Origin of the sequence: Legionella sheltonii, assembly GCF_026191355.1 — a bacterium.
Classification (GTDB): domain Bacteria; phylum Pseudomonadota; class Gammaproteobacteria; order Legionellales; family Legionellaceae; genus Legionella; species Legionella sheltonii.
Genome location: NZ_JAPHOQ010000010.1, coordinates 1 through 57,671 on the forward strand (window position 1 = coordinate 1; position 57,671 = coordinate 57,671).

The following is a 57,671-nucleotide window of genomic DNA, read 5'->3' on the forward strand; positions in this document are numbered from 1 at the left end:
ACCAAAAATATTATATTTATCCGTATCATCTTTTGATGTTAAGGCTCTACCTCATTTAAAGTTTAGTTTCTCAAATTACGCTGCGCTAAAACTAGGGTAGTTCGAAGATAAAAATAACTGCCCTCAAATAATTTTCCATTCTGCTGATAAAAATATGAACTATATTTAAAACAGAAGCTGTATTGTCTATGAGCATTGTATGAGCCAAGAAAAAATCAATAGCGAAATATCGCGTAGAGAACAATTTCATCAAAAAATTGCGCAGCATTTAGGACCAGATTGGACTGCTGATGCCAATGGAGTTACCAATAAAACTAGTACTATTACTAATCTTAATGAGCTTAATAAGTTATATGGAGCAGCTACCAGGGAATATAACGAATATTTCAAGATGGTGAAAGAGGAAAATACAAAAATTGCCGCAAAATTAAATGAATTGATGAAAGAGGAGCAAATCATTTGGCATGCTGACGAGTTTCAAGTTTCTTGCACGCATCAGCAAGAGATAACTGAAGATAAATATCTTAGATCAGATAGAGAAGAGAGCGGTATATATAACTTTAAATGTGCTATGAGAAATTATGGAATTAATGTGGAACCATTTATCAGGCAGGAACAAACTCGAAGGCGAGAATTTGGAGGAGTTCAAGGTAAGATTAATATCGATGCATATTTTATGGGTGGAAAAGATCTAGAAGACGTAAGCGCACAAATAGATAAAGCATTAGTTGAAAAAAAAGCGCAACAATTTACCTCGAAAACCGATAAAGTAGTACCTCAGAAAAAGGGCGACGCTACTTCTTTGGATAAAAATTGTCCGGTCACTCAACATAAAGAATGTTTAAATGCTCTAAAGCAAGATAGAACTAAAAAAGACTTGTGTGAAAACCTGTGTAATGAAATAGCAAGATTTTGTACCCAATATCCTAAGGTAGATGGCTTACAACAAATGAATGTCATAATTACAGGCATGGCATGGAACTCGGAAGATGCAAATAAAACGTTAGCAAAACTAATCGAGGTAGCTCAGTGGAAGAAGTCAGATTCTGGAGTTATGAAAGGATTTCATGAACTCCGTGGCCGAGATCCTAAAGTAGAGACATTTTATCAAAAACTTGCAGCCCTTGATCCCGATGATATAGAACAAGTTAAAAAATTTAGGATTGATGTGGACTATAAAATCAATGATGACATTTTTACAAAAATAAGAGCATTTCAAACAAAGTATCCTGATGTTGACGGCTTACAACAAATGGTCGGCATAATAACGGGCTTTGATAGTGGCTCTGTAAGTGCAAATGAAACGTTAACAAACCTAATCGAGTTAGCCCAGAGTAAGAAGTCAGATTCTGGAGTTATGAAAGCATTTCATGAACTCTGTGGCAGAGATTCTAAGGTAGAGGAATTTTATCAAAGACTTGCGACCCTTGATCCTCAGAACGAAGAGAATGTGAGCGAGTTTTTAGAATTTCTTGATGAGAAGCAATCTCAAAAACTTAATATGTAACATCAATATTGATCGCAAGAACCGCTGTAAACATATCTCCCTTAGAGCACCTCGTAATATGGAATAAAAATCCAAGGTTCAATCCTTTATAAACATAAATGCAATCGAATTCTAAAACCATTCATTAATTAGGTTTGGCGGGTTTTACTTCTCTATCACCTAATCAAACAAATGAATTCCCATAGTACGCTGCGCTAATATACTAATGGCTAATATTTACTACCCTATTTTTTATCCAGCCTTCTTTTGAAGAAGGGGACATTGATTTTTTTATATTCATTATGCTATGGTGGCCTAATGAGGAACAAATGCCGCCCGCTAATCCTATTGCTGCTAATGAGTGCTGTCTTCCTTGCACCACTCAAAATGCCAACCTGTCCGAAACAAAAAATACAGGCGCCTATAGCTTTTTCTTTTTCAGTAACGCCTTGTTCCCTGCAGCAATCGATGAGCAGTAGTTGTTTTTCTTCTACCTATTGGCTTAAGGATGCATTTCATTTGGATTCATCGTGGATTATTCGAAGCTTTGTTGGTCTATTAAGCTTTCTTCTTATTTGCTCTAAATATAACTCACCATTAGACGAAATTTATCGCCCTCCCATTTTGGTTGCTTTTTAATTTTTAAATTCAAAAAATCAATTATTGAGGAATCAAAAATGAGAAAATTTATTTTGTCATTATTTATGGCATGTAGTTCCTTTTCAGTTTTTGCATCAGGAATTGGCAGTGCCAATCCCGCAGATGCGCTGTTTTTCATTCAAAATCACAGTCCACTTTTTTATCTGACGGCATTCTTTTTCCTTGGTGTCCTGCTGGCATTTACACCTTGTGTTCTGCCTATGGTGCCGATTCTATCCAGTATCATTACAGGCCAAGGGGCAAGTACAGGAAGGCATGCTTTTAAATTATCTTTGGGCTATGTTATGGGGATGGCGATAACTTATGCTATAGCGGGAATGTTGGCCGCGTGGTTTGGTTCTACCGTTCAAACTTTAATGCAGCAGCCGATGATTATTGGAAGTTTTAGTATTTTATTTACTTTAATGGGATTATGGCTGTTGGGTGTTTTTGAATTGCGCATTCCAATTTTTAATCAGGTTGCGTCAAACAAATCACGTCAACACGGAATTATCTCTGCTACGTTGATGGGAGCATTATCGACATTGGTTGTATCTCCGTGTGTCACCGCCCCCTTAATTGGCATTCTCACCTATATTTCGCAGAGCCATCATGTTGCACAAGGTGGTTTGTTACTCTTTGTTTTGGCTTTGGGGATGGGAATGCCTTTATTGATTGTAGGAGCGGGTTATGGTCGTTTTTTACCGAGCTCTGGCCTATGGATGGTTCGCATCAAACAAATATTTGCCGTAATGATGTTTGCTATGGCTATCTGGTTATTGAGTCGTGTTGCACCGCCGTTTTGGATTAATCTACTTTGGGTTACTGTCTTGCTGGTGAGTTCATGGATCTTTGGAGCTTTTCGTCAAGAACATCATTTAGGTGGACGACTGTTGCAAGGATTGGCTTTATTATCCATGATGGGAGCAGGGGCTTTGGCTTATCACGCGTTTACACCCACTGCCATTCAGAAGCCTGTAATGCATGCTCCATTTGTTATGGTGCATACGCTTGAAGAGGTTAATGCAAAGTTAGCTGAAGCCAAGTCAAAAAATCAACGTGTTTTTATAGAGTTTTTTGCGGGGTGGTGCAGTGATTGCCAGGCTATGGATAAGTATGTTTTTAATCAATCCGAAGTCATCGATGCCATGCAAGATTCAGTAAATCTTCGCGTTGATATTAGTGAAAAAACAGAGGCAGTCGCAATGATTCGACAAGCGTTCCATATTTATGGTATACCCACCATGCTATTTTATGATACGCAAGGACACGCTCTGACACACTTAAGCTCTGTTGGACAGCTATCCAAAGAAAAAACTTTGAAATTATTCACACAATTTCGAGGCTAGAACTAGAAACGTACCTTCTCTCCTCGGGGAGAAGGTATCTGTAGGAAATATTATTCTAAAAATGGGTTTTAACTGAGTCAAAACCCATTGATTAATAATAATACTATCTACCCATTGAGAATAAGCTTTTTCCAAGGGGTTGAGTGTAGACCCCACTCTCATATTGTTGCCAGGTTTCAGCAGGTTGGATGTTGCATTTTTTTGATACCATGTGCCATCCGGGCTCATGTTTATAACATCCTGCTTGGGCTGTTCCAAAGGCTGCAATCATACTGATAGCAATTAATGCAGCTGTTGATGATTTGATCTTCATTTAGAACTCCTTATCTTATATTTAGATGCAAAACGCATCAATATGATTATATTATTAACATGCAAAATGCGCAAATTTCTTCCATTTTTGAGCCAAGCATACTCGCACACGGAGTAACCTTGTTTGACTCGTTACTCATAAATTACCGCTTAACACTCGTTGAATTTTATAATTCTTTGATAATTAATCCGTTTTAGTATGCTCAGGAGCACGATTCTTAGCGAATCTACTTTGCCAGTTCGTTTTTTTCCTAATAACCAAACCTGAAGCATATAACACCACACCAGTGAGAATTAGTGATAATGTTCGAATAATTGTTGGTGTTGATGATGCATCATAAAGTAGGGCCTTACCTGCAGCAAAAAACAAAACGATGAGTACCGATTTTGCAATGAGGACATCGTTTCTTAATGTTGAAACCTGTAAGATGATAAGTACGTATGCAAGCCAAGAGGCAGATACCGCTAAGGTTCCATAGTCAGTGGTAAGCTGGTAGAGGCTCATAATTGCAAAAAGATGTGCCGCTGCCAGTAAAACATAACAATATTCTTCTTTGTGACCTAACTCCTTACGATTTCGTATCAATAGGAACCAAATACTAACAAAAGAAGCCCATGCTACAACCGACCAAGATAATCCTCTACTACCAAGCAAATGGCCTAATATATTTAAATATTCAATACCCAGAATTGCAGAAAGTGCTACGAAAGGAATTAAATGAGGAATGCTCCATTTTATCGAGCTTATTTTTGTATGCCCAAAGGCATATCCAAAAACAATCAAAGGGAAAAGCCAAGGTTTGAGATTTAATGGTAAAAGTCCAAGATAAATCGAATGGAAACAAACAAGTGTTACAAAGGTCAATAATACGTTACGGCTATTGAAGCGACGTTCAGGAAGCCATCTTTTAGCTGAATAATAAAGTCCAATTAAAAGCGCTGCTGCAGCTAGAGAGCCGCAAGAGGCTATAGTCTGATCAATACGGCTGAGATAATAATATTCCATTGCATAGAAAATAAGTAATACCGGGAAAAGACTCCAAGATTCTTTCTCAGTAAGTTGTTTCTTGGTCAATTGAGTATAAAACAGGGTGCCTATTGAGTAGATAAAAAAATTAATAGCAAGTACTGACGCAATTAATACATCTTGATGCAGCTTTAGCCCAATCACCGCAGTGATTGATATTGCTAAATACGCTGAAATCATCGTTAATGTGCGTGACTCCACCCAAATAGCAAGAGTTGCGAAGTTTAACGAACAAATTGTGAAATAATACAAAGAAAACAAAGTATTATTTTCAACGCCTGAAACAATGGGAACAATATAAGCACCTAAGGCAGCTATAATGGCATAAATATCATGCCTAAACCTTAGGTAAAACAAAATTGAAATTCCAGAGACGATAGTGGTGATGGCAATAACTGTTTGAAATGAAATAAATAGATAATACTGATATGCAGCAAAACCAGTAAAATAAAGTACGGTGGCACCTGCCGCTGGTAAAAAACATGCGTATATTCTATCTGCAGTGGAAATAACAATACCTCCTGCAAATAATGCCATTCCAAAAAGAGTAGCTACGCCAAGCTGCTTTTCATGAGTTAGCCATCCTGATTCAATGGATAATTTAACTATGAAACAAGCAGCTAAAATAAAACATACTGAGGCGACTAATCCCAGCCAATTACCAGACATCGGTTTCGGCGTTGATTTTGAGCGGTCTACACTTTTTTTATTTTTAATTAACCTAGATTGCTTTACTGGTGAGATTGGCGATACAGAGCCAATAATTTTTTCAACTGTAGATACGCGGGTGTCCAGGGCCTGTAAGCTTTTTTCAATATCAACTGATTTCAAAGAAATATCCTACGTACATATTAATAATTGCTCAATTTTACACCATTTTGCTGGTTCTTTTCGAGTATTCTTTTGAATAATTTATATATAAGCGGATTTTTATTGGATTTTTAATCGTGTACAAACTGTCGAAGCAGGCCAATCAAAATAAAAATTAAAAATTGTTCGAGTCAAGACTGTTTTTTTATTTTTTATTTGTTTAAGATAACTACGTCTAAATTCTTTTTACATGTCCATGCTTGTGGATATTTGCACCAATCTAATATTCAATCGATACCCAAGATCTGACCAAAAACCATGCTCTATCTGGATTGTTTCTTTTTTAAAGTACGCTATCTATCTTCGAGTTATTCACATTTTCTGTGGATAAGTCTGTTTATAGTCTGTCAAACTCTATGTGGAGTTTAGAAATTAAAGGCTGACACATCATTTTCCAAAGTGCTATTTATGAAGCAAAGAAAAAAACTCATGGATCATGAGCGAGCTATTTAGCTCATTTTGAAAGGGTTTCAAGCCTGAGGAGTCAATCATGAAAAAAATATTCAACAGTAATATCATCGACATCGGCAAGATGCTGGTATTGATGTTTCTATAATATTTCTGTGCCAGCCCAGCCAGGAATTATAATTAATTTTTGTTTCATTATTTCCCCTTAGATAAAACTTTTTGCGATAATAGCACAAAATGCTCAAAAAATGGTCTAGAATTATTTAAAAATGTGTCAAAAAACGTCGAGTTAAGAGCAGGTTGTCCTATGTCTTTATCAGATTCAGAGTTAAGTCAATTGAAGCTTCTAACAGAGGCTTTAGATCTTCACGCGCAAAGAACACCAAATTCCGTTGCATTATATTACCTCAATGAAGATGGAACTAGAGAGCAATTAAGCTACAGTAAGTTGCAATCAGAGGCTCTCTCCTTGGCGTGGTTAATTATGAAAAATACAAAACAAGGTGATCGCGCTTTGTTGATTTATCCACCAGGTTTGGAGTTTGTTATCGCGTTTTTTGCTTGTGCTTATGCTGGAGTAATTAGCGTCCCCAGTTACCCTCCATTTAATCAAGGATTAATTGAAAAATTACAAGGTATTATTGTTGATGCACAACCAAGAATTCTCTTAACCTCACAAGAACTTTATAAGAAGCTATATAACTTGAAGATTCTTAAGAAAGTTATGCAGTTTTTACCCATTAAAAAATTCTTAATTTATATTTTAGGGAAACAGTCAGAGCAATTGAATTGGGATGTTGAAAAAATTAAGCTGATTAATTGCTCTTCTAATCGCATAAACTCATCCTCTCATTTAGAGTTCAATGCAAGTGATCCGGACTCAACCGTTTTTTTACAATATACGTCTGGATCTACAGGGGTTCCGAAAGGGGTGATGAATACTCATCTGAATTTATTGCACAACATACAATTAATCATTAAAGCTTATCGACTTCATCAGGATACCGTTGCTGTTTCCTGGTTACCCCCTTATCATGATATGGGCTTGATTGGGCATATCATTTTGCCGGTTATTTATGGTATACCTTGTATCTTAATGTCGCCATTGACATTCCTTAAAAATCCTTATTCTTGGTTGCAAGAGATTAGTTCATTTCGTGCTGATATTAGTGGAGGGCCTAATTTTGCTTATGAATATTGCTTGAGAAAAATTACAGAAGCTCAAAAGAAAACCTTGGATTTAAGTTCTTGGCGGGTGGCGTTGAATGGAGCAGAACCGATTCATTATGAGACGATTGAACGTTTTTATCAGGCCTTTAAGTCGTGTGGGTTTAAAAAAAGTAGCTTTGCACCTTCGTACGGTTTGGCTGAATCAACCTTAATGGTATCAGCACAACAAACCCAAAAGAATTTGAATAAGTTAATTGTTTCTCGGTCAGATTTAAGTCTAAACCGAGTAACTCTTACTCGAAAAAGTGACACGGATAGCAAGATTCTACTTAGCCATGGTACCCCTAGTTTAGACGTAAAAATTCTTAATCTGAGTACGAATCAATTTGGCAATGAAAATGAGGTAGGAGAGATATTAGTTGCTGGCCCTAGTGTTTCTTCGGGATATTGGCAGCGTGAGGAATTAAATAAAACGCTTTTTTATCAAACTGCTCTCAATGGCTCAGATCAGACAGTCTTTTTGAGGACTGGTGATTTAGGTTTTCTTCACCAAGGCGAGTTATATATTACTGGACGAATGAAACAACTTATTGTGATTCATGGTAAAAATTTCTATCCCCATGATCTCGAGTATAAAGCAAGTTCAGCTCATGCATCGATTAAATCCGGTTGTTGTACTGCATTTTCTATTTCTAAAGACAATGAAGAACAATTAGTAATTTTAGCTGAACTAAAACCCGATACCCATAAAAGGGAATATGATGATATTTGTGTGGCGGTTAGAAAAGTAATAACCCAAACTTTTGCCATAACTCCTTATTCAATTGTTTTGTTACCTGCTCAAACCACTCTTAAAACGACGAGTGGTAAGCTACAACGTAATGCCATGAGGGATTCTTATGTAAATCAACGTTTACCCTTGCTGTATGAATATAAAAGCGAAAAAACTGATTTAAAGCCTTCAAAACCGGTACCTTTAAACAATTTATCAAGCACAGGATCCAAAACGTTTAATGTGGTTACAGAGAATGAACTCCAATCTTGGTTGTTAGAACAAATTTCTTTGAAGACATCGGTGCCTCAACATAAACTCTCGTTAGACCAGCGATTAATTGAGCTGGGGGTAGATTCCATTGGCTATTTTGAGTTATTAGCAGAATTAGAACAAACATTTAATTGTCATGTTGATCCTCATTTAGTTGAAACATATCCCTCAATTAATTTAATTTGTAAAAGTATCGTGAACAATATAGAACCCAGGGAAAATCAAGTTCTTAATTTTAATCCTTACCAGGATGAGCTCGGCCCGCATGGCTTTTTACTTAAACGTAAAGAGGTGGGTGTTTTATTAGTACATGGTTATAGTGGCACCCCTGGTGAGGTAAGTGAATTAGCATTTCAATTAGCTAAATCGGATATAACCGTCGCTGTTCCTCAATTAGCAGGGCATTGCTCCAGTTATCGTGATCTCAAAAAAACCAGTTGGCAAGATTGGTATGCGTCTGTTAAAAAGGCTTTTGATTTATTATCACAACATTGTGAAAAGATATTTGTTGCAGGCCTCTCTGCTGGCAGTCTGCTTGCCTTGAACTTATCTTTAGAGAATCCAGAACAGATAGCAGGGGTAATCCTTTTAAGTCCTGTATTTTTTTATGACGGCTGGAATATTTCACGACGGCAACGTGCTTTTAATTACTTCATGATTCACAGTTATTTGCGTTATATCTGTAAAGTTCAGGATAAAGCGCCTTATGGAATTAAAAATGAGGCAATACGAGAGTCAATTGCATCATTATTGGCGAATGGTAAAGAAAAAAATATCGCTAAAACCGGTAATATGATAGTGCCCGCGCTTGGGCTGTATGAAGTGGATAAGTTGATTAAACATATTCAAGGAAAATTGCCTCACATTAAGAGTCCCACTTTAGTAGTCCATTCCTTGGACGATGATATGGCAAGTTACAGAAATGCTGAGTATGTCAAAAATCATATTGGTTCGGAATTAATAGAAATCGTTTATTTAAACAATTCATACCATATTATTACTCTGGATAACGAAAAAGAGCTTGTTGCGCTTAATTTGATTCGCTTTATCCAGCAAAACAGCAAATCAAGAAAGGTCAGGTATATATCTTGAATATTTTTATAGATTTTGATGGAACGATTACGAAAACGGATACTACAGACAGCTTATTAGAAAAATTTGCTCAGGGTGATTTTAATCAAATAGAGCAAGATTGGCTTTGTGGGCGCATAAGCTCCAAAGACTGTATGCAAGCGCAATATGCTATGATTCGAGGGATGGAACCTGAAATTAGGTATGAATTAGAACATATTGAAATTGATCCTGGTTTTATTGAATTTTGCACTTTAATGCAAAACAAGGCAAAACTTATTATCGTTAGTGATGGTATTGATTATCCCATCGAGTATTTGCTAAAAAAACATGGACTTCTTTCAATACCTTATTACTCAAATCATTTTTCATTTCTTAAGGAGGGTGTTGCAATTAGTTTCCCTTTTGAAGTGAAGCAGTGCAAATCAAAGTGTGGTTTATGTAAATGTCATATCTTTTATGAGCAGCAATTTAATGACTCAGGCAAATCGATTTTAATTGGTAATGGCAAATCTGATGTTTGTTTAGCACATCAAGTTGATTTCGTATTTGCGAAGGAATATTTATTAACGTATTGCCAACAACATCAAATAAAGCATTTTGAGTTTAATAGTTTTTTGGATCTGGTAAACCTATTTCAATGCGAACAACTTGAAAATTTTCTTTAATAACTAACCCAGTTTATTCTGATGAAACAATTAATGGTTTATAAATAATTCCAGTCTTTCATCCTGCGTGGTAATGACAGGATGAAAGATGATTAAACCTCAGGAGGCTAAGACCAACCTATGCTGCCTTGGCTTGCATGAGTAATTGTTCTAAAAGAATGATGCCTAAGTCAATTTCCTCTTTACTGATTTCTAAGGAGGGTGCTAGAGTAAATGTATTTTTATAGTAACCGCCAATATCCAGTACAAGACCGTAAGCTTGTCCATTGACCTGAAGATCGCCACGTAATCCTGCATTGAATATTGCATCAGCTAATTCTCGATTAGGAGTAAAACCATCTTCTTTACATAACTCAATACGTAGTGCCAGACCAATCCCATCAACATGACCAATCATTTTCCAGCGCTTTTTAAGTTCAGTGAGTTTATTTAGAAAATAAGCCCCTTTTTCATTGACCTGTTGCTCATAATTTTTTTCCGACAACATGTTCATCACTTCAAGACCAATTGCAGTTCCTAATGGATTTGAAGAGTAGGTGGAATGAGTCGATCCGGGAGGAAATTTTTCTGGAGAAATCAGTTCTTCCCTTGCCCAAATTCCGGCAATAGGGTTTAAACCATTCGTTAATGCTTTGCCGAAGACAACGATGTCTGGAGTGATTCCATAGTGTTCGAAGGACCAAAATTTACCAGTACGATGGAAACCCATTTGGATTTCATCGGCAACCAACAAAATGTCTTTTTCCTTAAGAAATTGTGCCAGTTCTTGAAAATACCCTGGAGGTGGGATGACATAACCACCAGTACCTTGTATAAATTCGACAAAAAACGCAGCGTATTCTGCTTCTTTGGACTTATCATCCCAGACGGCATAATATTCTGTTTCAAATAATTTTTTAAATTGATTCATACAGTAGAGGCCGCAGGTCTCACGTTTCATGTCATAAGGGCAACGGAAACAATAGGGAAAAGGCTGAAAGGATGCTTTATCAGAGAAATGGCCAAATCTACGACGATAACGGTAACTTGAGGTGATGGAAGAGGCACCTAGTGTTCGGCCATGATATCCGCCCATAAAAGCGAACATCAAATTTTTCTTCTTTTCATTACGAACCAGTTTTAGTGCATCTTCAATGGCTTGGGAGCCGCCCACATTGAACTGCACGCGTCCTTTAGCACCGGTTCTTTGCTCGATATTAGTACAAATGGCTTCTGCTAGTTCTACCTTTTCTTTATGCAGATATTGGCAGGCAAGCTGAGGTAAGTTATCCAGTTGTTGTTTTAAGGCATTACTAATACGTTCGTTTTTGTAGCCAAAATTAACCGCTGAATACCACATTTGCAAATCTAAATAGGGAATGCCTTTCTCATCATAAAGATAACTTCCTTGGCAGTTACTAAAAATTTTTGGAGGATTTGCATAATGGACTGTGTCACCGAAAGAACAATATTGAGCATCTTTTTGTAGCAGTGATTTAATATTCATAAGTAATAGAACAAATTGAGTAAGATATACTAACTATAGTCAATTTTTATAATTTTGCTGGATGAGTAATCTGGATGATATGAATTTTGGGCTATACTGAAAGGTGAAAATTCAATTTATGCCAATATGAGCATCAAATAACGCAGTATTAGGAACGCAGAAAAGATGGGACATTTGCACTGTATTTGGTATACAAAGGCAACTTAAATTGAGCCTGATATCTGGAGTAATTTAATTCGAGATGAACGGCACATCCAGTCTTGGTATAGTGCACTTGATCAAGCCAGCCTGCCTGATAAAACTCAATTTTATTATGCTGTATTCTATGATCAAGATAAGCCAGTAGCATTAGTTCCTACATTTCTTAAATCAATTCCTATAGATTTTGTAATGCCTGATTTTATCTCAAGAATCATTGGTTTTTTTGATAAGTATATTTACACCTTTCGTTTTAAAAGGTTTTTTTTTATCGGATCTTATGTTGACTATGGTGTAATCGGTCTTAATGAGCATTATCATTTTGAAGGATTAAAATCTCAAATTGCCCATGAAATTGACCTCCAAAGTAAACGGTTGGGGGCATCAGTTGTTGTTTGGAAAGATTTTGAGAAGCATGTCTGCGATCATTTATCCCCCAAAAAGTATTTCACTTTATGCTCTTTTCCTGATATCTACAGTGAGATAAAAGGATCCAATTTTGATGAGTTCCTGCAACATAAGCCTTATTTTTTAAGAAAAAAAATTAAAAGAAAGCTACGCCAATGTCCCCAAAACAATTATGAATTGTTTATTACACAGGATCCTAATGAAAAAGAACTAACTCAATTTTATGACTGTTTTGAGCTTATTTGGGAAAAGTATGCCACCAGCAAGATAAATTTTGATCACGTCAATTGGGATTATTTCAGGAGTTCTTCAAAGGATCACCATTTTATCTATATAGGCTTACAGGACAAGGAGAGTCAAGCCATTATTAATGTAGTTCAATGTTTGCAAACGGATGACAGTTTATTTCAAGTTTTTTATGGTTTTGATACGAGCAAATTTTCTGCAAACAATGGCTACTATTTCTTGCTTCAAAAAAAAGTGATTGAGTATTGTATTGAAAATCACATCAAACAATTATTTGATGGTCAAAATCAGTACACTGCTAAATTAGATATGGGGAGTCAACTACTTCCTTATTATAATGCGGTAAAATGTCATTCAGCGATGTTGCATTGGCTTTTAAAACAATTTATGAGCGATTTTACCTGGGCGGATCTTTCTCCTGAGCTCGCAACTTATCTCAAAGCACATCCAGAAGCTCTTCCACAGCCTCAAAAGACGAAGTGGTATCATTATTTGCGTACATTCATTCATGCACTACCTCCAACTGCTGGATACAGAATCTATGGTAAGGATTTTTGGAGTAATCGTCATCGGCTCAAAGATTCGAAAGTAACTCTCGAGAAGAGCTGCGCTCAACAGTTAGCTGTACCTTTTGTGCATGTCACAAACTCCGGAACTGCTGCGTTATATCTTCTCTTGAAATCAATAACCCATTTAACCGCAGCGAGAACAATTATAATTCCAGCTTATACATGTCCACTGGTTGTTTTCGCTATTGTGCGTGCTGGTTTTAAAGTACAGCTATGTGACTCAAATGGCATAGATTTTAATTTCGATCTCGAGCAATTGAGCCAGTTATGTAATTCAAATGAAGACATCGCTGCTGTTTTGGTCACTCATTTAGGAGGTATTCCGGCTCAAATTGAAAAGGTAAGTGAAATGTTACAACGGGCATCTAAGCCTATTTTTCTGATTGAGGATGCTGCGCAAGCATTTGGCGCTATAGCAGGAAATCAACCCGTAGGTAGCTGGGGTGATTTTTCTATTTTTAGTTTTGCCGCTGGGAAAGGTGCAACATTTTATGAAGGAGGGTTGCTGGCAAGCAAACATAATCGGTTTAAGGAGGTGTTGCAAAAGACGATTAATACCCACGAACATCCAAAACCTTTTCTTGAATGTTGGAGAGTCATACAACTTCTGGGATATTGGTTATTGTATCGGCCCTGTTTATTCTTTTGGATATATACTTTGCCACAGTCAATTTGGGCTCGTCAAAACAATTGGATTCGTGCTTTAAATGAAGAGTTTTCAATTCATTTTCCTATTCATAAGGTGTCTAATCTCCGAACCTATTTGGGATTTGCTAATTTTTTGCGAATGCCTAAGGAAATTGAGGCGCAGAGACAAAAAGCATCCTACTACTTGGATGCTTTGGCATCGTGCAACGCCATTCGGGTACTTAGAGAAGAAACGGCTCAAGATAAAGCAACATATCCCTTTATGTCCTTAATTCTACCTGTTCCACGGGAAGCAGTTTTTCCTGATTTGTTGTTACAAGCTTCTGGTGTATCTTTAATGTTTGCCAAAATACTACCTGATTATGCGTATTTAGGCCCTTATTTAAGTGATAAATCAGCAGAAAGTTATCCTAATGCAGATAAGTTATGTAAGGGACTTATTACTTTAAGTACGACTGCATTTATTACAAATGAAGAAATTTCTGAAGTGAGTCAATATATTAAAACACTGGCAGGGTGGGGGTTAAAATCATGAAACCATTGCTCCTGTTAACCGATCAGCACCACTCCACACTTCATTACATGCACGATCATTGGCAGCACGCATTAACTCTTGATTTTAGGACTCTTGAGCAAGAACTAAGGTTATATGGGTCGATGAATATACTCCAAGAGTGCCAAAAAATAATTAATGAACTCGCAAATGAACCCTATATAACTTTTATGGGATCGGGTGACTTTCATCATCTCACTTATCCATTACTCACTCGACTTACTGAACCCTTTATTTTAGTTATTCTTGATAATCATACCGATTGCTCGTTCATTCCACCTCAATTTTCTTGTGGAAACTGGGTTAATATGGCAGCGAAAATTTCTCTATGTGAAAAAATAATTCATATTGGAGCGACACAAGGTTATGGTCCTGTGGAAAAGCGACTCGGGGTAATTCAGCTTATCGCTCAAAAAAAAATGCTTAGTGTTCCTGGAAGAGAATTGATGCAACAAGGGATTGCAGTTGTAGAAAATGCTTTAGCCCTTTGTAATAGCGACCTGCCTTTTTATTTAAGCATTGATAAAGATGTGCTGAATGTGGATGTGATTAAAACCGATTGGGATCAAGGGGTTATTTCATTAGAAGAAATGTGCTCTGTAATTCAGTTATTAAAATCACGTCGATGTGTTGGAGTTGACATCTGTGGTGAAAAGACAGAAACAACCGTTTTTAAAAATCCTCTGAAACAATTTATTTCACGATTCGATCATCCTAAGCTATCGAGAATAAATGAATCGGAATTTCAAAAGAACATATTAAAACACTATGAAATAAATCAGCGTATTTATAACTTAATTGAAGGGGACTGTTGCTATTCTAGCCCATATCGTAATTACAAGGACAGATAATGATATTCCTATATTATTTTATCTTATTCGTAATCGGTGCCTTGACAGAGACATTTCTGCACGTTTGCCTAAAAAAAGCTACTATAGACCACATCGATGCACGCGGTTTTCGATATTACCTGAGTATCATCAAAGATTATTGGTTCTATTTAGCGATGTCATTTTATATTGCTGACCTCGTGATTTATATGTATCTATTAGCTCATCTTCCTCTTTCAGTGGCTTATCCAATTACTGGCTTGCAAAAAATTTTCATTATTTTTTCTTCCGGTTATTTTTTAAAAGAAGCCTTGAGCTCTATAGAATTGCTTGGCGTATCACTGATTGGAATAGGCATTTTATTAATTGCGGGAGCTCAAATTTAAATGAACAAAACACTACCTTTACTGAAAGTAATCATTTGGATTTTACTCCTGAGTAGCGATACCGCAGCACAATTATTGTTTAAAGTAGCGGCGCTGAATTTTAGCGGGGGAGTTTGGCTGTCTAATTATCCTTTTTTTCTAGCTTATGTTTTTGAATTATTGTCTTTTTTATTGTGGATGAGAATTATCAAAGATACTCGTTTATCCATTGCATTAGCCCTTACAGCCATACTTTATATAACGGTTTCATTGACTTCATACATTTTTTTTCATGAGCAAATCAACATACTCCAGTGGATAGGCACGGTGTTAATTGCCGCAGGAACCTGTCTTTTAGGATATTATGAAGGAACCAAAGCAGTTTCAGAAGCATAAGAATTAAAAGGTTTTTTATTAGGAACTTACACAATAAAGTACAGTTTGATATGGGCCTCACGGTTGAGCATAAAACGCTCAAATTTATCTGGGTAGACGCCTGTTAAGAAATCAGTTAATCCATAAGAAAATGCTTCTTCCTCGAGAAAAATTTTTTTTCCTTGGTTGACAAAGGGTAGTAATAACAAGTCACCCATGTATTTTATATGTACAATAAAGTCGACTTGGTTGTAACTTAATTTAACATCAACATCACCTTCAGCCAATTGGGTACGACGCAGATGTTGCATCACTTCTCCAGTTGTGAGTGCAACTCGGTCCATTGTTGTTGTGTTAATGCTCCATTTTTTACCATTTTCATGGATGAAATAATTCAGCTCATCTTTGGATAAATCTTTTTCCTTTTCAAAGGTTATCACTGCATCTTTGCGTATACCGATACGAAAGATCATATGCAGCAAAAGAGCTACAAAAACTGAAAGTGAAAGCGAAGTACTTGTAATCGATTGTAATGAATGGGGTAACGAGTTGTAGAATGTGGGATATATTTCTTTACTCAGTCCAAATAAAAAAGCAAAACCAATAACATAAGTCATTCTGGCATCAATATTTCGAGAGGTCATTACCTGCACTCCCCCAACGATCATAAAGCTTGCAGTAAACATTAATGCGGGACCAACAACGGACATGGGAATGATTAATAAAATAGAAACAATTTTGGGGAATAATGAAAGAATCACCAAAATAGAACTTGTTGCAAAAGCAATGTATCGACTTGTTGCTCCAGCGGCACTCGATATACCGACTAAACTTGGACCTGTACTAATACCAGGAATACCTAATAATCCTGCAATTACTGAGCCCATCCCATCGGCAAATACTCCACTTTTAATTGACTTTAAATCAGGGCTTTTCCAGTTTGGATCATTAATTTTTTGACAAGTGGTAACCACTCCAATCGTGCGCAAAGCTGCAGCAATGCTGGCTATAAAAAAGGGCAAAATAAGTCCGCATGAAAACTGATAAGAAATGAATGAAAAATTAGGCCAAGCAAAAAAGGGTATGGTCTTTAAGAGTGCAATTTTTTCAGGCTGAATGACACCAAATAAAAAAGCGACAATAAAGCCAGATACTAAACCTATAAAAGAGCAAATCAGTTTAATAATTCCACGCCACCAAATGCTTAAACCGACCATCATAGATAAAGTAAAAAGCCCGACCCAAAAATCAGTTTCAAAATGATGATTAGGCAAATTTGCTACTCCTAAAAATTGCCTAATCCCTTCAAGACCTAATTCAATGCCAACAATCACAATGATAAAACCAGAAATTCCTGGTGGAAAAATCACTCGTAAATGGTACAGCAGGCGGGAAAAAAGAATTTCTAAAAAACCTGCAAATACGGTCATTCCCAATACTAAAGGTAATCCTCCTACGTCAGCGGCTAGTAAAGAGGCCTTGAAATAAATAGCGGATACCACCGGTGCCGCTAAAAATCCGGAGCCTATAGGCGCCTTTAAGGCTTGTAGCGAAGTTGCAATTGCAAGGGCAATCATACCCACTCTTACCGCATCAACAGCGATATGATCGGGTAACTTTGAAGTTCTTACCACAATAATAATGAGAACCAGATAGACTGACATAAGCAGGGTATGTTGGAGTCCAAGTAAAAACAATTTTACGAAAGGAGGTTTGTCATTGACTGAATAGATTAATTCATTACCGTCCATTAGAAAGCCGCCTGCTTAGGAACCCATTGAAGTGAGTTATTTATTATCAATAAACTGATAGTCTAAATGCGAATGATCTGCAACTCATTAGTTCCTTAACATTAACACAAGAGCAAATAAAAATCGTCAAGGATTGCTTCTAATTATCTATAAGAACTTCATGTAATTCAAAATCTAAACCTTTACTTTCTACTTGAAGTGACAAGACTTTTGTTGTTAATTTGTCATTTCAAAAAAGTGTTTCTTTAGAAAATATTGCCCTTAAGGCAATAGTAGGAATAGGCCAATATTCTGTGACCTGTTGTCACATCTTTTATTAGGATAAGGCGTTAATATCAAGGAAAGGCAATGCATAATAACAATCAAAAAAATCAAGATCCTTTTGATGAACTTGCCGATGAGATGTTGTTGGAGGTTCTTAATGCTCGCGATAATGAGAATAATTATATTATTAACCCAAAGGATATGACTGCTGTTGCCTTAAGTTGCAGGCGTTTTAACTCGATAAGCCAGAGCGCCAATTGCCTATTTTTCCCCATGTCTTATAAAGATCTTCGCGAGAAAGCTTCAGATTATCGTGACTTTAAGGAAAAGCAACTGAGTCAATTAATGCATGAACAAAAAATGCTCAAGGAAAAGAGTGACCCAATTTATTGGAATAAAACGATTAGAAAAGCCATTTCCTGTGGTGTAAGCTTACTTGTTGCATCCCTTTTGGCCTACAAATTTGATATGGAATATACCCATTTTTTCCTTACCACGATGGTTTTTTCCATAATGACTCTGGTTATCAATGAACTCCTTTTGCATCGTTTCCAGTTTTCCCTAGATGAATCCAAGACGAGAACTATTCCTCTTCAATTTTTTGATGAGGAAATAGCAAGGAAGACTGTCTCTTTGGGCCTCTGATTTAGCAATAGATCTACATGAACCTATTAACATTGTGATAACGTTTTAGGATGCACAAGGTTTAAAAAATCATTACATTTAATTTTTAGCAGTTGAGTATGATTACCTGCATTAAAAACTAACCATTCTTTATGAGCCAAGCTATCTGCAAGATAAACATCCATACCATACAGTTCACCAAAAATCGGTAGGGCGCCGACTTCACAATCAGCAAATTTATCCTGAAACTCAAACTCCTTAGCAATTTCTGCCTGTTTGGCATGGGTTTCGTTTTTTAATCGTTCTAAATCAAGACGTACATTCGCAGGAATGGCGATGAGTACAAATTTGCCATCTAATTTGACAATAACCGATTTAGCAAAATAGTCGCCTTTAATATGTGCACCTTGAGCACATTGCGAAGCGGTATATGCTCTAGGGTGATTGATGGTTTTATAGGCAATATCATGATCCTTCATATATTTTCTAAGGGATAAACTTAACATGAGGGGCTCCAGCAAAAAATAGTGCTGTTTAATTATAGTCCAATTTATCCATGCTAGCGAATTGATAAGCGCTAAGAGGGACTGTGATTTAATGCTTAGCTGATGTTTCAGCGATAATCAAAATAGTGGGCAGCGAGATATAATCTGACTCAGCTAAAATATTCGAGTAAAAAAGGGAAAAAAATGAAAAAAAGTCCCAAGATCAAATAAAACAGAAATTGGTCTTGAATGCGATTTTGCTCTTCTTCTTTTGGGCGAAGCATATAAAAAGCAATAAATAGAGATGCAATCCCAATCGCTATGCAAAAAATTTGTACGTATAAAAATACAGACGCAAAAAAGGGTGAAGTGGTTTGTACTACATTTTCTTTTACTGGAGTAATCTCAATTGCAGCAGCATATAAATTCATTTTGTAGTCCTCGTCCTATCTGGTCCATATTTTAGTATGGACAAAAAAATGTACTCCATTAGGCATAATTGTTGATAAATTGCTTATATGGATTTAAAATGTACAGTTTAAACCAATTTTATACTTTAAGCTTATGAAAATTTATTTAGTGGGTGGGGCAGTACGCGATAAATTGCTGGGCAATCATCCTAAAGACAACGATTGGGTTGTTGTAGGTGCGTCTCGCGAGGATATGTTGAAACTAGGTTATAAGCCAATAGCGAGTCAAGAAGCAAAAGATATACCTGTGTTTTTACATCCAGAGACGAAAGAAGAACATGCGCTTGCTCGATGTGAAAAGCGGGTAGGTCCTGGGCATACGGGTTTTGAGTTCGATGTATCCTCTTCAATCACTATAATTGACGATTTAAGGCGGCGCGATTTGACTATCAATGCCATGGCGCAGCCACTCGAAGAAGGAGGTTTGGGCGAGTTGATTGACCCTTATCATGGAAAAGATGATCTAGAAAATCATATATTACGGCATGTATCACCTGCGTTTGTTGACGATCCGCTTCGATTAGTACGCACAGCCCGCTTCGCAGCGTCCTTAGGTTTTCAAGTAGCCAAGGAAACGATGGCACTCATGGAACAGATGGTTGTTGAAGATAAGCTAAGTGAATTGAGTGCTGAGCGAATCTGGAAGGAATTAGAACGTGCACTTATGGGAGCATATCCGGAACATTTTTTCGATGTTCTTAAAAAATGTGGAGCAAATAGTATTTTATTCCCTTGTATAAAAATACCAGGAGCTGGCATTAAGGCGCTCCAACGCGCTGCCGATCATCAGGATTCTTTTAGTGTTCGTTTTGCTGCTTTGATGCACGACCAGCCTAAAGAGGAAATAATTAAGTTTTGCAAACAATTTAACGTACCAAACCAATACCGGGATCTGGCGTTATTAATCAATCAAAACTTAGCACAATTTCGTTGTGTTTCTGAATCAGATGCAGAGGGGGTATTGGATTTATTAATCAACATTGGCGCTTTTTATAGTAAAGAACGTTTAAATGAATGCCTGCATATTTTTGAGCTTTGCACCCAAGAAACATCCTATGCAGAGCAAGTACTTAATGCCTTTCAAGCAGCCAAATCGGTTAATACTAAAGAGCTCTCTTCGAAATATACGGGTCATGAAATTACGAATAGAATTAAAGCATCACGTCTCGAAGCAATCCAAAAATGTATCAATAATTCGGAATTGATCTCCACATATCACCTGTCTTAAAAATAAGAAAAGCTTTTGTTGGGCCAAGGCCCAACCTACACCTAATTCTTATCGGGGAGCGCAGGTTGGAGATGAGAGTAAGAAAGCGATTTTTTTTTAATCCATTGATTATTGCGCAAGGTCATGGATAGTCTCTAAGAATTGTATCCAAATAGGGGATATGCTCCTCTTGAGCATTCTCCATTTTCTTAGCACTGGTAAAAAACATGATACGATGCCGCAGTGTCAGATGTAGGGTTTCGGTTTCTTGTTTATTGGGCTTTAAAATTCCCTCAATTTTGTGTAATTGAGTGGTACAAGCAAGCAAATTAATATGATTTTTATTTAAACCTACTTGTATTAGTTTATCTCTTGCACTTTGAACATATTGTGACGCTGTGATTAGTTTTTCTTGCCGCTCCTTACTATTATTCGATGCTAAGGCCGCTAAATAATAGAGCAAACCTAGATCATAATCGCTAAACGCAAAACTAATAGTTCCCAATGGAGGATTGGACATAGGCAAGCTTTGATAAAAATCTTCCTTTAATTGAAAAGCAAGCTTGATTAACTTTAACGTGTCATCAAAATTTTGATAGCCATTTTGGATGAACAATTCAATCGCATATTCGCTAATTAAAGAAGCTACATCAAATTTAGTATCTACAGTGAGTAATTCTCTTGCTGAGTTAAAGTCGAGCCTCGGAATAAAATTGGAAATGGTTTCTTCTAGTTGTTTTAACGCTTCTTTGGGCTGATTTTGGTACTGAAGTAATCTATTGCTAACCTGAGCTAATCTGACGTATGCAGAATGGGTTTTATCTTTGATGGCTTCTACTTGAGATTTGAAGTGAACGATTTCATCTTTGGCCTGAGCAAAATTATCTGCAGCAAGTTGCAGAAGAATACTGTAAAAATAATTACGTAATAAGTCAGGTTGAACTTCTGAGGCCGAATGTTGGGCATGTTTGGCGTAAATAGCATATGCCCATTTTAGATTGGTTTCTGCTTCCGATAATTGGTTGTTTTTTATAGATAGTAATGCCTGGCATTGGTAAAGCAGTGCAATATTTGTATGGTCATTCTCAAAATACTTTTTCTTTTTTTCGAGTGATGATTGGAATAGTTTTGCAGCAAATTGATACTCTCCAAGAGCGGTCCACACATCTGCTTGATCGTGCTCCAGATAACCAAAATCAATATCGTCTTCTGGCAAATGTTTTAAGCGTAATTCTCGAGCCTCAGAAAACAGTGCTAATGATTTAGAATAGGCTCCAACATTATAGTATGCATTACCCGCAGCATGCAGTACAAAAGCCCTTGCCAAATCTGTATCCTTATGGTCTTTGGCCTGTTTGTATCGCTGATTTGCTTCTTCAAAATGTATGATTCCTAGAACAGTGTTACCATTACGATAGGCACAGTCAGCCAAATGAGCATGAGTTAATGCACGAGATTCAGGGGGAACATCAGTTGCTTGTTTTGCTTCTAATGCAATCTTGAACAATTCAAGGGCTTTGGGATAATTCGACACTACATGGGTATTAAATACACCTAGGTTATGAGCTAATTGACCTAATAGGATGATTGAGGATTCTTCTTTTTCTGTTTGTAATAATTTTATGTATTTTTCCGCTTTACTTAACTGTTCGATTAATTGATTCCATTGCGTTTTTATAGCATGCATTTCTGTATAATCGCTGGGATATTCTTGAATCAGTTTCTCAATAATTTCTTTTAATTCGGGTGACATGGTTAATTAACATCCCTATTCATTGGAAAAAAAGAGCATCATATCAGTTGATTACCTTAAGTAAATCAATTTGGCTCGGTTAATGGATAAAATACGGAGATGGTTGGAATCACCTTAAGGATAATAACGGCTTAATGAAGGGTAGATTGTATCTTGATGACTGATTTTATGGGAACGGTTTTAATCGGTCATATTGATATGTCGGCCACCATCAACAAACATAATGTCCCCAGTAATATAATCTGCCTCAGCCAAATATAAAACAGCCCCGGCAACATCTTCCGGTTTTCCCCAGCGTTTTAATAAGGTACGTTCTGCTGATTTAATTTGTCGCTCTGCTGAATATTGTTCAGGTGGCAAAACTGGTCCTGGTGCAATAGCATTAACCCTAATGTTTGGGCCTAATTCCACTGCAAGATATTGGGTCAAGCTTGCTAGTGCAGCCTTTGATATACCATGAAACATCATATTTTTACGAGGGTAAAAAGCAAATAAATCAATAATATTGATAATGGCTCCACGCTCTTGCTTTAACATGATTTTTGCTGCCTCGTTGGCACAATAGAGACTTCCATATACACCTACCTCAAAGGAATCATGCAAGAGTTGAAAGTCCTCGCAGGGAAAGGGGTGATTTACATAAAGCGAAGCACTATTCACGAGTAAATCCATTCGACCAAAGGAGTCATGAATCGCAGCAAACATATCACGAATTTCTGCAAGAGATCGAATATTCGCTTTTATCACAAGAGCCTTTTGATCAAATTGTTCTACAATCTTTTTTACCTCTATAGCTTGCTCATCAGATGCGTGATGATTAATGACAATGTCATAACCATTTTGCGCTAATGTTTCAACAATACTTCGTCCAACTCGCTTAGCCCCGCCAGTAACAAGTGCTACTTTATTATCTGATTGCATTGCAGTATCCCTACATTATTAGAGTCAGTTTACAGTTCCACTGTGTCTTCTGGCGAATTGTAAATAAACCCTGGTTTTCTAATTTAAAAGGTTTTTTATCTATATGGAAACAATAGCTCAAACAAACAACGCTTTTCACGTTTTCGTACATCCAGCCCTAATTGTAGTTCGAATTGCTTTATATGCTTTAACGCTTGATATTTTGATTCCTTGACGCTTTCGATTTCCAATGCATACAACTCCCTATCTTGAGTAATTGCTTGGTATAAAACCACTTCTGCTTCAGGGAAAAGGAAGACTTGCAGATGTTTCATCAACTTATATTCTTTATAGCTATTGAACACGGTTAAAAATTTTTCTACTGTTTGTAACTGATCACCCTGTTCTTGAGCTAAAGAAATTTCAACTTCGAGCCGTGTTTGTGAATCTTTTCCGGGGGTAAAAGATTTTAGAGTCAAGCTTTGTTTCTCTTCATCCACTTTGTGTCGAATAATAAAATTATTTAACCCATCTATAATAAAATAACGCTCAGCAACATCAACCTTATAATCACGGAGAGGGTAGAGTCGCAAGATAGCTGACTCTGCTTTTTTGAAGCTTTGCTTATTATCAAAGCAAAATTTATGTTCCACTTCAACAAACTTAGGCATAATTATCTCACCACATTATCCAAAGATTTTTTTTTAAAATATTTATAATAGGCAATGAGCCAAGAAACAGTACCACAAGTGATTAAGCTGAGGATGGAACCAACGGCCAGAATAAGGTCGTTTACGATCCAACCATGAAAAAAGGTGAACAATTGAATCACATTAAACCCCAAAAAAGTAAATAACGACAAGCTTTCTGAGCTTTTTACTTTTAACAAGGCAAAAATTTGTGGAATAAATAATGCCGCATTTGCAACTAAGCAAATTGAAAAACCAATATTAATAATTAGTTCTGAATACGACATTTTTTATCCCATGTTTTTTATCTTTAATTATAGACCTTGAAAAAAGTTTGACCAAATTTTGGATTGAAGGGGTGTTTTGATTTTTTTTCTTGAGTAGTTTGCAGTTTGCTCTTTATTTAATGAACTAAACTTATAGGTAGCATCATTTAAGGAGTTGTTATAATGCAAGCAGAGAAATATTCAATTGATATGGATGAAGAACAACAAAAAACCGATGATCAAGGGGCTGGAGACGTTATCAAAAAGTTACTTAGGTTGATTGGAGAAAATCCAGAGAGAGAAGGTTTAATAGATACTCCAAGAAGGGTTGTAGATAGCTGGAAAGAATTATATGAGGGATATTCTATTGATCCGGCAAAAGTTTTGAGCACTTGTTTTTCAAATGAAAAACAATACAACCAACTTGTATTACTTCGTGATATTGAAATGTTTTCGATGTGCGAACATCATATGTTGCCATTTTATGGTCGTGTGCATATAGGTTATATCCCTGATAATAAGGTAGTTGGATTATCTAAATTAGCCAGGATAGTGGAATGTTTTTCGCGTCGACTTCAGATCCAAGAGCAATTAACCGTACAAATTGCAGAGGCAATATAATCTAGGTCTGGTAATCTGGAACAAAATTCAGGAAAAATAAGAGCTATTCCGAATTGGTTTATTAACTCCTGCTCTCACAGAATGGCTTATCCACAAGTCCATAGGCCAGTAGAGCCTTCATCGTCTCGGATAGGCCTGTGGACCCTGTGGGTAAGCCATGACACACCGAACTATGTTTTAGAAACCGTACTAGGGTGTCCGAAATACACTTGAGCTGGTGTTAAATATCCAAAAGACTGATGGAGTCTTCGGTTGTTATAATATTCAAAATACTCAGCTAATTCCAGCTCTATCTCTTCGATTGTTTCGAAATCATACCGATAGAGTTTTTCTTGCTTAACACTGCGCCATAAACGTTCTATGAAAATATTATCGAGGTATCGGCCGCGCCCATCCATACTGATAGAGATTTTGTGGGCCTTCAAGGTATTGATCCAATCATTAGACGTGAACTGAGCACCCTGATCGGTATTAAAAATATCACACCGCCCCTGTAATAACGCGTTTTTTAGCGCCTCTACACAAAATTCTGCTTCTAATGTTGGGGACACCGCCCATTGAAGCACATACCGACTATACCAGTCCATGATGGCAACCAAGTAAACATGGCCTCCCTTCATACGCACGTAGGTAATATCAGCAGCCCAGACCTGATTAGGCTTAGTGATATCGATGTCACGTAATAGATAGGGGTACACGGTGTGCTCTTTATTGGGAACGCTTGTATTTGGCTTTGGGTAGACGGTTTCTAATCCCATAGCCTCCATGAGTCTCTTGATGCGTCGTTTACCAACAGGATAGCCAACTTCAAGGGACAACCATTGTGCGCGCTTCACTTTACCTTCACATGGATACTGGAGATAATGCTCGTCTAACAGCGCCATGAGCCGCTCGTCCTCTGCTGATATAGGAGACGCTTTGTAATAATAACTGGAAATACTCAATCCGAGTAGCATGCATTGTTCTCGGATTGATATTTCAGCGTTGCTATCAATCAGCTTACGCTTTTCATCCAAGCTCAGTGGCAGTCTTTTTTTTTAACCATGATAATTGGGCTTGAAGTCGACCAATTTCCTCATACAAAGCACCAACAAGCTCGGCTTGCTCTTTTTTATCCTTATCATGAGAATTGGAAAAAGCATCTGAAATAGCCTGCAATGCTGTTTGCTTCCATGCTTTAATTTGGGTAGGATGCACACCGTATTCGCTGGTCAGTTGAGCCTGAGTCAATTTTCCTTCAATTGCCGCAACTGCTATCTTTGATTTTTTTGATGCCGTGTAATAGTTTCTTTTTTTGCTCATTCTATTCTCCTCTGTTACTTAGAAGAATAGCTCTTAAAAATTACCTTTTTTCGTCCAAAAAACCGCGCCTATATCAATATATACTCATTTAAAACCCAAAGGGGTTGGGGTAATGATTGAGTGTCAACATTTATGTATGGTTGCTCGTGGTGTGAATAAACAAAATCCCTATATGGTGACCTCTCATTTTATGGGTATTTTAGAAACTGAATCAGAACGTAGAAAAGAGTTTAATGAACAGATAACAAGAAAGTTGTAGATGGATAAATTCATTTATTTTTCATCGAACGGAATAATAATAAAAGCATCATATAGGAAAGCTAATGGAAAAAAAAGCAAGCAAATTAATTTTGATTACTGGAGGAAGGATTGGTCTTGGCAAAGCATTAGCAGAAAGCCTAATTAAGGAAAATGCTACGGTTATCGTTACCTCAAGGCAGGCACCATTTCAAGAAAATATGAGATTAAATCCAGGAGAAATTCATTTACAACAATTGGATGTGACACAGGAAAGCTCTGTACTTCGCCTGTTTTCTTGGCTTAAATCTTTGAATTATCCGTTAGATATACTGGTTAATAATGCAGGTTTTGGAATTTTCAATTCTATTGAAAATACGTCCACTGCTGAATGGGATTTAATAATCAAAACCAATTTAACGGGTGCCTTTTTATGCTCAAAAGAAGCCTACCGTATCATGAAAGAGCATCATGGTGGGCGTATTATTAACATTGGTTCTATAGCAAATAAAGTCGGATTAAATAATAATTTAGCTTATGGCGCTTCTAAGTGGGGGCTAAAGGGTTTATCTACAAATTTAGGTGAAGAAGGAAAACATTATCATATACGCGTTACTCATGTCACTTTAGGTGCAACTTATACAGAAATCTGGAACGATCGACCAGGCTTTTCAAAAAGTGATATGTTAGATCCTGAGCTAGTCGCTCGATTTCTATCCCAGCTGGTGCTCTTACCTTTAGAAATTGCAGTTAACGAAATTGAAATATTGCCGGAAAAAGGAGTTTTATAATGAAATCTAATAAACGGCGTATTGCTTTAGTGACTGGCGCTGGTGCTGGAATTGGAGCTGCTATTGCACAAAAAATTATTGAAACAACAGATCTTTTAATTTTATTGGATCTTAATCTCGACCCAATAGCTTCACTTGCTCAAGCACTACAGCTGAAACATAATAAAATTATTCAAGCTTTTCAATGTGATGTAGGCAATAGTGTCCTCGTAGAACATGTTCTAAATCAGCTAAAACAAGCAGGAAATCTTCCCAACATTATTGTTAATAATGCGGGTTTTGGTGGTCCTTTTCATACTGTGGATCAAGTAACTGATGCCGAGTGGGATAGGGTAATTAATACGAATCTGAGAAGTATTTTTCATTTTGCTCGTTACTTATTACCCGAAATGAAAAAACAAACATATGGAAGAATAGTTAATGTTGCTTCCATACAGGGTTTTTTGGGTGCTGCCTTATCTTCTACATATGTTGCAAGCAAACACGGTGTTATTGGCTATACGAAAGCAATTGCAGCTGAATGGGGTGAGTATGGTATTAGTTGTAATGCAATCTGTCCTGGTTATGTTAATACCCGGATGGGGGTACAAGATACGGAGATTAGTAATCACATGGAGAAAGTAATTCATTTAACTCCGGCAAGGCGCATTGCTACCCCTCATCAGCGCTTACTAAAGAAACGGCTAATCCTGAAGCGCCAGCGCGGCCTGTTCGACCGATACGGTGGACGTAATCCTCTGCAACTTGGGGTAAATCAAAATTAACCACACAAGGCAATTGATCAATATCAATACCTCGGGCAGCAATGTCTGTGGCTACTAAAATATGTAATTCACCTGATTTAAATTCTGCTAAAGTCTTAGTTCGTTGGGATTGAGATTTATTGCCATGAATCGCTGCTGCATGAATTTGTGCGTCGGCTAATTGTTTTACTAATTTATTCGCCCCGTGCTTGGTTTTTGAAAAAACCAAGGTCTGACCCCATTTGTTTTTATGAATCAAATGGCTCAATAAAGCTGCTTTTTGACTTTTATCAACAGGATGTACTGTTTGTTTGATTTTCACTACGGTTGTATTTCGTGGCGTAACATCAATTTCAACAGGGTGATTCAGAATGGTTTTTACCAAATTTCGAATTTCTTCAGAAAACGTGGCTGAGAACATGAGGTTTTGCCGGTTTTTGGGCAGCCAATTTATGATTCGTTTCATGTCGTGAATAAAACCCATATCCAGCATTCTATCGGCTTCATCCAGAACCAGAGTATCAATTTGATCAAACTGTATAGCTCGTTGCTGATGTAAATCTAATAAACGTCCTGGCGTGGCGACTAACAGTTCAACGCCCGAACGTAACCTCATCATTTGGGGGTTGATTTTTACTCCACCAAAAACTACCGTAGAACGAAGCGATAGGTAGCGTCCATATTGCAGTATACTTTCATGTACTTGGCTGGCTAATTCACGCGTTGGAGTTAGAATGAGGACTCGAGTACAATTACTTTTAGCCCGTGGTTTTGAGCTGAGTTTTTGCAAAAGAGGTAATACGAAACTTGCCGTTTTACCTGTTCCTGTTTGTGCCGAAGCAAGAACGTCTTTCCCTGATAATATTTGTGGAATCGCTTGAGTCTGAATAGGAGAGGGTTCTTTGTAGCCTAACTCATCAATGGATTGAAGTAAGGGTTCGATTAAACCTAGTGACTTAAAACTCATGTAGTTTCCTTTATTTATGAATGACTGCGAACAGGAGAAAATGGCATTGATTATAATGCTCAACGTGCTTATATAATTGGCAATTGTACCACGAATATCAAAAAAATAGGTTAAAACAGTGGCTTTTAATGCGCATTACCTACAAATAACACCCCTCGCTGCAAGCAATCAGGCTAACTCAGTTGAAAACTATTGTCGATTCGCGGGAATTGCACAAGCTGGGCTGGACTGTAAGTCCAACCTTCTTGCCTTATTTTTTGTGTATTGAAAAATAAGCGCTGCTCGCTGCATGATGTTCTGTAATATCCTCCAGATGATGGTCGCTGGTATGCTCAGCAATTTTCATCATGGCTTCATTGTGTATGGCAGCCATTTTCTTATGTGTTGCTTTTTCAAAAGTTTTTACCTTTTCTGGTTCTAGCTGAGTAAAGAAAAGCCCTTGTCGCTGTCCCTGTGCTAAGACTTTTGCAGCCTTTCTAATTTCTACAAAATCCTTAGCGCCTTCGTTAATTATCTTAGGTGAAGACGGCGAGCCAGGAGTTCCTCCTAAACGCTCTGCTATCGCTATAGAATTAATCGGGTCACTTAGTATACTCTCAAAGCTTAATTGATTAAATTTATTCCCATTAGCTAAACATATTGCTGCACTAGCTACGGTTTTGATGTATTTCAACTTGGCTATTACCTTATGAAGATTAGGGAGGCTTAAGAGTTTTGCCGCTTGCATTATGTCGAATAATTTAATCAAAGAGTTGTCCGTTAACTCTGCTTTACAGACTGCGGCAACAATTGAATTAGAAGATCGTTTCACTTTCCCTTTATAGACGTCTGTTTTACCCTTGGTGTTGTGCAAGAGTGAATTTTTATCTAAATACTCAATCACCCGTGCTGCCTTATCCGCACTTTGGGGATATTTCATGATTCCATCATAGGCTGCGCGTGCCGTATAATCTATACGGTGAAATTGAACCAAGGCCTGCGCTAATTCAACAGCATATTCAGGATGAGAGCAGATAGCGTCGCGTGTTTGTTCATTGAAACACTTTTCTTTTCTAAGTTCCGCTATCGCTGCAGCGACCCGATCAGGATATTTAGTGGCGAAGGCCAAATCCATATCCTCTTTTAAGTGTTCCTCTAAAAGACCCACGGCTTTGACTAGAGCAATGCTTTCGTTAGAACGGGCAAATAGTGTTTCTAATATCAATGGAAGTAACTCGGGTTCGACTTTCATATTCATCAACGAACTTGTAGCGCTCTCTAAATCAACCCCATTTCTATTGACATTAAAAATATACTTCAAATAATGCTCGAGTTCCCATCCTGCGCTTTTAAAGTTCTTGATGATTTCTTCTGCTCGAGAACATTTATCGAGTATGTCATCAATGGCAAATAACCTATTTAAGCTTTCTTGCGTATTAGGGAGAAGCTCCAAAATTCTATAAAAATAATAGGGGTTTTGTAATTTCAGGATCGCGATAACATTATCGCGATGTAATAATTGTGAGTCAGGCCTATTCAATACGTCTAATGCCTTTTTTATAGGAGTCAGTTGTTTTACTTCACTCAATAACGGAACAACATCATCCATGTTTATTCTATAACGAGTAAGGAGATTTATTAATTCAAAATAAAGAGCAGCATTCTCAGAGAGTGCAAATTGTTCAAAATATTTGAACGTCTCAATTAAGCCTTCCTGATCTGATATTTTTTCTGCAGTCTGAAGCAAGATGGTCAAAGTAGAAGGAGAAATTTTACTGCCAATAGTGCTTAATAAAGGAGCTAACTGTTTGGCATGAGTATGATTTTTTTCAAGAAATGCTACATTTTCTGCTGATAATTGCTTCTGTTTATTTAAACTTTCTAATGCTTCATAACCGCCAAAATGCTGAACAAGCTCACTAAAAATTTGACTGCTTTCTGAATCTCCATTCCTATCATTTTTACCTAACAAAATGACCGCTAATTCTAGAAGCAATGGTGGGGATAAAGTATGTACTCCCTGAAGTTTGCTATTATAAAATTCACGTAACGCTTTAATATGTGGCTCATCTCTAAGGACTCTAAAAAGCCCTTTGTTTTGATCATAGAGATCCAGTTTACTTTTTATAATTTCTGCTTTCATTTTCAATTCCTTATGCTTTTATCCCTGTTTTCATCCAAAATAATAATACTGCAGCAACAAACAAATAAATAGAAAAAAAGAGGGAAAATGGGGCAGGGCATGATTGTGCTGCAGTAGAAATAGGTCTTGTCTTTTATGCCAAGCTTATTACTAAAATGCCAATGAAAATTAACAGTCCACCAATGATGACTGAAAGATTTACGTGAACTTGGTTAAATAAAAACCAGGTGAAAATAACAGTAAATATGGGGTAACTCAATTCGACGATACCAGCAATGGTCGCATTTTTAAGACTAATGGAGGTGGCGATAAAATAACTGGCGACGAGTACGATTGCTATCTCGGCAACAGTTAATAATAATAAACCAGAGTCTGTTGTTAAAAGTTCAACATCTCTTTTCATCGTAGTAAAAAAGGAAATGCAGGTAAACAACACAGCACCTATTGTCATTTCGAGTGCCAATAGCGTAATGGGTGAAATACTGTTTAATATTTTTTCAGCTAAAGCGTAATTAAAACCCCATAAAATGGCAGCAAAAATAGCAAATGTGAACCACATGACGTACTCCGAGGAATAGTTTTTTCCTTTTTTATTTTTTTTAAAGAGGTCGTGCTTTTGAAGGCACTTCAGAACTCAAAAAAGAATGAACATTATATCATCAAATAGATTAAAATTCAATCCGCTCATGTGTTGACACGATAAAATCAGACTTTACAAGTTGCCTCGATAAAAGCTCATCGGGATAAATCATCAGTGTTTTTCAATAATCTCGATTATTTTATTTTGGTAGGAACTCAAGGAAGTATCGATAATAGCCTTTAAATTTAGAACAGCCTGATGTTGGCTGCATGGTATCAAAATCGACATCAAGTAGCATGTAAAGCACAAAAATCTAATCTTGGCTTAATTCTGCAAGCGGTTAAAGTAGGTTTTAAGCCAGGGATTGTCGAGTTTACTGTGTTACTTACCAGCAGTCCTGACTACGCATTTGCTGCAATGCTGTAACGCAGCTTGCAGCAAATGTATAAAGTCTAATACAAAGTGCAAGAACGTAGTGAGGGATGTTTCTGATTCGAAGACTCTGCCTTTTCCTGGCCCTTTTCACCCGCAGCATAAAATCCATGTTGGCTTCGCCCCGGATTGCTTAGTCCTGTTTGTGAGTTGATGGCCATGGACCCTGCGGGCAGATCGTGCTGGGTTTCCTCTGCTTTCTCCGCTTCTTTTTCCCCTTCCTGTGCTTCAAATCTTGTAGCCTCTATAGATTGACTCAGTGTAAATGGAGTCTCATCAAGGCCAAGCTCCCGACAAACCGACTGAACCCGTTGTGTTACTTCGGTCGGCACAAGTTCCTTCTGATATAAGTCAGGGTGCCTGGCATAGTACTGGGCAACAATGTCCATTAAGCTCTTTGGATTTTCAAGATGCATAGACAACTTTACATATTCATCTCGGCTGAGAGTCGGGGTTTGCAACAAATTAATAACGTGCTTCGCAAAATTAAAGTACACGACGCCCTCACCCTCAATACTGCTGTACAGAGTCGGCTCTCCACCATCGTAGTAGTTTAAATTTAAGGTCACACCCTTGGGAATAAGGTGCTTATTCTCAGAAAAAAAACATTTTGTGTACTCAAGACCCGGCTGATGATTACCAAACACATCAAAAATAATATCTTCACCGGGATGCTTGGCTACTGCATCAACAGCGGCTTTTTGTATTTGTGCTAAAAGTAGGGCTATTTTGTCATGATCACCGGGGCAGGTTGGGTGGTCTTCGTACTCAGGATTGTAAATATAATTCCCATTTTTTACTTCTGCTATAGCCTTATTGAAGGCTGTTCCATAAGGTAGATTATTGTATAGATCAGCTAACAGTAAGGGATCAAAGACGATACCTAAATCTTGACAAACAGTCTCAATTGCGGAAAAGGCTGAGCCTTTGAAACGAGTGCGAGAACCGACATTGATTAAATCCACTTCATATGATTGCCTGTTGGAATAAATGAAGGCAAAGACAGAATCATATTGTTTGTTTTGTTCTCTTAATGTATCGAGAAAGGCTTTATTGTGCACTATAACGGCATTTCCTAAATGCTTTGTAAAATTTTCATAATCCGCATTTATATAATCGTTATTAAATAGCCCGCCATCAATAGCAAAAGAAATATAGCGTATTGTCATATTAATATCCTGTAGAAGTTAACTTGAGAATTTTTGTGCACTAACTATAAACAAAGAAAGTTAAGAGATTATTAAATGTATGCGCTAATTGGATATTATTTAATCATTCTCCGGTAGATGGAGGTGTTAAATAAGATACGATGCTCATTTTAATTTGATCCTACTGGCGTCCCGGAGAGGATTTGAACCTCCCATCTGCCCCTTAGGAGGATATTGCAACTTGCCGGAACTAAAAATCGGAAAAATATACGATAGCAGAAGGTGGTTGTTGCATCCATTCCAATCGTACAGAAAAAAGCTGCTATACTTTATCTACAAAATCTTCAAAAGTATTCATAATACTGAGTCATAGAATAAAAATGAAAAAAACACGTAAAACCATTAACTTAGGACTGCAAGGTGGTGGCGCTCATGGTGCTTTTACATGGGGTGTTTTGGATTATTTATTAGAAGACGGGCGTTTGGATATCGAGGGCTTGAGCTCCACCAGTGCGGGAACAATGAATGCGGCAATATTGGCGCAGGGTCTTTTAAACAATGATCGAGATGAAGCCCGACAAGCATTGTATGATTTTTGGGAAGAAATTAGCAAAGTAAACAGTCTAATGTCTTTTAAACACTGGTTTGGTGATTCCTGGTTTTCTTTAGAGCAATTTAGTTTGGATCATTCACCCTTTTATTTTTGGTTTGAGATTATTACCCATTTAATGTCGCCATACCAATTCAATCCTTTCAATTTAAATCCAATGCGTACAATTCTTGAGAACAGTATCGATTTTGAGGCGTTAAGAAAAAGATCTACTGTAAAACTATTCGTTTGTGCTACTAATGTGGAAACAGGTAAAGTTCGTATTTTTACTAACCCTGAGTTAACTGTAGATACGTTACTTGCTTCAGGATGTCTTCCATTTCTATTTCAATCGGTCAAAATTAAAGATCAATATTACTGGGATGGTGGGTATATCGGTAATCCAGCAATTTATCCATTAATTTACAATTGTACCTGTCAAGATGTTGTGATTGTACATATAAATCCTATAATCCGCCCAGGTTCACTTTATCATGTAGGTGAGATTCTAAATCGTGTGAATGAAGTAAGTTTCAATTCCTCGCTAATGCGTGAAATGAGGGCAATAGCTTTTGTGACTGATTTGATTGATAGCAAACAAACAGAAGGGCTTGATCTAAAAAGAATGCATATGCATTCAATTCGGTCAGATGATGAAATGACTAAGCATGATGTTTCTACAAAACTTAATGCTGATTGGAACTTTTTAGTCTATTTACGTGATCGTGGACGTCTTATTGCTAAAAAATGGTGTCAGGATAATTTTTCTAAAATAGGTAAAGAGTCTTCAGTTGATATTCGGAAAGAATTCCTTTAACTGATTTCGGAATTTACTTACAACTCAGACTACGTCAAGGCACGTGCCTTTTAATTTCTGCTATAATTATTTTAAAGTTTGATAACTGCATGATTTATGGAATAAAAATGAGGCAGGCACATAAACTTATTAATCTTGGACTTCAAGGAGGCGGCGCCCATGGCGCATTTACATGGGGAGTTATAGATTATTTATTAGAAGATGGTCGTTTAGATATAGAAGGGCTGAGTGCCACAAGTGTTGGTTCAATGAATGCGATAGTTCTTGCACAAGGCTTATTAAATAATGATCGGGATGAAGCACGCCAAGCACTATTTGATTTCTGGTCTGATATTAGCTACAGCCAGGGTTATCTTTCACTCCATTCATGGTTTGATATACCGTGGTTGCGGACTCATGAGTATAGTCTAGAAGGTTCACCATTTTATCACTACTTTGAATTGATCACGCAAATGTTCTCCCCTTATCAATTCAATCCATTCAATATCAATCCAATGAAATCAATCATTGAAAAAAGCATTGATTTTGACGCCATTAGAAAAAAATCAAAAGTTAAACTTTTTATCTGTGCAACTAATGAAGAGACATGTAAAGTACGCATTTTTACTAATCCTGAATTATCGGTAGAAACTATTCTTGCCTCTTCGTGTTTACCGAATCTATCTCAATCAATTGAAATAGAGGGTCAAAGGTATTGGAATGGCGGATACATCGGTAACCCGGCTATTTTCCCTTTAATCTATAATTGTGGCAGTCAGGATATCGTGATTGTACATCTAAATCCAATATATAGACGAGGGGTTCCACACACTGCATCAGAAGTTCTTAATCGTATTAATGAAATTAGTTTTAATTCAACCTTATTACGTGAAATGCGCGCTATCGCATTTGTTTCAAAGCTACTCGATTTAAAAAAGGATAAAAATTCGAAACTTAAAAAAATGCGTATACATTCTATTCGAGCTGATAAGGAAATGGCACATTACGGGGTTTCATCTAAACATAATTTAGATTGGGATTTTCTCTGCTATTTACGGGATAGAGGGCGTCTGCATACTAAAAAGTGGCTGAAACAAAACTTTTCTAAAATTGGTAAAGAATCTTCGGTTGATATCTATAAAGAATTTCTCTAAATGTTAAGTAATAATAGGGCTCCAAATTGTATTCTTCTGATGGAGAATAAATTTCATCGAGAAGAGCTCATTCACAGACCTAAAAATGGGCATTGAAGAGCTCCCGAATAATTATTTCCATTATTTAACTTAAATAATTTTCTACGACTTCACCATAGGGTAAAGTCAAGTCAGTGATAAAATGAGCTACAGAAACAATTTTTTTCACTGGAAAATTGGCAATTGGAGCTAAACAATGGGGATGTAATTCTAAACTTCCTGGTCCTGTCCAAGCCCCTTTTACAGTTATGTCTTGCAAATAGGTTCTGGTTAATTGATTAATCTCTGGCGTTCCATCAACTCCAGGAATATTTTTAAGGAGAAAGATTGGTTTTTTCATAGATTGAAGAGCAATTTGTTGATCAAGTGCATGGTGCTTATAACCCATGGTTGCTGTGGCAATGCGGATGCTTCCATAATCAAGTATGCCAACCAAAACATCTTCTTCAACAAAAAGTTTTGGTTTCGCTAATTTTTTTGGGAATCCCCATATTTCTCTTCCTCCTGCTATAGGTGCATGGCAATCAAGGAACATTGAAATAGTAAAAGTTCCTTCTTCACCCTTATAGCGGATGGGAATGACTTGTCCAGACTCAGTATAATCGCCAAATCCAGTTGAATCTGGCATGCGAATAAATTCAAATTTAATAATAGGTTCTAATAATTCTAATCCTGGAGGTAAAACCTCTTTTAGTAACTTTGCATCTGTTTCATAGCTAATAATAAAGAACTCTCGGTTTATAAACCGATAAGGGCCACTCGGATATGTATTAATCCATCTGGGTGCAGGCATATTAAATTCATTGTTTATTATGCTCATCAGTGTTCCATCCTATGCAATATAAATACACGTTAATTATGCGCAATGGTGTAAAAATATTCAAATTGATTTAATTAGGTGCTTATAAAAATGGACTATTGGAGCATTGATTTTACTGGCGTCCCGGAGAGGATTTGAACCTCCGACCTGCCCCTTAGGAGGGGGCTGCGCTATCCAGCTGTGCCACCGGGACTTTGATTGAGTCTAAGTCTACCGTTATCCTTGTAAAATAACAACTTCCGGAGCAATCAATGTGTCTTGTTCATTTTGCTGTACATCGAAATGACTTAATTATGAGCATCTTGAGTGTTTCTTATGGTATACTTTTATGACCCTTAATTTTGAGCATATATAGTGGACGGTTTAGATTTAAAATATCCATTTTATTCGGCATGGAATTTTTTATGGCAAGTCATTAAACCATACCGATGGTGGTATGTTTTAATGTTTCAGGCGCCGGTGCTCACTGCGATTTATATCTTTGCTAATAACTACTCCTTTAAGCTTTTAGTTGATGCGTTTTCTAATGAAACAATCACTTCGTATTACCAACTGGTGTTTCCTATTGTGTTGTTTATCACGGCACAAATCGTGTTGGATGTTGTGTGGCGTATTAGTGATTTTGCTGAGTTGAAGGCTGAGCCACATGCCAGGCAAAGGTTATTATCTTCTGCATACAATTATGTGCAGCACCATTCTTATAACTATTTTCAAAATACACCTAGTGGTACAGTAATTAGTAAACTAAAAGGGTTATTGGATGGATATGATAGCGTTTTTGCTAATCTGCATCATATTGTGGGAAAACATTTTTGTGTGGTCATTGTTTCTGTTTTTGTCCTGCTGGTTGTCAATTTCAATGTGTTTTGTTTCATGCTGGCCTGGTGTGTGTTGGTTATGGTAATCATGCTTCCTATGGCACTAAAATTGAATCGGCTGTCTAATGAAGTGGCTGAAAGTAAACACCAAATCATTGGTTCTTTTTCGGATAATATTACCAATATCTTCTCTTTGTTTTATTTTGCCAAACGCAGAGCCGAGCATCGACGTGTAAATGAACTCATGTCACATGATTTTGTTCCGCGACAAATTGCACTTTATCAATACGATTTTAAATTTAATATGGTTGGATCAGTACTCTATTGGTTTATGCTGATTGCTGTTTTTCTATTTATGATATATCTACGGACACATGACGAGATTTCCACTGGAGATTTCCTGTTTGTCATGCTCACAGCCATTACCATTTCCTTTGATTTATGGTCGCTCATGAGCAGTCTTTGTACTTTTTTAAAAGAAATAGGGGATTTCAAATCGTCTTTTAGCATTTTATCGATGCCGCATGATGAGGTTGATGAACCCGGCGCACAAGCCTATCCGATTCACCAGGGTAAAATTGAGTTTCGGCAGCTTTCCTTTGCCTACAGCGAAGGAAGCTCGGTATTTAAAAATCTAAACCTATTAATCAAACCTGGGGAGAAGATTGGGTTGGTTGGCCATTCTGGAGCAGGCAAATCAACACTGATTTCTTTGTTATTAAAAAATTTCAAGCCTACTTCAGGACAAATTTTAATCGATGATAAGCCAATTTCAGAGATTACTTCAGATTCTTTGCGTCAACAAATAGCGCTTATTCCACAAGATATTATGCTTTTTCATCGATCTCTAGGCGAGAATATTGGCTATGCAAAAGAAAATGCTACGCTTGAAGAGATTAAGCACGCAGCTGCAATGGCGAAGATAGATGATTTTATTGAATCATTGCCGGAAAAATATGATACCTTGGTTGGTGAGCGTGGTGTGAAACTTTCTGGGGGACAGCGCCAGCGTATTGCAATTGCACGTGCCTTTTTAAAAAATGCATCGCTTGTTGTTCTAGATGAGGCGACTTCAAGTCTGGATACGCTCTCAGAACAAGAAGTTCAACAATCTATTAATGCTATGCTCGAGCAAAATAATGCCACAGTTATCGCCATTGCACATCGGTTGTCGACCATTCGACATATGGATCGAATAGTAGTGATGGAGGGCGGGGCAATTATTGAAGAAGGGAGTTTTAATGAGCTTTTAAATAATGAACAAAGTTACTTCAAAAAGCTTTGGGACAGTCAAGTCAATGGGATGGTTTTGTAACATAAAAATGTCTCATATTAAAAGCGTAACCGAATACAACCTCCGCGGTTACGCTTTATATCCAGTTTTATATTGAGCGAAGCTTTTGATTTTAGTCTGCATAACAATAGATATCGTTTCCACCAGGAATACCTGCTTGGAATACGACGGCATTGATACCGACAATATCTCTTTTTTCTTTTAAACAACGGTAACCTGGATAAGTGTAATAATAATCTCCTTCAGGCAACGTGACTCCTTTCTCAACGGTATAAGTATGAGCTTGTTCATCTACAGTAATGGGTACGCTTTGCCAAGTTTTTGTTTGGGTGACGATGACACTTTCATCTGCCAAAGCCGCTGTAGTAAATGCTAGCAGTAGTGCTGTTAGTAATACACTTTTCATTTCGTATCCCTCCTTCCCCCATTTATCCAAAGAATTATCTTTATTTAAATATATCTAATTGAGTATAGTAAAATTTAGTATAAATATCGATCAAAATGGATAAATAAAGGGATTCTTGAAGTGAAACATAAGAGCGTAATAAGGGATCTCCAGTATATGGTATGAGCATAATGATAAAAATAGGATGCTCAAATTAGGAGGTCCAGTCACAAACACCTCAGAATGATCACAGTGTGCTGCTTTTAGAAATGTCCATGTCGAGTAGCATCATGTCCATGTCTATTCCCATCATGTTGATGTGTATGCGTGCTATCATGTCCATGAACGGTACCTTCAGAGGCAGGATACCCATGGGAGTGAGCGCTACCGACATAAACGTTACTACTCGTATCATAATTAGGAAAAGTATAATCGGGGATAGGAGTATAAAAACTATAATTTCTATAACTTCTGTAACCCGAAGTAGCGGTCGTACCTACCGTAGTATATGTATTACTGTTACAGCCGAATAAAAAAGGTAATACAAAAATAAGTCCAATCGCAACCAGTGCAAATGGAAATACAGTTGGTGCAAATATAAAAGTTGATGTAAGGAGCGTTTTCGCGGCGATTGCAGTTGTGGCTGTTGCCGCAGATTTTACTGTTACTGCGGCAATAATTCCTGCTGTCACTATAGCGGCGGCAGTGAGTGCAGCCATACACTTCAGTAAAAAGCTATAATTGGTATTGTCTTCCTTTTTCTTGGCCATAGGTCACCTCCTGTGTTTTACTCGATTAAAATAAATTATTTATTGAGTGCAATTTCGAAATTACATTTTCGACACCTTAAGATTCTACTATAGGGAAGAAAAATATCATCTTAATTTTTTTAGTTGGGCTAGCAAGATGATCTTTTTGTTTGTCAGTTATGAATTAGACGAACGATTTAGGTATTGTCTTAGTGGAGGTGAAATCTTCTGTAACCCGGGCCTCAGTCCTTCAGACTAATACCCAGGCTAATTTCCTATAGAACTTAAATGCAGGAAATCCAATTTCATAAGAAAAATGCCAATAATCCATTGGCCTTAGACGTTTTGGGGCTTAAGTTGATCCTCTTTTTCAGCGTCAACACTATCCTCTTCTTCTTCTTCCCCAATTTTTTTAGCATCGATAATATGATGGAAGTGTTTGTGTGCTATTTCCCTCTTACTTTGAAAGAGCAAATAATGACTTCCCTTTTTAACACTATCGACCTCCGTCCGAATTGAATTTTTGAGTTCATCAAGCTTTGTGCTTTGATCTTGACTACCCGGCATTTGTTTGATTTCATCTAATTGCTGAGAAAATTTGTTGGCAATATCAAGGTAATGAATGTTGTCATGCAATAAGCCTTTCGTCAAAGGAAAATCAGCAAGTAGTTTCGTAATCCATCCAATGAATGGCGTTCTTGTTGAAAATTTAATGAGCTCATCCTCTTTGAGTGTTTCCACATAGGATCGGATGGATTTTTGTAAACGCTCTATTTCTATCCGTAAATCATGACCCATCGTGATTAAATCTAAAATTTCTCCAGAACTGGCCGCCTTGAGATCCTCTTCGCTAATTTCTGTTATACCAGAGACAGCGTGACTAGCGGATGCTATTTTACTGGTTACATGCGATTCAAAATGTTCTTTAAATCGTTTAAAACGCGCGTTTTCATCGACACCCATTACCCAAGGAACATAAGCCAATGGGTTAAGCCGAGCATGCATAAAGCCTTGGAGAAAAGCAGGAGTATAATTGTTCACTCCCTCGGTAATTTGATCCTTCTTTGATTTTTTTCCCTTGGCGAATGACTCTGCTTGGTTCCATATTTCTTCGGCTTGTTCACCATAGCCCTCTTGCAGAGTTTCCTTAAAGCGAGCAAAAGTTGCATCGGAATATTCAGTAGTATCCGTTATAAATTCTTTTAATTTTTTGTAGAGATATAGAGTCTCTAGTTTTTCTTCTGCGTCCTGCAGCTTCGTTCTGATTTTTTCGGAGTTCTCTACAGCAATATTGTGTAATTTCTCATGAGATTCCTCCTCAATATCAAAAAGCTCGGCTATTACCTGATGCGCAAAATCTTGATATTGTTCAGCTAAGCTTTTGGGTTTAAATAAATCATTGCCTAGTTCGTTCGGTTGAGGGAAGAGTTCAATAAATTTTGATTGGGCGGATGTGGCAATCTCTTTATTATTAGAACAATAGTCTTTAATTTTTACCCTTAACGCTTCTGCCTCTTTTGCAACCCCGGGCTTATTTTGTTCTATGCCTGGTTTTCCAAGCGCACCGTTTTGAATGGTGGAATTTATTGATTTAATTTGTTGAAACCGACATTGGGAGCGATAATACACCACGGCAAGTAGTAAACTTTTTTCATCAGTGATTTTTGGAACGTAATGCGGCTCGTCATCTGGGGACTTCTTCTGTAGTGGCTCACCTAGTTTTTTTGAAGCAGTAGCTATCCTGCCTGCAATACCTCCGGCACTAATGAGACTTATTGATTCGATTGTGGACCCAAGACTTGCCATGGCATGGACGGCTTGCAAAGAAGTCAAGTCCGCATTCTCATTTATGGCGTTAGCAGGAGTTAATGCATCAGGGTAGCTATCCCCATATTTTTTTGCAACTTCTCGAGTCTCCTCGTCTAATTTTTTCCACCATTCAGTTAATGTCAGTGACATAACATTCTCCAATAGCAAAAGGACTTTCTGATTAATATATTACCATATGAATATTATCTGAACATTAAGTGTATAAAAGTCACTATTCGTAACCGATTCTTGGGTTTTACATTTGATAAACATATATTAGTTGAGATTGCTTTTATTGAAGTAAATGCGGAAGAAAAATGGAGATTTATCCCCTAATTTTTTGAACACAAGGTTGGGTTAATTTTCCTCAGTGTGATCTGTTTCACAGCGTCGAAGACGGGGATCCATCCATCAAAGTGGTACAATGCCAAAATAGTGATCGATCCCTGCCTTCGCAGGGATGACAAAAAATTTGTGGGGATATTCAGCTCGGGATTGATGTGGGGCCTGTTTTCGGTACACTAAATTTCGCCATTTTGGGCTTAATCCAGCCGAATTATAAACAGGCCCTGTTTCAAGGTTGATTTAATGACCTTTTTGGGGCTTGGGAAAAAAATCCTTATTCATCATCCCAGCTTAGAGTGCCACCTGCTTGATATTCAATGACGCGCGTTTCAAAAAAGTTTTTCTCTTTTTTCAAATCCATCATTTCACTCATCCAAGGGAATGGGTTTTCAGCGCCAGGGTACTGCTCTGGAAGTCCGATTTGATTTAAACGGCGGTTAGCAATGAAGTGTAAGTATTCTTCGAACATTTCTGCATTCATTCCTAAAATGCCTTGAGGCATGGTGTCCTTAGCATATTGATACTCCAGCGCCACACCTTGTCGAATCAATTGAATCATTTCTTCTTTAAATTCTGGTGTCCACAAATGTGGGTTCTCAATTTTAATTTGGTTGATGACATCAATACCAAAATTCATATGCATGGATTCATCACGTAAAATATATTGGAACTGCTCTGAAGTTCCTACCATTTTATTTCGACGTCCCATGGAGAGGATTTGCGTGAAACCAACATAGAAAAATATCCCTTCAAAGATTACATAGAAGGCAATTAAATCGCGCAATAGGCGCTGATCATTTTCTACCGTACCGGTATGGAATGTTTCGTCACCCAAGCTTTGCGTAAACGGTAATGCCCAAGCTGCTTTAGTGGCTACGGATGGGATTTCACGATACATATTGAAGACTTCTGCTTCATCAAGTCCTAGGCTTTCAATAACGTACTGGTATGCATGAGTATGCAATGCCTCTTCAAAGGCCTGACGTAATAAGTATTGTCTGCATTCCGGATTGGTAATATGTCGATAAACAGCGAGTACTAGATTATTGGCAACCAATGAATCTGCTGTTGAGAAAAATCCCAAATTACGTTTGATAATTAAACGCTCGGCTTCTGTAAGTCCATTAGGATCCTTCCAGAGCGCTACGTCAGCGCTCATATTGATTTCATTGGGCATCCAATGGTTCGCACAAGCAGTTAAGTACTTGTCCCAAGCCCATCTATATTTAAAAGGAACGAGCTGGTTTAAGTCTGCCCGGCAGTTAATGATACGTTTATCATCAACGTGAATACGTGCAGCTCCCATTTCAAGAGGCTCATATCCTGTTGCACCAGTATGAATCATATCGTGTTGTTGTATATTTTCTGACATTTAAATTCTCCTGATTATTGGCACGCTTCACAGTCTGGATCGAGAATGGAGCATACTTTAGGTTCCTCTGCTATTATTTTAACTGCATTGAGAGCACCATCAGTTACAGTAGATTTCTCCGCATTGGATGCTCCTAAGCTACGTAAGTAATAAGTCGTTTTTAATCCACGTATCCACGCATGCATGTAGAGTTGATCCAGTTTCTTACCCGATGGCTGAGCCATATAAATATTCAACGATTGTGCCTGATCAATCCATTTTTGACGACGAGAAGCTGCATCAACTAACCAAATAGGATCAATTTCAAATGAAGTGGCATAACGTTGTTTCAATTCAGCAGGAATACGGCTGATTGGTTGCACACTACCATTAAAGTATTTCAAGTCATTGACCATCACTTCATCCCACAGATTCAATGCTTTTAGATCCGCAACCAAATAGGGATTTACTACAGTGAATTCGCCTGACAAATTGGATTTGACATACAAGTTTTGATATGTAGGCTCAATGGATTGTGATACACCACAAATATTAGAAATGGTAGCGGTAGGTGCGATGGCCATCACATTGGAGTTACGCATTCCTTGTGTACGAACTTTAATACGTAAACTTTCCCAATCCAATCGTTGTGAACGATCTTGTTCTAAGTATTTGTTACGTGCTTGCTGTAACAAGTTAATTGAATCAATTGGCAGTATGCCTTTACTCCATAGAGAACCTTCGTAACTGGAGTAACTACCTCGTTCTTTAGCCAGATCACAAGAAGCTTCAATAGCATAATAACTGATTAATTCCATGGATGAGTCAGCAAATTCCACTGCCTCAGGGGAAGCATAATCAATTTTTAACTCATACAATGCATCTTGAAAACCCATAAGGCCTAAACCAATAGGTCTATGTTTCAAGTTGGAATTACGTGCTTGCGGTACGGAATAGTAGTTAATATCAATCACATTATCCAACATACGAATAGCTGTTCTAATAGTGCGTTTTAACTTTTCAGTATCCAGTTTGCCCTTTTTGATATGAGCAGGAAGATTGATACTGCCTAGATTACATACAGCGATCTCTTCTTCAGAGGTATTCAATGTAATCTCAGTACACAAATTAGAACTATGAACTACACCTGCATGTTGTTGTGGAGAACGCAAATTGCAAGGATCTTTAAAGGTCATCCATGGATGGCCAGTTTCAAAAAGCATGGATAGCATTTTACGCCACAGTTTGACTGCAGATAATGTTTTTGCATTTTTGATGAGACCTTGGCGTGCTTTTTCTTCATACTCACGATATAGTGCTTCAAAAGCTTTACCATATTGATCATGTAAATTAGGCACTTCATCAGGTGAGAATAAAGTCCAATCACCATTTTCACGTACGCGCGCCATAAATAAATCAGGTATCCACAATGCTGTATTCATATCATGTGTTCGGCGTCGATCATCCCCAGTATTTTTTCTTAACTCAAGGAACTCCTCTACGTCTTTATGCCAGCACTCCAGATAGGCACAGACCGCTCCTTTACGTTTACCGCCTTGGTTTACTGCAACTGCGGTTGCATCAGCAACATTCAGGAAGGGAACCACACCTTGTGATTTTCCGTTGGTGCCTTTGATATGTGAGCCCATTGCACGTACTGGAGTCCAGTCATTACCCAATCCACCCGCATATTTGGAAAGTAGGGCATTATCTTTAATGGCACTGTATATACCATCTAAATGATCAGGAACAGTGGTCAAGTAGCAACTGGATAATTGGGGTCTAATTGTCCCTGAGTTAAACAGAGTAGGTGTTGAAGACATGTAATCAAAAGAAGACAATAATTGATAAAACTCAATGGCTTTATCATCTTTATTTTGCTCACGCAAAGCCAGTCCCATAGCAACACGCATAAAGAATGCCTGAGGCAACTCATAACGTATACCATGATCATGGATGAAGTAACGATCATATAAGGTTTGTAAACTTAAATAGCTAAACTTCATATCACGCTCAGGCAGCAGCGCCTTGCCGAGTTTTTCTAAATCAAAATCGGCCATTTTTACATCCAGCATTCCTTGTTTGATACCATGAGCAATATACACTTTGAAGTAAGTTGGATAAAGTTTGCTCATCTCATCAAAGGTTGCATCCGCTTGGATTTCTAATTTGGTTAGTGCTTCCATACGCAAGCTGTCTAATAACAAACGAGCACTGACATAAGTGTAGTTGGGCTCTTTTTCAACCAATGTACGTGCAGCCATAATCAACGCTTTGTGCACATCCTCAAATTTCGCTTGGTTGTAAAGATTACGCATTGCCTCTTTAATCACCGGTTCTGCCTGAACATGCTCTAAATTACGACATGCTTCATTAACAATCGTGTTCATGCGCTCAGTATCCAATGGCTTTAATTCACCATCAGGCATCGTAATTAATAAAATTTTGTTGTCACTGGCTTGTTGTTTTAATTCATTTTCACGTGCTTTACGATGCTCTTCGCGGTACAACACATAAGCGCGAGCAACTTTGTAGTGACCACTGCGCATGAGTGCTAACTCAACTTGATCCTGAATGTCCTCAATATGAACCGCACCACCGCTGGGCAAGCGGCGTTTAAACACTTGAGTTATTTGACGGGTAAGTTCTTCAATTTGTTGATGAATACGATCTGAGGTTGGAGCTGTACCGCCTTCGTCGGCAATGAATGCCTTAGTGATTGCAACTTTAATTTTCGTATCATCATAATTTACTACTTTACCATTGCGCTTAATGGTTTTTAATAAACCAGGGGCATTAGCAGTCAATTCCAGTTGACTCGTTTGCGGCACATCATTTACCGGATCAAGAATTGCGGACATTTTTCCTCCACGCATTTATTATTATTTTATTATTAACAGGCAGTTAAATTTATTCACTATTAATCAGATTATAGCACAATATGTTGGGTTGTTCTCGGTACTAAATAACAAGATAATGTGTTTTGGCATAATGGTCAAGAGAATAATATGGGAGTATTTTGTGGATAACTTGTGGGTTTGTGCACAATTGTTCTTTATTGACGAGTTGTAGCCTGGTTGCTTGCAATCAGGATTGACTAACATGTATCCACATACAAAAATGTATCCAATAGATCCTACGGTTTCTGCTTTAGCTAAGAGATCCCTTCTCCCGCATGTGGGAGAGGAGTAGGGGTCATTGCCGGTAATCCAATACCTTCGCCCACCCTGACGGTCACCTTATTCCCTCCCTCCGTTATCCTGGGCATGTCGAGGGCAGAGACGGGAATAGGGGGAAGTGAAATGTAATTAACCTGAGCTATGTCTTTTTTACAATTATTGCGTCACTGACATTAGAATAGCCATGAACATTCAGTAGGAATGAACCAATATGGGCATAAAGTTGGCTTGAACTCCCTCCGTCGAGATTAATCGCATCAACACATGATAAGGGTTGAGATCTCAGTAACTGAGCGAGCTTATTCGTCGTCATTGCAGCATTAGTTGACACCAAAATAATGACTCTCCCATCCGCAGTAATTCCAAGAGCAGAACGGTCAGCGATACCTGGTTTTAGGGATGGAATTTTTCCTTTAATTAATAACCGAGGTCCGCTTTGAATGGCGAAATCAATATGATCGTCGTGGTTAAAATGGTTTAAACTGGAAATATAAGCCTTATTATTTCGTACATAAAAAATTCCCCACCAACTAATTCGTTTTAAAGGATTTATCAATTTTTTATCATTGATCCTAAGTCCAAGCGGGTTAAACTCATGATCAAAAAAACCGCCATTAATACTCAATAGCGCTTTACTGTGTTCAGCAAATTGATCTACAGAGGCATTTTTTAATGATAATTTTTTTGCATTGACCAAGGCCAGTTTATTTTTATTGAGATCGATACGGAATGCATAAATATGCGACCATGGCGAAAGAATGCCTCCTGAAAGATCCTGATATTCAATACCGGGACTTAATTTACGCCAATATCCTTCAGCATAGGATGAACGAACCGGCGTAAAGACGATGCAAAGCACAAATAATAAATGGAACAAATATGATTTGTTTGCAGGATAAACATTGGTTTGTGAAGACATGTTATTGTATCCTTATGTACATCATTCAATACCACGGAATCTCTTATGCAAATTAAAACGCAACATAACAATAGTGATATACAGAAGTCAACAACAGATTTAACTCATTTGATGAATGATGTACTCGAACTCGCCAAAAAAGAAGGCGCAACGGATGCGATGGTCGCAGTAAATAATGATAAAGGTTTTTCAGTTGATGTACGTATGGGGGAAGTTGAAACAGTTGCATTTAGTGAAGATAAGGGTGTTGGTTTGACAGTTTATATTGGTCAACGTAAGGGAGGGGCAAGCAGCACAGATACGTCTCCTGCCGCTTTGGAGGCGATGGTAAAAGCTGCATGTGACATTGCGCGAGTGAGTGCTGAAGATCCGTGTTTTGGGTTGGCCGATAAAGAGCTCATGTCTAAAAATCATCCGGATTTGAATTTATTTCATCCTTGGGATATCGACCCACAACAAGCAATTGAGATGGCTCTAAAATGCGAGAAGTATGCATTAGCCCTGGATAAACGAATAACGAATTCAGATGGAGTGAATGTATCTTCATACGAATCACATCATGGATTTGCCAATACATATGGTGGGTCTGGATTTATTCACAGTACACGTCACAGTTTAAGTTGTTCTTTAATTGCAAAGGATTGCGAGGAAATGCAACGTGATTATGACTATACAACGGCTCGTAATGCACAGGATTTAATAGACCCTCACATTATTGCTAAAAATGCAGTGGATCGTGCAATAAGCCGTTTGGGTGCGCAGCAGATTGAGACCCAAGTAACCCCCGTCATTTTTTCATCGCGTATTTCTAGTGGTTTATTTTCAACCTTTATTAGTGCAATTAGTGGTTCAAATCTTTACAGAAAAAACACTTTCTTACTCGATTCCATAGGGCAGCAAGTGTTCCCAGAGTTTATTCGTATTTATGAACAGCCTCACTTATTAGGTGCTTTGGGTAGTTCCTCGTTTGATAGTGAAGGGGTTCCAACACGACCTAATCTCCTTGTTGAAAAAGGCCGTGTGATGCAATATGTATTAGGCAGTTACTCTGCTCGAAGAATGGGATTAAAAACTACAGCAAATGCTGATGGGGTTCATAACTTAACGATTGATCCTACAGCAGGTGATCTTGCCGATTTATTAAAAATAATGGGCAGGGGATTATTAGTCACTGAATTGATGGGGCAAGGAATAAATATTGTAACGGGTGATTATTCTCGCGGTGCCAGCGGCTATTGGGTTGAAGAGGGGCAAATTCAATATCCGGTTGATGAAGTTACTATTGCCGGGAATTTAAAAGATATGTTCAAAGCCATTCTTGCCGTGGGCAATGATATTAATCCCAATATTGCAACACGATGTGGCTCCGTATTAATTGAAAAAATGATGATTGCAGGAAAGTAAAACGAAATCTGGATCCTTGCGTGAGGGCAGGGATCTGTTTTTTCGCTACTGAATCACATGAGTTTAAAATAATAGACGACCCAATCCAAAAATAGCGCAAAAATACAAATAGCCCAATAGGATAGGGAAAATGTAGGAGGATAATATTCCGATGGTTTGTATAGACCCACATCATCGATTGATAAAATAATGCTGAATAAGACTAAAGCTGGGAAAACAATTGAAAAACCGCCCAATTGCATCAGTGTCACACTACAAATTATTCCAATCAAAAAATAACGAAAAAATCTCTTTAAGCCAAAGTGAATTATTTGCATATTAGTTTTCATAGTGAACCTGTCATGGCTAAATAGAGTAAAATTAGAAGAAACAATCCAATAGCAATAGTAAAAGTCCAGCTGAGTAAATAGGCATACATAGGAGTAAAAGAGGGTAAAAATTCGCCTGTTTTTTTTACAACAATCAAATCATGGAGTGCGAGCACACTACTCACCTGAATTAAGAAAGGCAGGATAATCGTCAAAAAAAGAGGAAAAAACGTGACACATCCTGCAAACGTACCAATTAACAGATAACGTAAAAATCGTTTGATAAAGTATTTTACATAATCAAAAGTTTTTGGATCTTGCATCGTTATAAGTCGATTTTTTAAGGAATATTCGAAGAATATCATGTTTTTAATCAAGGTAGTGAACTTGCTTTGTTGATTCTTTATTCTACGCTTTAGATAAGAGGATTTAATTGGAGTCGGCATGCGCAGGGTCATTTTAGCAGCATTGCTGGTAGCGAATACTGCTTTCGCAGGTGAAGAGATTGTTGGTTTTGCAGCATATGAAAATGGAGATTACTCCACTGCTTATCCCTATTTAATGAAATCCGCAAGGGATGGAAATCCTGAGTCCATGTATTTAATTGGTCGTATGTACCAGTATGGTGAAGGTATCACTAAAAATTATACTGAGGCAATAAGTTGGTATCAAAAATCAGCAGATAAAAATAATCCCTTAGCACAACTCAGTCTGGGCTTTATGTATGACCTAGGCCAGGGAGTAAAGCAAAATTTTCCAGAAGCATTTAAATGGTACATGAAGTCCGCTAAGCAAGGTAATGCGATTGCGCAAAGAAATATTGGTCTGATGTATGTGACAGGTGATGGTGTTAAAGAAAATAAAAAGACTGCATTCGAGTGGTTCGAAAAATCTGCGAAACAAGGATACAGTAAAGCTCAAGTGAATCTTGCTTATGACTATATTGTTGGCGAAGGAACAGCCAAAGATGCTAATAAGGCTTTATATTGGTATCAAAAGGCTGCAGATCAGGGAGATGTCCGTGCCGAGTATAGTCTAGGTCTTTTGTATACTGGACAACAATCAGGTGTTGCCCAAGACGATAAATTAGCATTTTACTGGTTTTCCCAAGCAGCGAATCAAGGACACGTCAAAGCAGAGACTTATTTGGCTTATTACTATCTTAAAGGGTATGGAGTTGAAGCCAATCCAGAAAAAGCGGCATATTGGTACCAAGCTGCGGCACTTAGTGGCCAACCCGAGGCACAAGCTGAAATTGGGCAATTACTTCTAACTGGAACAGGAATTGATAAAGATTACCAACAAGCTGCATATTGGTTTACTAAGTCTGCAGCACAAGGAAATCCTATTGGGCAGGCCAAATTGGGTTATATGTACCTTGCTGGATTGGGTGTAGATAAAGATTGGATTAAAGCGTATGCTTTGTTTAAAATTGCAGCACAGAATAAAAATGAGGAAGCAGTAAAAGAGCTGAAGATGTTGAAAAATAAACTGTCAGAAGCAGATGTTAAAGCAGGTAATGATTTGGCCAAAGAAATCATTCAAAACAATAATTTTAAGGTACCTCAAAAAGAAGAATAACATTGTTTACGGAAACGATTTATCATCAACAGAGTAAGTGATCTCTAATGTGCGGTATGAGTTTTATTAAAAAAGGTCCAAACCAGTTGATTCTTCCTCATCAATTCCTCTAAGGCATCTCTTCATAGAAACACGTCATTACGAACTTAATGTAGGATCTACAATATCTTACATGAATCTCAGCAGATTTTTTGTCGTAAACGCATACAATAACGGGTCCTAGTAAACATTGAAACTTTGTCGAATCACATTCACTGAGATTTTTTCATTTTTATCTTTGCTTCTTTTAAATAATGTGTATACGGTGAGATTTAGATTATCGCTCGTGGCATAAGCGACACCGAGAAAATAGGTGCTCTCCAGGGTTATTTGATCATTAGCAATATCAAGCTTTTTGAGTAATTCCGAGATTTTTCCTAAGTCTTTAATCCCATTTTCCTTCCTTATCTTGATTAATTCATTAAGCTGGGTTTCCTTCATCCCGCTGCTTAGTGATTTGAGTACTTTTATTGGTGCTGTATTGATATTAATTGGTGTTGCTTCAGGTAATGCAGTTACTAAAGGTTCTAAGGACAAATAAAGCGGCGCGTTCACATCTTTGATCAGACGCAATTCGGACTTGCTGCTCATCAGTTGATGGCTGGGGTAATAGGGAGGTTTTTGGTTGACATAATATGATAAATAATTGTCTTTACCCCGAGCGAGGTCATAAACAGAGAGCCAATCATTAATTGCTAAGGCTAATTTCACTTTTTCTGATTCACTATTTTGTGGTATGGCAGTTCCGATAAGGTTTATAAAACCTAACATTGACTTTCTATTTCCTAAATTATTAATATTGTATTGAGCTTGTAAATCATAAAGCGCGCCCTTCAATGTGACGTTGTTATCGATATTTTCCATATTCGGGGGATAGAGACTGACAATTCCTTGGGGAGTTGCTTTAATCAATTTATTTTTTTTATCAGCTAATTGTCCTAGGCCCCAAAAGGTAACTGCTTGTGAAGCAAGATAAAGCCTATCGTGAGTGATGATAAGCCGAGTACGGTAAATATCTAATTGCACTTTAGTGCTCATTGCAGTAGCTACAATCGCAACTAGAGTCATAATAAACAGAGCAGTGAGTAGGGCACTACCTTTTGTCCACTTAGCCTGCAGCATAAACTGCACCCGGTACAATAAAAAGTAAATTGATCTCGCCCTGGTCTTGTAAGGTCATATTCACTTGTATGGCCTTGGGAAAAGGCTCTTTATGCTGGTTTAGTCCTATAGCTTGTTCTCTCCATTCAGGCAGTATTTGCAAATTTTGATTTAAATAACCGAAATGACAATTAGTAAGGCGATTCAGCAAAGGCTTATCCTCATAGTTATCTTGATTCATTCTATCGAGAGTACTCCAAGTTCGGCGGATTAAAGTGCCTTGTTGACAGATATAAGCAACTCGCTTTAGCGTGCTGCGTTTTTCAAGGCTACCTGGATTGACATCTCCATCACGAGAGAATTCGAGAGTATTCGTTTGTCCTACAAAAGCAGGCGCCAATTGCATGTCATTACTGCGAATGGGGCGCTCCACTATTTGACTTGTATCTTGTTGAATAAGGCTTATCGCAAGTTGCAGTTCATTCAAGCGTTCGCTTTGTTCATTGACTCGAGCGCGTGTTGTGAATGCGTTATACAAAACAGAAGAGGTAATTGTTGCTAGAATGGCAAATACTGCGAGTGCGATTAAAATCTCAATTAGTGTAAAACCTTTAAGCGCTGCAGGTGGGGTATTTTTTTTCATGATACATACCGGAATGCTTGCAGTTCCTCTCTAAAAGGTCCTGATTTTTCAGTACTCACTGAAATAACAATTTTTTGAATGTTTTTTTGTGCTGTGGAACTTACTTTTGCTCGCCAGTACCAGTGTTCATTCAACATCGTTGTATCCTGGGTGGTTTCCTGGCTTTGATTAATCTGCAATAAATTGAGTTGAATCATTGCTACCCCTTGCATAGCGATCCAATGACTCACAGTCTTTTCTTTAACACGACGTGTTGTTTCTACATTTTGTGATATTGCTTTCAACAGCGCAGTTAATGCAATCGCTATTATAGACAGTGCTAATAATACCTCAATTAGAGTGAAACCTGATTTGCGGTGTGGAGTACTCATTTAGTGGGCACCACATTAAGTTGTAACACCCCATTTCGCTTACCAATCAGTGCTGCTAAATTAGGGTCTTGTTTGCTGCCAAAACTCAAAGTGAAAGGGGTCATATCACCAGAGGCAGAAATAATAATGGCAGGGGTTCCTGGTGGGCTAGTGTGATTGGTTTTCAAAGTAATATGTGTGTCTTGGGGAAAATAAGTCATTTTAAACACTCCTTTTTCGGAAATGGGCTTCCATAGAGCGTTGTTGAGTTGCAGAACCTGGTAACTGGCATTATCAATACGCAAACCTAGCGTGCTGGTTTCCAAAATAGCCTGTTGCTGTGCTAAACGAAGTGTATTAGCTAATTGTTCTACAGAAAACAAGATACGTCGATTTTCACCAAAATCACCAAAAGCAATTAAGGCAAAACCAAAGGTTATGCCTATAATCACTAAAACAATCAAGATTTCAATCAGGGTAAAACCTCGATTATGTCTATTTTTTCTCATCCCAATTACCAATTTCGGCATTAATACCCGTACCTCCAGGTTGTCCTTCAGCACCGTAGGTAAATACATCGACATCACCATGTTGACCTGGATTTAAATAAAGATAATCTCGCCCCCACGGATCTTTGGGCAGTGACTTAAGATACTGTTTCCAATTATTCGGTATTGGATTTGAGGTGGGTTTCTCAACTAGCGCCATCAAGCCTTGATCGGTGGTTGGGTAATTACCATTATCAAGCTTATATAAATCCAGAGCATTTTGTATTGCAAGTACGTCTTGTTTTGCCTTTACTTTTCGTGCCTCATCGGGACGTCCCATAATTTTAGGTACTACTATAGAAGCCAGGATACCTAATATAACAACTACTACCATGATTTCAATTAATGAGAAACCTTTTTGTCGATTCATTTTTACTCCAATTTAAATGCAGACTGATTGTAACTTTAAGTAATTAATTGTTCCATTGAGAAAATAGGTAATAACGTAGCAAGCACAATAAACAAGACAATTGCACCCATAAACAAAATCACCATCGGCTCTAATAATGTCAGGGAAGTATCAATTATCCGTTTCACTTCATTATCCAGATGGACTGCTGAGCGTTCCATCATATTTGATAATTGGCCACTTTTCTCACCGCTGGCAATTAAATGGATTGCCATTGGGCTAATATAACCTGTTTCTTTTAACGCTTCATTAATACCACATCCTTCCCTAACTTTAACTGCAGCAGCATCAAAAGCTTGTCGCATAACGACATTAGTTACTAAACTCGCTGCAACACGCATTGTTTCCAGAACACTCACACCTGCTGCGAAAAGTATACCAAAAGTATGGATATAACGCGAAACATTAACTGTTTTAACTAAATACGAAACGATGGGTAATTTCAATAAGAACCGATGCCAAAGTAGTTTAATTTTTTCATTGGCAAGACTTTTTTTAAAGCCAATAAAAATCAGAATAATGCCTAGCAAAGTATAGAGGCCATAATCTTTAATGAAATGGCTAATATGAATTAATATGAGTGTCATTTCAGGAAGCGTTTGTCCTCCGCTGGTGAAGACTTCAATGATTTTAGGGACTACAAAACTGAGCAAAAAGCAAATAATAGCAATTGAAACGAGGATCATAATGAATGGATAAATCAATGCCTGCTGAACTTTTTGACGGGTTTGCTGTTGATTTTCAGTATAATCAGCTAACTTTTCTAAAACCACATCAAGGTGCCCAGTTTGCTCACCGGCACCCACTGTAGCTCGATACAATTCTGGGAATGCATGTGGAAATTGACCCATAGCTTGCGCTAATCCATAACCTTCAAGCACTTTGGCACGAACACCAATAATCAGTTCTCTCACTTTGTCTTTTTCTGTTTGCTCGCTGACCCCACGCAACGATTCTTCGACGGGAATGCCAGCAGCGAGCAATGTAGCTAATTGACGTGTGAATAGGGCAAGATCTGCAGCAGAAATTTTGCCTTTGGTATTGCTCCCTGAACGTTGTTGGGTTAGCACGCGAATTTGGGTTGGAATTAATCCTTGATCCCGCAAAAGTTGGCGCGCATGGCGTTCAGAATCAGCTTCCAGGACCCCTTTGGTTGCGTTGCCACTTTTTTGAAGCGCCTGATATTGATAAGCACCCATAATTTTTTATGGTTTATGTGAAAACATAGAGTGTAATCTATTGGGTTTAATAAGTCACTTAAGGTACACTATATACCCAGACTATCCTGGAGAGCAATAATGAGCAAAAATACAGTACAAGAGGCTATTAAAGAGCACGATGTCAAATTAATTGATCTGCGTTTTACCGACATTCGTGGTAAAGAGCAGCATATCACCATTCCAGTTTCAGCCGTAGATGACGATTTTATAGAAAATGGAAAAATGATTGATGGGTCTTCCTTTAAGGGGTGGCAAAAAATACATCAATCTGATTTGGCGTTAATGCCTGATTTGGAAACAACCAAGCTTGATCCGTTTTTTCAAGACAATACCTTATTCATTCGATGTAATGTAGTTGATCCTAAAACCATGATGGGATATGAGCGTTGTCCTCGATCACTGGCTTTACGTGCTGAAGCTTATTTGCAATCTACTGGTATTGCAGATACCGCCCTTTTTGGACCTGAACCAGAATTTTTTGTTTTTGACAGCGTGCAGTGGGAAACAACCATTGGCGGTGCTTTTTATAAAATCGACTCAGAAGAAGCACAATGGTATTCAGGAAAAGAGTTAGAAGGTGGTAATATTGGTCATCGCCCTCCAATAAAAGGCGGGTATTTTCCTGTTCCTCCAGTCGACTCTTCCCATGATATGCGTTCTGCAATGTGTCTCACTCTTGAATCCTTGGGAATGGTAGTTGAAGCCCATCATCATGAAGTGGCCACTGCAAACCAATGCGAAATTGCTACTCGATTTAATACATTGACTAAGAAAGCAGATGAACTGCAGATTTTAAAATATGTAATTCATAATGTAGCCCATAATTATGGAAAAACTGCTACTTTTATGCCTAAACCTCTGGTTGGAGATAATGGAAGTGGGATGCATTGTCATCAATCGTTATCTAAAGATGGGGTGAATCTGTTTTCTGGCGATCAATATGCTGGTCTTTCAGAAACTGCGCTTTATTACATTGGTGGAATCATCAAGCATGCGCGTGCTTTAAACGCATTTACTAATCCATCAACCAACAGTTACAAACGGCTAGTACCTGGCTTTGAAGCCCCTGTTCTATTAGCTTATTCCGCAAGAAATCGATCTGCTGCGATTCGTATTCCTCATGTGAACAATCCTAAGGCGCGTCGTATTGAGGTACGTTTCCCTGATCCTACAGCAAACCCTTACTTAGCATTTTCAGCTATGATGATGGCCGGCTTGGATGGTATCCAACGAAAAATTCATCCAGGTCATGCAATGGATAAAGATCTCTATGATTTACCACCAGAAGAGTTGGTTGATGTGCCTACAGTATGCGCTTCTTTAGAGCAGTCCATGGAAAATCTGAAGATGGATTATGATTTCTTGATACAAGGTGATGTATTTACCGAAGATTTCATTAATAACTACATCAGCATGAAGGAAGAGGAAATTAGCAAAATAAGGAGTTTGACTCATCCTTATGAATTTGAGTTATATTACAGCCTTTAGGAATAAATGGTGATGAATAAATTTTTTGTATTTCTATCATTGATGATAGTGATTTGCGCATCTTATGCGCAAATTTACAAATGGACTGATAGTCAGGGGAATGTACATTTCAGTGATACTCCTCATGAGGGGGCTGTGATTGTAACGATTCCTGATGCACAAAGTTTTTCATCACCAACCCCACCAACTTCTCAAACACCACCACCATCAGAGCATGAGAATAACGCGGTAAAGTTAAAGCATACTTATACAAAATTAGCGATTGCTCAGCCTCAATCGGGTACAACCATTCGTAATAATCAGGGTTTTGTCGCGGTGACTGTTGAAGTAGAACCTGAGTTATTTCCTGGAGATAAATTACAGCTGTTATACGATAACGGTGCCCTTGGGGAACCTCAAAGAAATCCTGTGTTTGAAATAAATGGTATGTATCGAGGTACCCATACTTTGGCAGTGCAAGTTTTGGATGCAGATGAAAATGTGATTGAAACAAGCGATCCAATAACCATTTATGTTTTCAGACCACGGGTAGGTATGGTTCCTGGTGGTGGAGCACGTTAGTTTGTTTACAGTTGCCTATTTTGGCGCAAGATAGCCCATTGTAAAACAGACCCTAAATTTGGCGGATTAATTATGTTAATTTTATTATCACCAGCTAAAAAATTATTAAATAGTTTTAAGCCATATACTGGAACTACATCCGAACCAATATTTGCGGATAAAACAAATATTCTTGTGAAACTGATGAAAAAGAAATCAGCTAACGAGATAGCTGATTTGATGGATTTATCTAAAGATTTGGCTGAATTAAATTATAATCGTTATCAATCTTTTGATTTAGAAGAAAAAGTGCTGTCACACTTATATCCAGCTTTATTTTTATTTCAGGGAGATGTTTACCAAGGTTTAAAAGCTGCGACTTGGGAGCAAAAGACTGTGGAATATTCACAAAATCACTTGCGAATATTATCTGGTCTTTATGGCTTATTGAAGCCATTGGATAGTATTCAGCCCTACAGGCTTGAAATGGGCGTACGTCTAGAGAATCCTTCTGGCAAAAATTTATATGATTTTTGGCAGGAAACAGTGACTCATTCGCTCAATCAACAATTAGCAAACCAAAAAAATCCCGTGTTGATTAATCTTGCTTCTACTGAGTATTTTAAAGCTGTGGATGAAAAAGGATTAGATTATCCCATTGTTACCATCAATTTTTATGAGAGAAAGCATGAGCAACTGAAAATGATTGGTATTCATG

At 37.7% G+C, this 57,671-nt stretch carries 53 protein-coding genes, 1 tRNA gene and 2 pseudogenes (1 of these 56 running past the window's edge); 24 read left to right on the forward strand and 32 right to left on the reverse strand.

Features of this window, described 5'->3' with window-relative positions; translation table 11 throughout:
• The first annotated feature begins 199 nt into the window (after window positions 1–199).
• From OQJ26_RS12025 to OQJ26_RS12035, 3 genes are all read left to right on the forward strand, one after another.
• Window positions 200–1,507 carry a hypothetical protein gene (locus tag OQJ26_RS12025; protein ID WP_265704018.1) on the forward strand — a complete coding sequence of 436 codons (1,308 nt, stop codon included), beginning with the start codon at window positions 200–202 and terminating at the stop codon, window positions 1,505–1,507.
• Window positions 1,508–1,815: 308 nt separating this feature from the next.
• Window positions 1,816–1,965, forward strand: a complete 150-nt coding sequence (locus OQJ26_RS12030) for a hypothetical protein (RefSeq protein ID WP_265704019.1) — start codon at window positions 1,816–1,818, stop codon at window positions 1,963–1,965.
• A 198-nt stretch (window positions 1,966–2,163) separates the two neighbouring features.
• Entirely contained in the window at window positions 2,164–3,474 is a 1,311-nt protein-coding gene (locus OQJ26_RS12035) for a protein-disulfide reductase DsbD family protein (RefSeq protein WP_265704020.1), read from the forward strand.
• Window positions 3,475–3,577: 103 nt separating this feature from the next.
• Here OQJ26_RS12035 and OQJ26_RS12040 read toward each other — a convergent pair whose 3' ends face one another.
• Both OQJ26_RS12040 and OQJ26_RS12045 read right to left on the reverse strand, forming a co-directional pair.
• The gene (locus OQJ26_RS12040) at window positions 3,578–3,787 is read right to left on the reverse strand and encodes a hypothetical protein (protein ID WP_265704021.1); all 210 of its coding nucleotides are present in this window, start codon (window positions 3,785–3,787) and stop codon (window positions 3,578–3,580) included.
• 183 nt (window positions 3,788–3,970) lie between these two features.
• Window positions 3,971–5,644, reverse strand: a complete 1,674-nt coding sequence (locus tag OQJ26_RS12045) for a DUF2339 domain-containing protein (RefSeq protein WP_265704022.1) — start codon at window positions 5,642–5,644, stop codon at window positions 3,971–3,973.
• Between the two features lie 754 nt (window positions 5,645–6,398).
• Between OQJ26_RS12045 and OQJ26_RS12050 the strand changes: the two genes are divergently transcribed.
• Together OQJ26_RS12050 and OQJ26_RS12055 are read left to right on the forward strand one after the other, a co-directional pair.
• The gene (locus tag OQJ26_RS12050) at window positions 6,399–9,398 is read left to right on the forward strand and encodes an alpha/beta fold hydrolase (protein ID WP_265704023.1); all 3,000 of its coding nucleotides are present in this window, start codon (window positions 6,399–6,401) and stop codon (window positions 9,396–9,398) included.
• Window positions 9,395–10,045 (forward strand): MtnX-like HAD-IB family phosphatase, encoded by a 651-nt coding sequence (locus OQJ26_RS12055; RefSeq protein WP_265704024.1) that lies wholly within the window; start codon window positions 9,395–9,397, stop codon window positions 10,043–10,045. The genes OQJ26_RS12050 and OQJ26_RS12055 overlap by 4 nt, the downstream gene beginning before the upstream one ends.
• Before the next feature lie 118 nt (window positions 10,046–10,163).
• Here OQJ26_RS12055 and OQJ26_RS12060 read toward each other — a convergent pair whose 3' ends face one another.
• Complete coding sequence (locus OQJ26_RS12060) at window positions 10,164–11,531, reverse strand: aspartate aminotransferase family protein (RefSeq protein WP_265704025.1); 1,368 nt, start codon at window positions 11,529–11,531, stop codon at window positions 10,164–10,166.
• A gap of 390 nt (window positions 11,532–11,921) precedes the next feature.
• Here OQJ26_RS12060 and OQJ26_RS12065 point away from each other — a divergent pair, with 390 nt between their 5' ends.
• From OQJ26_RS12065 to OQJ26_RS12080, 4 genes are read left to right on the forward strand one after another with little or no spacing between them, the layout of a single operon-like run.
• On the forward strand, window positions 11,922–14,135 hold the full coding sequence (locus OQJ26_RS12065) for a DegT/DnrJ/EryC1/StrS family aminotransferase (RefSeq protein ID WP_265704026.1): 2,214 nt from the start codon (window positions 11,922–11,924) through the stop codon (window positions 14,133–14,135).
• On the forward strand, window positions 14,132–15,004 hold the full coding sequence (locus OQJ26_RS12070) for an arginase family protein (protein ID WP_265704027.1): 873 nt from the start codon (window positions 14,132–14,134) through the stop codon (window positions 15,002–15,004). The genes OQJ26_RS12065 and OQJ26_RS12070 overlap by 4 nt, the downstream gene beginning before the upstream one ends.
• Window positions 15,004–15,369: a DMT family transporter gene (locus OQJ26_RS12075; RefSeq protein WP_028380324.1), complete on the forward strand. Its 366-nt coding sequence runs from the start codon at window positions 15,004–15,006 to the stop codon at window positions 15,367–15,369. Before OQJ26_RS12070 ends, OQJ26_RS12075 begins: the two co-directional genes overlap by 1 nt.
• Entirely contained in the window at window positions 15,370–15,744 is a 375-nt protein-coding gene (locus OQJ26_RS12080; protein ID WP_265704028.1) for an EamA family transporter, read from the forward strand.
• Between the two features lie 26 nt (window positions 15,745–15,770).
• Here the strand turns inward: OQJ26_RS12080 and OQJ26_RS12085 are convergent, their stop codons facing one another.
• Entirely contained in the window at window positions 15,771–17,474 is a 1,704-nt protein-coding gene (locus OQJ26_RS12085) for a uracil-xanthine permease family protein (protein ID WP_265704029.1), read from the reverse strand.
• Between the two features lie 348 nt (window positions 17,475–17,822).
• Between OQJ26_RS12085 and OQJ26_RS12090 the strand changes: the two genes are divergently transcribed.
• Window positions 17,823–18,383, forward strand: a complete 561-nt coding sequence (locus tag OQJ26_RS12090; protein ID WP_265704030.1) for a hypothetical protein — start codon at window positions 17,823–17,825, stop codon at window positions 18,381–18,383.
• Window positions 18,384–18,409: 26 nt separating this feature from the next.
• Here OQJ26_RS12090 and OQJ26_RS12095 read toward each other — a convergent pair whose 3' ends face one another.
• Complete coding sequence (locus OQJ26_RS12095) at window positions 18,410–18,868, reverse strand: aminoacyl-tRNA deacylase (protein ID WP_265704031.1); 459 nt, start codon at window positions 18,866–18,868, stop codon at window positions 18,410–18,412.
• A 149-nt stretch (window positions 18,869–19,017) separates the two neighbouring features.
• Window positions 19,018–19,278, reverse strand: coding sequence for a hypothetical protein (locus OQJ26_RS12100; protein WP_265704032.1), 261 nt, complete (start codon window positions 19,276–19,278; stop codon window positions 19,018–19,020).
• 133 nt (window positions 19,279–19,411) lie between these two features.
• Between OQJ26_RS12100 and OQJ26_RS12105 the strand changes: the two genes are divergently transcribed.
• Window positions 19,412–20,545 carry a CCA tRNA nucleotidyltransferase gene (locus OQJ26_RS12105; RefSeq protein ID WP_265704033.1) on the forward strand — a complete coding sequence of 378 codons (1,134 nt, stop codon included), beginning with the start codon at window positions 19,412–19,414 and terminating at the stop codon, window positions 20,543–20,545.
• Between the two features lie 121 nt (window positions 20,546–20,666).
• Here OQJ26_RS12105 and OQJ26_RS12110 read toward each other — a convergent pair whose 3' ends face one another.
• The 4 genes from OQJ26_RS12110 to OQJ26_RS12125 form a co-directional block, all read right to left on the reverse strand.
• A complete protein-coding gene (locus OQJ26_RS12110) occupies window positions 20,667–22,277 on the reverse strand; it encodes a tetratricopeptide repeat protein (protein WP_265704034.1) in 1,611 nt (536 codons plus the stop codon).
• Between the two features lie 180 nt (window positions 22,278–22,457).
• Window positions 22,458–23,198, reverse strand: a complete 741-nt coding sequence (locus OQJ26_RS12115; RefSeq protein WP_265704035.1) for an SDR family NAD(P)-dependent oxidoreductase — start codon at window positions 23,196–23,198, stop codon at window positions 22,458–22,460.
• A 95-nt stretch (window positions 23,199–23,293) separates the two neighbouring features.
• Entirely contained in the window at window positions 23,294–23,848 is a 555-nt protein-coding gene (locus OQJ26_RS12120) for a hypothetical protein (RefSeq protein WP_265704036.1), read from the reverse strand.
• A 2-nt stretch (window positions 23,849–23,850) separates the two neighbouring features.
• Window positions 23,851–24,153 (reverse strand): hypothetical protein, encoded by a 303-nt coding sequence (locus tag OQJ26_RS12125; RefSeq protein ID WP_265704037.1) that lies wholly within the window; start codon window positions 24,151–24,153, stop codon window positions 23,851–23,853.
• Between the two features lie 189 nt (window positions 24,154–24,342).
• Between OQJ26_RS12125 and folE the strand changes: the two are divergent.
• Window positions 24,343–24,750, forward strand: a pseudogene (gene folE, locus OQJ26_RS12130) (GTP cyclohydrolase I); the annotation flags it as partial.
• 173 nt (window positions 24,751–24,923) lie between these two features.
• Here folE and OQJ26_RS12135 read toward each other — a convergent pair.
• Together OQJ26_RS12135 and OQJ26_RS12140 are read right to left on the reverse strand one after the other, a co-directional pair.
• Window positions 24,924–25,769, reverse strand: coding sequence for an IS3 family transposase (locus tag OQJ26_RS12135; RefSeq protein WP_082650874.1), 846 nt, complete (start codon window positions 25,767–25,769; stop codon window positions 24,924–24,926).
• Window positions 25,762–26,055, reverse strand: a complete 294-nt coding sequence (locus tag OQJ26_RS12140; protein ID WP_065235619.1) for a hypothetical protein — start codon at window positions 26,053–26,055, stop codon at window positions 25,762–25,764. Before OQJ26_RS12140 ends, OQJ26_RS12135 begins: the two co-directional genes overlap by 8 nt.
• A 76-nt stretch (window positions 26,056–26,131) precedes the next feature.
• Between OQJ26_RS12140 and OQJ26_RS12145 the strand changes: the two genes are divergently transcribed.
• The 3 genes from OQJ26_RS12145 to OQJ26_RS12155 all read left to right on the forward strand — a co-directional run bounded on the left by OQJ26_RS12145 (window position 26,132) and on the right by OQJ26_RS12155 (window position 27,847).
• Window positions 26,132–26,314 carry a GTP cyclohydrolase I gene (locus OQJ26_RS12145; protein ID WP_265704182.1) on the forward strand — a complete coding sequence of 61 codons (183 nt, stop codon included), beginning with the start codon at window positions 26,132–26,134 and terminating at the stop codon, window positions 26,312–26,314.
• A 64-nt stretch (window positions 26,315–26,378) separates the two neighbouring features.
• A complete protein-coding gene (locus tag OQJ26_RS12150) occupies window positions 26,379–27,083 on the forward strand; it encodes an SDR family oxidoreductase (RefSeq protein ID WP_265704039.1) in 705 nt (234 codons plus the stop codon).
• Complete coding sequence (locus OQJ26_RS12155) at window positions 27,083–27,847, forward strand: SDR family NAD(P)-dependent oxidoreductase (protein WP_265704040.1); 765 nt, start codon at window positions 27,083–27,085, stop codon at window positions 27,845–27,847. The genes OQJ26_RS12150 and OQJ26_RS12155 overlap by 1 nt, the downstream gene beginning before the upstream one ends.
• Here OQJ26_RS12155 and OQJ26_RS12160 read toward each other — a convergent pair.
• The 3 genes and pseudogenes from OQJ26_RS12160 to OQJ26_RS12170 all read right to left on the reverse strand — a co-directional run.
• Window positions 27,741–28,793, reverse strand: a pseudogene (locus OQJ26_RS12160) (DEAD/DEAH box helicase); the annotation flags it as partial. The gene OQJ26_RS12155 and the pseudogene OQJ26_RS12160 overlap by 107 nt on opposite strands.
• Window positions 28,794–29,043: 250 nt before the next feature.
• Window positions 29,044–30,915, reverse strand: a complete 1,872-nt coding sequence (locus tag OQJ26_RS12165; protein ID WP_265704042.1) for a hypothetical protein — start codon at window positions 30,913–30,915, stop codon at window positions 29,044–29,046.
• Between the two features lie 133 nt (window positions 30,916–31,048).
• Window positions 31,049–31,474 (reverse strand): DMT family transporter, encoded by a 426-nt coding sequence (locus OQJ26_RS12170; protein WP_265704043.1) that lies wholly within the window; start codon window positions 31,472–31,474, stop codon window positions 31,049–31,051.
• A gap of 279 nt (window positions 31,475–31,753) precedes the next feature.
• Between OQJ26_RS12170 and OQJ26_RS12175 the strand changes: the two genes are divergently transcribed.
• Window positions 31,754–31,921, forward strand: a complete 168-nt coding sequence (locus OQJ26_RS12175) for a hypothetical protein (RefSeq protein ID WP_265704044.1) — start codon at window positions 31,754–31,756, stop codon at window positions 31,919–31,921.
• A 26-nt stretch (window positions 31,922–31,947) separates the two neighbouring features.
• Here OQJ26_RS12175 and OQJ26_RS12180 read toward each other — a convergent pair whose 3' ends face one another.
• The gene (locus tag OQJ26_RS12180) at window positions 31,948–33,096 is read right to left on the reverse strand and encodes a hypothetical protein (RefSeq protein WP_265704045.1); all 1,149 of its coding nucleotides are present in this window, start codon (window positions 33,094–33,096) and stop codon (window positions 31,948–31,950) included.
• 359 nt (window positions 33,097–33,455) lie between these two features.
• Between OQJ26_RS12180 and OQJ26_RS12185 the strand changes: the two genes are divergently transcribed.
• Together OQJ26_RS12185 and OQJ26_RS12190 are read left to right on the forward strand one after the other, a co-directional pair.
• Window positions 33,456–34,481, forward strand: a complete 1,026-nt coding sequence (locus OQJ26_RS12185) for a patatin-like phospholipase family protein (RefSeq protein ID WP_265704046.1) — start codon at window positions 33,456–33,458, stop codon at window positions 34,479–34,481.
• Between the two features lie 107 nt (window positions 34,482–34,588).
• Entirely contained in the window at window positions 34,589–35,614 is a 1,026-nt protein-coding gene (locus OQJ26_RS12190; protein WP_265704047.1) for a patatin-like phospholipase family protein, read from the forward strand.
• Between the two features lie 124 nt (window positions 35,615–35,738).
• Here OQJ26_RS12190 and OQJ26_RS12195 read toward each other — a convergent pair whose 3' ends face one another.
• Together OQJ26_RS12195 and OQJ26_RS12200 are read right to left on the reverse strand one after the other, a co-directional pair.
• On the reverse strand, window positions 35,739–36,473 hold the full coding sequence (locus OQJ26_RS12195; RefSeq protein WP_265704048.1) for an acetoacetate decarboxylase: 735 nt from the start codon (window positions 36,471–36,473) through the stop codon (window positions 35,739–35,741).
• Between the two features lie 116 nt (window positions 36,474–36,589).
• A tRNA-Arg gene (locus OQJ26_RS12200) sits at window positions 36,590–36,666 on the reverse strand.
• 161 nt (window positions 36,667–36,827) lie between these two features.
• On the opposite strand from OQJ26_RS12200, the gene OQJ26_RS12205 reads away from it, so the two are divergent.
• Window positions 36,828–38,606, forward strand: a complete 1,779-nt coding sequence (locus OQJ26_RS12205) for an ABC transporter ATP-binding protein (RefSeq protein WP_265704049.1) — start codon at window positions 36,828–36,830, stop codon at window positions 38,604–38,606.
• Between the two features lie 91 nt (window positions 38,607–38,697).
• Here OQJ26_RS12205 and OQJ26_RS12210 read toward each other — a convergent pair whose 3' ends face one another.
• From OQJ26_RS12210 to OQJ26_RS12235, 6 genes are all read right to left on the reverse strand, one after another.
• Window positions 38,698–38,991 carry a hypothetical protein gene (locus OQJ26_RS12210; RefSeq protein ID WP_265704050.1) on the reverse strand — a complete coding sequence of 98 codons (294 nt, stop codon included), beginning with the start codon at window positions 38,989–38,991 and terminating at the stop codon, window positions 38,698–38,700.
• Window positions 38,992–39,233: 242 nt separating this feature from the next.
• A complete protein-coding gene (locus tag OQJ26_RS12215) occupies window positions 39,234–39,740 on the reverse strand; it encodes a hypothetical protein (RefSeq protein ID WP_265704051.1) in 507 nt (168 codons plus the stop codon).
• A gap of 315 nt (window positions 39,741–40,055) precedes the next feature.
• Window positions 40,056–41,678 (reverse strand): hypothetical protein, encoded by a 1,623-nt coding sequence (locus OQJ26_RS12220; protein WP_265704052.1) that lies wholly within the window; start codon window positions 41,676–41,678, stop codon window positions 40,056–40,058.
• A 469-nt stretch (window positions 41,679–42,147) separates the two neighbouring features.
• Entirely contained in the window at window positions 42,148–43,245 is a 1,098-nt protein-coding gene (locus tag OQJ26_RS12225) for a ribonucleotide-diphosphate reductase subunit beta (protein WP_265704053.1), read from the reverse strand.
• Window positions 43,246–43,259: 14 nt separating this feature from the next.
• Complete coding sequence (locus OQJ26_RS12230) at window positions 43,260–46,085, reverse strand: ribonucleoside-diphosphate reductase subunit alpha (protein WP_265704054.1); 2,826 nt, start codon at window positions 46,083–46,085, stop codon at window positions 43,260–43,262.
• Between the two features lie 457 nt (window positions 46,086–46,542).
• Complete coding sequence (locus OQJ26_RS12235; protein WP_265704055.1) at window positions 46,543–47,322, reverse strand: phosphodiester glycosidase family protein; 780 nt, start codon at window positions 47,320–47,322, stop codon at window positions 46,543–46,545.
• Window positions 47,323–47,367: 45 nt separating this feature from the next.
• Between OQJ26_RS12235 and pmbA the strand changes: the two genes are divergently transcribed.
• A complete protein-coding gene (gene pmbA / locus OQJ26_RS12240) occupies window positions 47,368–48,726 on the forward strand; it encodes a metalloprotease PmbA (RefSeq protein ID WP_265704056.1) in 1,359 nt (452 codons plus the stop codon).
• Between the two features lie 53 nt (window positions 48,727–48,779).
• On the opposite strand, the gene OQJ26_RS12245 is transcribed toward pmbA, so the two are convergent.
• Both OQJ26_RS12245 and OQJ26_RS12250 read right to left on the reverse strand, forming a co-directional pair.
• Window positions 48,780–49,055, reverse strand: coding sequence for a hypothetical protein (locus OQJ26_RS12245; protein WP_265704057.1), 276 nt, complete (start codon window positions 49,053–49,055; stop codon window positions 48,780–48,782).
• The gene (locus tag OQJ26_RS12250) at window positions 49,052–49,480 is read right to left on the reverse strand and encodes a hypothetical protein (protein WP_265704058.1); all 429 of its coding nucleotides are present in this window, start codon (window positions 49,478–49,480) and stop codon (window positions 49,052–49,054) included. The genes OQJ26_RS12245 and OQJ26_RS12250 overlap by 4 nt, the downstream gene beginning before the upstream one ends.
• On the opposite strand from OQJ26_RS12250, the gene OQJ26_RS12255 reads away from it, so the two are divergent.
• Complete coding sequence (locus OQJ26_RS12255) at window positions 49,479–50,615, forward strand: tetratricopeptide repeat protein (protein ID WP_265704059.1); 1,137 nt, start codon at window positions 49,479–49,481, stop codon at window positions 50,613–50,615. The two genes, OQJ26_RS12250 and OQJ26_RS12255, sit on opposite strands and share 2 nt — an antisense overlap.
• A gap of 219 nt (window positions 50,616–50,834) precedes the next feature.
• Here OQJ26_RS12255 and gspK read toward each other — a convergent pair whose 3' ends face one another.
• From gspK to lspF, 6 genes are read right to left on the reverse strand one after another with little or no spacing between them, the layout of a single operon-like run.
• Entirely contained in the window at window positions 50,835–51,776 is a 942-nt protein-coding gene (gene gspK, locus OQJ26_RS12260; protein WP_265704060.1) for a type II secretion system minor pseudopilin GspK, read from the reverse strand.
• Entirely contained in the window at window positions 51,763–52,398 is a 636-nt protein-coding gene (lspJ, locus tag OQJ26_RS12265) for a GspJ family T2SS minor pseudopilin variant LspJ (RefSeq protein ID WP_265704061.1), read from the reverse strand. Before lspJ ends, gspK begins: the two co-directional genes overlap by 14 nt.
• Complete coding sequence (gene lspI, locus OQJ26_RS12270; RefSeq protein ID WP_265704062.1) at window positions 52,395–52,769, reverse strand: GspI family T2SS minor pseudopilin variant LspI; 375 nt, start codon at window positions 52,767–52,769, stop codon at window positions 52,395–52,397. The genes lspJ and lspI overlap by 4 nt, the downstream gene beginning before the upstream one ends.
• Complete coding sequence (gspH, locus tag OQJ26_RS12275; protein WP_265704063.1) at window positions 52,766–53,257, reverse strand: type II secretion system minor pseudopilin GspH; 492 nt, start codon at window positions 53,255–53,257, stop codon at window positions 52,766–52,768. The genes lspI and gspH overlap by 4 nt, the downstream gene beginning before the upstream one ends.
• A complete protein-coding gene (lspG, locus tag OQJ26_RS12280) occupies window positions 53,244–53,666 on the reverse strand; it encodes a GspG family T2SS major pseudopilin variant LspG (RefSeq protein WP_265704064.1) in 423 nt (140 codons plus the stop codon). Before lspG ends, gspH begins: the two co-directional genes overlap by 14 nt.
• 35 nt (window positions 53,667–53,701) lie before the next feature.
• The gene (gene lspF, locus OQJ26_RS12285) at window positions 53,702–54,904 is read right to left on the reverse strand and encodes a GspF family T2SS innner membrane protein variant LspF (protein WP_265704065.1); all 1,203 of its coding nucleotides are present in this window, start codon (window positions 54,902–54,904) and stop codon (window positions 53,702–53,704) included.
• Window positions 54,905–55,003: 99 nt separating this feature from the next.
• On the opposite strand from lspF, the gene glnA reads away from it, so the two are divergent.
• From glnA to yaaA, 3 genes are all read left to right on the forward strand, one after another.
• Window positions 55,004–56,413 carry a type I glutamate--ammonia ligase gene (gene glnA / locus OQJ26_RS12290; RefSeq protein ID WP_265704066.1) on the forward strand — a complete coding sequence of 470 codons (1,410 nt, stop codon included), beginning with the start codon at window positions 55,004–55,006 and terminating at the stop codon, window positions 56,411–56,413.
• A gap of 12 nt (window positions 56,414–56,425) precedes the next feature.
• On the forward strand, window positions 56,426–56,974 hold the full coding sequence (locus tag OQJ26_RS12295; RefSeq protein WP_265704067.1) for a DUF4124 domain-containing protein: 549 nt from the start codon (window positions 56,426–56,428) through the stop codon (window positions 56,972–56,974).
• A gap of 72 nt (window positions 56,975–57,046) precedes the next feature.
• Window positions 57,047–57,671: the 5' portion of a peroxide stress protein YaaA gene (yaaA, locus tag OQJ26_RS12300; protein ID WP_265704068.1), read on the forward strand. Its footprint extends 152 nt past the window's final position; only the first 625 of its 777 coding nucleotides appear in the window; the start codon lies at window positions 57,047–57,049; its stop codon lies beyond the right edge, outside the window.

What these genes read in the sequence shown, in the direction of transcription:
- OQJ26_RS12050 (WP_265704023.1), top strand. Translation starts at nt 6,399, where the DNA reads ATGTCTTTATCAGATTCAGAGTTAAGTCAATTGAAGCTTCTAACAGAG.
- pmbA (WP_265704056.1), top strand. Translation starts at nt 47,368, where the DNA reads ATGCAAATTAAAACGCAACATAACAATAGTGATATACAGAAGTCAACA.
- OQJ26_RS12250 (WP_265704058.1), bottom strand. Translation starts at nt 49,480, where the DNA reads ATGCCGACTCCAATTAAATCCTCTTATCTAAAGCGTAGAATAAAGAAT.
- glnA (WP_265704066.1), top strand. Translation starts at nt 55,004, where the DNA reads ATGAGCAAAAATACAGTACAAGAGGCTATTAAAGAGCACGATGTCAAA.
- OQJ26_RS12215 (WP_265704051.1), bottom strand. Translation starts at nt 39,740, where the DNA reads ATGGCCAAGAAAAAGGAAGACAATACCAATTATAGCTTTTTACTGAAG.
- lspI (WP_265704062.1), bottom strand. Translation starts at nt 52,769, where the DNA reads ATGAGTACTCCACACCGCAAATCAGGTTTCACTCTAATTGAGGTATTA.
- OQJ26_RS12255 (WP_265704059.1), top strand. Translation starts at nt 49,479, where the DNA reads ATGCGCAGGGTCATTTTAGCAGCATTGCTGGTAGCGAATACTGCTTTC.
- OQJ26_RS12060 (WP_265704025.1), bottom strand. Translation starts at nt 11,531, where the DNA reads ATGAATATTAAATCACTGCTACAAAAAGATGCTCAATATTGTTCTTTC.
- OQJ26_RS12195 (WP_265704048.1), bottom strand. Translation starts at nt 36,473, where the DNA reads ATGAGCATAATAAACAATGAATTTAATATGCCTGCACCCAGATGGATT.
- OQJ26_RS12040 (WP_265704021.1), bottom strand. Translation starts at nt 3,787, where the DNA reads ATGAAGATCAAATCATCAACAGCTGCATTAATTGCTATCAGTATGATT.
- OQJ26_RS12035 (WP_265704020.1), top strand. Translation starts at nt 2,164, where the DNA reads ATGAGAAAATTTATTTTGTCATTATTTATGGCATGTAGTTCCTTTTCA.
- OQJ26_RS12180 (WP_265704045.1), bottom strand. Translation starts at nt 33,096, where the DNA reads ATGACAATACGCTATATTTCTTTTGCTATTGATGGCGGGCTATTTAAT.
- OQJ26_RS12065 (WP_265704026.1), top strand. Translation starts at nt 11,922, where the DNA reads ATGCCTGATTTTATCTCAAGAATCATTGGTTTTTTTGATAAGTATATT.
- OQJ26_RS12120 (WP_265704036.1), bottom strand. Translation starts at nt 23,848, where the DNA reads ATGCCTAAGTTTGTTGAAGTGGAACATAAATTTTGCTTTGATAATAAG.
- OQJ26_RS12025 (WP_265704018.1), top strand. Translation starts at nt 200, where the DNA reads ATGAGCCAAGAAAAAATCAATAGCGAAATATCGCGTAGAGAACAATTT.
- OQJ26_RS12190 (WP_265704047.1), top strand. Translation starts at nt 34,589, where the DNA reads ATGAGGCAGGCACATAAACTTATTAATCTTGGACTTCAAGGAGGCGGC.
- OQJ26_RS12165 (WP_265704042.1), bottom strand. Translation starts at nt 30,915, where the DNA reads ATGAAAGCAGAAATTATAAAAAGTAAACTGGATCTCTATGATCAAAAC.
- OQJ26_RS12075 (WP_028380324.1), top strand. Translation starts at nt 15,004, where the DNA reads ATGATATTCCTATATTATTTTATCTTATTCGTAATCGGTGCCTTGACA.
- OQJ26_RS12095 (WP_265704031.1), bottom strand. Translation starts at nt 18,868, where the DNA reads ATGTTAAGTTTATCCCTTAGAAAATATATGAAGGATCATGATATTGCC.
- OQJ26_RS12235 (WP_265704055.1), bottom strand. Translation starts at nt 47,322, where the DNA reads ATGTCTTCACAAACCAATGTTTATCCTGCAAACAAATCATATTTGTTC.
- OQJ26_RS12210 (WP_265704050.1), bottom strand. Translation starts at nt 38,991, where the DNA reads ATGAAAAGTGTATTACTAACAGCACTACTGCTAGCATTTACTACAGCG.
- lspG (WP_265704064.1), bottom strand. Translation starts at nt 53,666, where the DNA reads ATGAATCGACAAAAAGGTTTCTCATTAATTGAAATCATGGTAGTAGTT.
- OQJ26_RS12295 (WP_265704067.1), top strand. Translation starts at nt 56,426, where the DNA reads ATGAATAAATTTTTTGTATTTCTATCATTGATGATAGTGATTTGCGCA.
- OQJ26_RS12080 (WP_265704028.1), top strand. Translation starts at nt 15,370, where the DNA reads ATGAACAAAACACTACCTTTACTGAAAGTAATCATTTGGATTTTACTC.
- OQJ26_RS12090 (WP_265704030.1), top strand. Translation starts at nt 17,823, where the DNA reads ATGCATAATAACAATCAAAAAAATCAAGATCCTTTTGATGAACTTGCC.
- OQJ26_RS12105 (WP_265704033.1), top strand. Translation starts at nt 19,412, where the DNA reads ATGAAAATTTATTTAGTGGGTGGGGCAGTACGCGATAAATTGCTGGGC.
- OQJ26_RS12140 (WP_065235619.1), bottom strand. Translation starts at nt 26,055, where the DNA reads ATGAGCAAAAAAAGAAACTATTACACGGCATCAAAAAAATCAAAGATA.
- OQJ26_RS12155 (WP_265704040.1), top strand. Translation starts at nt 27,083, where the DNA reads ATGAAATCTAATAAACGGCGTATTGCTTTAGTGACTGGCGCTGGTGCT.
- OQJ26_RS12245 (WP_265704057.1), bottom strand. Translation starts at nt 49,055, where the DNA reads ATGAAAACTAATATGCAAATAATTCACTTTGGCTTAAAGAGATTTTTT.
- OQJ26_RS12070 (WP_265704027.1), top strand. Translation starts at nt 14,132, where the DNA reads ATGAAACCATTGCTCCTGTTAACCGATCAGCACCACTCCACACTTCAT.
- OQJ26_RS12230 (WP_265704054.1), bottom strand. Translation starts at nt 46,085, where the DNA reads ATGTCCGCAATTCTTGATCCGGTAAATGATGTGCCGCAAACGAGTCAA.
- OQJ26_RS12225 (WP_265704053.1), bottom strand. Translation starts at nt 43,245, where the DNA reads ATGTCAGAAAATATACAACAACACGATATGATTCATACTGGTGCAACA.
- lspJ (WP_265704061.1), bottom strand. Translation starts at nt 52,398, where the DNA reads ATGAAAAAAAATACCCCACCTGCAGCGCTTAAAGGTTTTACACTAATT.
- OQJ26_RS12125 (WP_265704037.1), bottom strand. Translation starts at nt 24,153, where the DNA reads ATGTCGTATTCAGAACTAATTATTAATATTGGTTTTTCAATTTGCTTA.
- gspK (WP_265704060.1), bottom strand. Translation starts at nt 51,776, where the DNA reads ATGCTGCAGGCTAAGTGGACAAAAGGTAGTGCCCTACTCACTGCTCTG.
- OQJ26_RS12150 (WP_265704039.1), top strand. Translation starts at nt 26,379, where the DNA reads ATGGAAAAAAAAGCAAGCAAATTAATTTTGATTACTGGAGGAAGGATT.
- OQJ26_RS12220 (WP_265704052.1), bottom strand. Translation starts at nt 41,678, where the DNA reads ATGTCACTGACATTAACTGAATGGTGGAAAAAATTAGACGAGGAGACT.
- OQJ26_RS12030 (WP_265704019.1), top strand. Translation starts at nt 1,816, where the DNA reads ATGCCGCCCGCTAATCCTATTGCTGCTAATGAGTGCTGTCTTCCTTGC.
- OQJ26_RS12100 (WP_265704032.1), bottom strand. Translation starts at nt 19,278, where the DNA reads ATGAATTTATATGCTGCTGCAATTGAGATTACTCCAGTAAAAGAAAAT.
- OQJ26_RS12185 (WP_265704046.1), top strand. Translation starts at nt 33,456, where the DNA reads ATGAAAAAAACACGTAAAACCATTAACTTAGGACTGCAAGGTGGTGGC.
- OQJ26_RS12085 (WP_265704029.1), bottom strand. Translation starts at nt 17,474, where the DNA reads ATGGACGGTAATGAATTAATCTATTCAGTCAATGACAAACCTCCTTTC.
- lspF (WP_265704065.1), bottom strand. Translation starts at nt 54,904, where the DNA reads ATGGGTGCTTATCAATATCAGGCGCTTCAAAAAAGTGGCAACGCAACC.
- OQJ26_RS12115 (WP_265704035.1), bottom strand. Translation starts at nt 23,198, where the DNA reads ATGCAATCAGATAATAAAGTAGCACTTGTTACTGGCGGGGCTAAGCGA.
- OQJ26_RS12170 (WP_265704043.1), bottom strand. Translation starts at nt 31,474, where the DNA reads ATGTGGTTCACATTTGCTATTTTTGCTGCCATTTTATGGGGTTTTAAT.
- gspH (WP_265704063.1), bottom strand. Translation starts at nt 53,257, where the DNA reads ATGAGAAAAAATAGACATAATCGAGGTTTTACCCTGATTGAAATCTTG.
- OQJ26_RS12110 (WP_265704034.1), bottom strand. Translation starts at nt 22,277, where the DNA reads ATGTCACCCGAATTAAAAGAAATTATTGAGAAACTGATTCAAGAATAT.
- OQJ26_RS12175 (WP_265704044.1), top strand. Translation starts at nt 31,754, where the DNA reads ATGTTGGCTGCATGGTATCAAAATCGACATCAAGTAGCATGTAAAGCA.